Source organism: Sulfitobacter sp., assembly GCF_036961165.1.
Lineage (GTDB): Bacteria > Pseudomonadota > Alphaproteobacteria > Rhodobacterales > Rhodobacteraceae > Sulfitobacter.
The window spans coordinates 1-57671 of record NZ_JBALVJ010000015.1; the positions used below are offsets into that span (position 1 = coordinate 1).

Here is a 57671-nt window from a genome sequence, read left to right on the forward strand (position 1 = left end):
AGGGGGGTTCTAGGGTTTGTTCACCAAACCCGCAAGCGCTTTTTTCACAGAAATGCGACTTTTTTCAAAAAACCCGATTTTAATGTTTTTCAACGACTTAGGTAAAAATAATTGCGCGAACGGAACCTTCGGCGCAGGTTTATTGCGCGGACCCAAGGTAAGGTTGAAGGCTCTGGATTGCACCACCTTGAGTTATCCACAGGGTTACCCACAGGGTTACCCACAGATATGCCCATCTTCGGCCCGAAGCAGGGCGAATCCGACATGAAACGGGGAATCAAATAGCTAGGCTCGGGTTCTTTTGACGACTCGCAGTGCCAACAGGCCCAGAATCACTGCCATATAGAGGAGTGGCTCCAACTGGAGGCCCTTGACCAGCCAGATGTAATGGATGCCCCCCAACAGTACAGCCACATATGTCAGCTTATGTAACTGGCGCCACTTTGCGGCACCCAGCTTGCGCAGGGACAGGTTGTTGGATGTGATCGCCAACGGCAGCAATGTAACGAAGCCTGCCATACCGATGGTAATGTAGGGACGCTTCCAGATGTCCGCCCACATTTGCGCGCCCAGCAGGCTCATATCGAGGACAACCCATACGATCAGATGCAGGGTGACATATATAAAGGCCAACAGACCGATGGCGCGCCGGAACCGGAGTAGGTTCAGTCCGAAGTATTGGCGTAAGGGTGTGATGCACAGGCCGACGATCAATAGCTGCAAAGCGATCTCGCCAAGCTCATGCTCGAGCGGCTTGATCGGCTCACGTCCCAGCCCACCCGTTAACGCCAAATAGAGCAGCCAAGGCACGGGTAGCAGACATAGTATATAGAGTAGCCAAATCGGCACCCAGCGCAGGACCGTGTTAAGAGAGTTGATCACAGCAGTCATTCCACGTCCTCAGCCTGAAACCAGCACCCCGTTTTTGTACAAATACGGTCCGGAAGTTTTGAGAACTCCGCGGCTGGTAACAGACCTCATACTCTTTAAAAATTCGCGCGCATGTCCATGTCGGCATAAAGAGCCGCCACTTCTTCTTCATAGCCGTTCAGCATCAGGGTCGGGATACGCTTTGAGAACAGCCCGCCACCGATCACCCGCTCGCTCGCCTGGCTCCAACGGGGATGGTTCACCTGGGGGTTCACATTACTATAGAAACCATATTCGCGGGCGTTGGCCTTGTTCCAGCTTGTAGGGGGCTGGGTGTCTGTCAGGGTAATGCGCACAACAGACTTGATGGATTTGTACCCGTACTTCCATGGCACGACCAACCGCAGTGGCGCACCGTTCTGGTTGGGGATATCTTTGCCGTAGATTCCCGTAGCCATAATAGTTAGCGGGTGCATGGCCTCATCCAACCGCAGCCCCTCCACATAAGGCCAGTCAAGGACCGGGAAAGCGACGCCCGGCATCTCGTCCGGACGCAGCGCAGTTTCAAGGGCAACGTATTTGGCGCTGGACTGCATTCCCGCCATAGCCAGCAGATCGGCCAGTTCGAACCCGTTCCACGGAATAACCATTGACCACGCCTCAACGCAGCGGAAGCGATAGATGCGCTCCTCAATCGTCATGGCCTTTATGATGTCCTCAAAGGCGTACTCGCCCGGACGATCCACCAGTCCGTCAATCTGGACGGTCCACGGTTGCGTGGTCAGCGTTCCGGCGTAACGAGCCGGATCATCCTTGCCGGTGCCGAACTCGTAATAGTTATTGTATTGTGTGATGTCCTCATAGCTGTTCGGCGTCAGGTCTTCTCCTGCCGCGAACCCTGCCCCCGCACCAATCCCCGCGAGGCCAAGCCCTGCGGCCGCGCCGCCCATGAGCTGCCGACGATTCAGGAACGCGGCCTCATCCGTCACTTGATGATCTTTAAGCGTATTTTTCCAGCGCATGGCCATGGGGTCTCTCCTGAGTTGTTACATCAAAGGTAGCTGCCCCGCGCATGATGACCAAATCCTTTTGATCTACATTTCACTCTGCACACCCTAATGTCAGTGATCGTGTCAGATAGATTAGTTGAGGTGCTTCCACTCTCGCACCAACAGGCTTCGACTCCACTCCTCTATTCGACAGTCAAGAGAAGTGGATACCATGCCGCACTGAACCCTGTGAAACGCGCGCATTTCCGCTCACAAACCGGTTGTTCGGCAGCGTGTTGCTCAGGGTGTAGGGACTAGTGCGAACGCCCTCTGCGTCAAGAAGTTTAAATCCTCGTTTTAAGTGAACCAAAGCCTGTGGCCTACGTATCTCTTCTGATGCAACTACATGCATTGATCACCAATCAAGGAGACCACTATGTTCCGCACTACAGTACTTTCCCTGACCGCAGCTGCCGCTCTGGCAACATCCGCTTTTGCTGGCGGCCATGCAAAAGACATCGTCGATACAGCAGCCGCAGCCGGTGACTTTGGCACATTGCTTGCCGCAGCCGAAGCGGCTGGCCTGGTTGAGACGCTTAAAGGCGATGGCCCGTTCACTGTCTTCGCGCCAACAGACGCCGCATTTGCCGCGCTGCCCGAAGGCACACTCGAAGATCTGCTGAAACCAGAGAACAAAGAACAGCTTGCCGCGATCCTCACGTACCATGTGATTGCTGGCAAAGTTATGTCCACCGACCTGACCGATGACATGGAGGCGGCCACCGTGAATGGCGACACCGTGATGATCGATCTCGACAACGGGGTGATGGTGGACGAAGCAACTGTTACAGTGGCTGACATCGAAGCGACCAACGGCGTGATCCATGTCATCGACAAGGTGATCATGCCCGGCTCCTAATCCAGCCCACAAACTTGAGTGACTATGCCCGCCGACATCTCGACTGTCGGCGGGCATTTTTGTGTGCCCCGATCAACCACCGCGCCCCTGTCCAGCGCCGAATTACCCGCGAACTGCTGAGGTCCCCAATTCCAAGCCCGCGACAAAGCGAGCCGTCCCTTAAGACTGTATCGCGACCGCGAACACTCTTTTCACGCTAAAGGGGAGTTTGCCCTAAATATGCCGCATTTCAAACAATTTTCCGCCATCGGCCAAAAATGCTGTTAGCAATTTACCTCATCGGGCTGCCACCCGACTTGATCATATTCTTTATGTTGACCATCTGGGGGAATTTCCATGCCTACGACTTACACGGAATCAAGCGCTTTTGACGACATTTTCAACAACGGCCTGCCGGTATCTGTGGAACTGGGTGACGCCTTCGGAGGCAGTCTGAACTACGCCAGCACTGACGGTTCGGGCGGCGATGCCGAAGACACGACCGACACCATTCAAATCAATGTTGTTGAAGGCGTGACCTACACGTTCCAGTTTTCCGGCGAAGTCTTTGGCATCGATTCAAGCATATTCATATCAGCCGATGGCGTTAGCACCCCCGTGACTTCGGTCGGCCCCGATGGGTTTACCGGTGAAGTTACGTTTACAGCAACATTTACCGGCACGACTTCGCTCAGCATCACCTCAACCTCTGCTGAAGCCGTCTATGAAATCAGCCTTACCGGTGTCGTCTCGCCTTTCCCCACTGAAGGCGACGATAATCTTACCGGTAACATGACGTCCGATCGGATTAATCTGCTCGGTGGCGATGATACCTATTCAGCACTTGGCGGGTCGGACATTGTCACGGGCGGCACGGGCAATGACTTCATTGATGGCGTCTGTGGCAACGACCGGCTTTTCGGGGACGAGGGCAACGATACGCTGCTAGGCGGCAATGGCCGGGACATTATGTTCGGCGGAGCTGACGATGATCTGCTGGATGGGCAAAATCAAGAAGACGCTCTGAGCGGTGAATCGGGCAATGACACCCTGCTGGGCGACAAGGGCAACGACACCCTTGATGGCGGCACAGGTAAAGACACCCTAAACGGTGGCACGGACAACGATCTGCTGACTGGTGGTGCCGACGCTGACACCTTCCTGTTCCGCCGCGGCGACGGGCAGGACATTATAACAGACTTCACCCAAGGCAGTGACCTGATTGATCTGACCATGCTCAAAGTCTGGGACATTGGCCAATTGAGCATTCGGGAAGCTGGCACAGGTGTCCGCATCAACACAGGCGACGGCAACTATATTGAATTGACGAGCCTGACGGATGGCGCGCTGACCAACGCCGACTTCATCCTCGACACCGCTCCGGTCATCACTGTCTCCGAAGGCAGTGACACGATCACCGGCACCAGTGGCTATGACGTCTTGTTTGCGGCTGGCGGATCGGACCGGATCACTGGCGGCGCAGGGGCAGACACGCTCGATGGCGGAACAGGAAAGGATACGCTTCACGGAGGTGATGACAACGACCTGATCACCGGCGGATCCGGTGCGGACCACCTCAGAGGGGACAGCGGCAACGATACGATTTACGGCGAGGCTGATAACGACAAGCTGGAAGGAAATGACGGCGACGACTATCTGGACGGCGGTAACGCGAATGACCGTCTCTATGGCGGCAGCGGTCAGGACACGCTGATTGGCGAGAACGGCAATGACCAGCTCTGGGGCGGAGATGGGGCAGACACATTGAACGGCGGCGCCGGAAAAGACAAACTACTGGGTGATGATGGCGCCGACGTGCTGATCGGTGGTTGGGGCGACGACATCCTTACAGGCGGTGCAGACGCTGACAGCTTTGTCTTTGATAATGATCGCACCCGCGCCGATATCATCACCGATTTCGAAGACGGCATCGATACCATCCGCATCGCCGGTTACGGCTATACCGACGTATTGGATCTGGCGATGGCCCAACTTGGTTCTGATGTTGTCATCACCCTCAGCCTGCGTGACAGCATTACGATCGAGAACACACTTTTGTCCGCCTTGGACAATTCGGACTTTGATCTGTTGATCTAATTCTACGCTCGTAAGAGAATATGTGAAGGGCACCGCTGCAGGTGCCCTTCTCTGCCAAACACTTCAGCTGCAAAATCGCTACGCCGGCGCTCATTAGGCGCGCCTGAGAGGCTCTCGTATAGGGACGCGCCAAGGCAGCGAATCCACCTGCCCCTTACAACGTCATGTCTTAATCATGACCGGCAGTGGAGAAAATCGAAGCAAACTCCACCAACCTACTGAAAATAAAACTTAAATCAGACATATTTCCGCCAAATGACCTAAGTAGACCCGCGACCGTGATCGGCGCTTGCCTCAAGCATTTCTAAGAAACTTTTTGAGGCAAACGATATGGCTATTCTTAACGAAGGCATCGACGCGACGCACAGCGCAGGTATGGGCAGCTATCGCGTCCTTGTGGGCGATACATTTAACGGTACGCTTGGGGGGACCGATGCTGTTGATGGCGTCAACCTCGAAGGGCTGACCATCGGCGAGACCTATACAGTCAGCTTTACTGTTGATGACCTTGCAGGGTTCACCAGCCTGTATCTGATGGACCAGTTCATCTACGTCGCTGCAAACTTCAATATCAACAACGGCGTTATCTCCGGCGGGGCTCAGGATTTCGGCTCGGCCATCACGTCGGAGCTTCGGATTGATGGCAACACCGTATCTTTCGAATTCACCGCCGTTACCCGCGCGAGCTTTTCGCAGCGCATGGAAGGCGATGGCTCATCCGAAGCTTACGAACTGACCTTGACAGAATATGTCGCCCCTCCGGCAATTACCGAAGGCGCAGATGCCTATATCGGGACCACAGGTGATGACAATGTCTCTCTGTTGGGCGGGGATGATACGTTTGACGGCGGCGCAGGCAATGACACCGTCAACGGTGACGCAGGCAATGACACCCTGACAGGTGGAGCGGACAACGATGTCTTCGTGATCGGCGCAGCCAGCGGCGCAGATGTCATCACCGACTTCACCCTCGGCGAGGACAAGATCGATATCCAAGCTCTTGGCATTAACGCAATCGAAGACCTGACGGTTACAGATGTAGAAGGAAACGCCGCTATTGATCTGGGTAACGGCAACCAGATCACGCTCAAAGGCCGCGCGGCAGCCGAATTGGACAACGACGATTTCATTCTCGTGGACAATGTCTTTAACGGAGATGTGGTCAACGACAAGACAAACGGCAAATCCGGTGTCGATTTCATGTATGGCAACGACGGCGATGATCAGTTGGACGGCAAAGCAGGCGATGACCACCTTGAAGGCGGTTTAGGCCGAGACAAGCTGACAGACGGCGAAGGTGACGATGTTGCATTGGGCGGCGACGGCAACGACCTGCTCGAAGGCGATGTCGGTAATGACGTGCTGGACGGCGGCCGGAACAATGACCGTATCTATGGCGGTACGGGCGACGATACGCTGACCGGCGATCATGGCAATGACCTGCTCAATGGCGGTGACGGGAACGACATCCTGAACGGTGGCATCGGCAAAGACCTGATGACTGGCGGCGTCGGTGCCGATACCTTCATCTTCGAGATCGACTCGCACCGCGCCACGATCACGGATTTCGAAGACGGCGCCGATCTGCTCGACTTCTCCGGATTCGTCGGTGTCAACAGCGCTGCCGATCTGTTCATCGCCCAGAACGGCACAGACACCGTCATCACGGCAGGCGGGCCAGCATCGGTCACCTTGCTAGACACAGACGCAACGCTGATCAGCGACGCTGACTTCGTATTCTAAAACCGCTTCATTCAAAATGAAAAGGCCCGCATCACTGCGGGCCTTTTTGCATTAGTGGACGGTCGCATCATCCGGCTTGGGCCGGTTGCTGGGTGCGATCCGATCACCGATAATCAAACCGTCCGCACCGGCTGTCACTGGGATCAAATCCCCATCATTCACATCACCTGCGAGCAACATCTCTGCCAGCGGGTTCTGCAACGAGGACTGGATTACCCGTTTCAGCGGGCGCGCGCCGAAGACAGGGTCATACCCCTCGTCCGCAAGCCACTTGCGCGCTGCATCGTCAAGCTGAAGCTCAATCTTGCGGGCTGCAAGCCGCTTGAGAAGGCGTGCCATCTGGATCGTTACGATGCCATCCATATCCTTGCGGTTGAGGCGGTCAAATATAATCGTCTCGTCCAGACGGTTCAGGAATTCGGGGCGGAAATGTCCACGCACCGCTTCCATAACGTCTTTCTTGGCTTCAACCATGTCACTGCCTTCGGGCGCCATGCTGAGTGATTGCGCACCAAGGTTCGACGTCAGGATGATCAGTGTCTGTTTGAAGTCCACCGTCCGGCCTTGACCATCGGTCAGCACACCATCATCGAGCACCTGCAGCAACACGTTGAACACGTCCGGATGCGCCTTTTCGACCTCGTCGAATAGCACCACCTGATAGGGGCGACGGCGAACAGCCTCGGTCAGCACACCACCTTCATCATACCCGACATAACCCGGAGGGGCACCGATCAGGCGGGACACAGCATGTTTCTCCATGAACTCGGACATGTCGATCCGCACCATCGCGCTATCGTCATCGAACATGAACTCAGCCACGGCCTTGGTCAGCTCAGTCTTACCAACACCAGTTGGCCCAAGAAACAGGAAGCTGCCCAGCGGACGGTCTTCGTCGTTCAGACCCGCGCGCGAACGGCGCACTGCATTGGCAACCGCCTTTACGGCAGCATCCTGGCCAATGACGCGACCGTGCAGCTGATCTTCCATCTGCAGCAGCTTTTCGCGCTCACCTTCCAACATCTTACCTGCGGGAATGCCGGTCCAGCGCTCAACCACGCTTGCGATCTGGTCAGGGCGCACAGCCTCTTCCACCATCATGCCTTCTTCGCGGCTTTCGGCTTCAACCAGTTCACGCTCCAACTCCGGGATCACGCCATAGGAAAGCTCACCCGCTTTTGCGAGGTTACCATCACGCTTGGCGATATCCAGCTCGGCACGCGCACGGTCCAGCTTTTCCTTGATGTCGCGGGCACCAGCCAGTTTGTCACGCTCTGCCTGCCAAGCGGCCGTCATTGCATCGCTGCGTTCTTTCAGCGCTGCCAGATCTTTCTGAAGCGTTTCCAGACGGTCCTTGCTAGCTTGATCGTCCTCGGCCTTCAGCGCTTCTTCCTCAATCTGTAACTGCAAGATCTGGCGATCCAGTGCGTCCAGCTCTTCTGGCTTGCTATCCACTTCCATGCGCAGACGGCTTGCCGCTTCGTCCATCAAGTCGATAGCCTTGTCGGGCAGGAAACGATCAGTGATATAGCGGTGGCTCAGCGTCGCCGCCGCGACCAGCGCGCTATCCGCAATCCGCACACCGTGGTGCAGTTCGTACTTTTCTTTAATACCGCGCAGAATACTGATGGTGTCTTCAACTGTGGGCTCCAGCACCATCACAGGCTGGAAGCGCCGCGCAAGGGCTGCGTCTTTCTCGACGTACTTGCGGTATTCGTCCAGCGTCGTTGCACCGATACAGTGCAGCTCACCGCGTGCCAGTGCAGGTTTGATCAGGTTAGCCGCGTCCATTGCGCCGTCGCCTGCACCCGCACCCACCAGCGTATGCATCTCATCGATGAACAAGATCACCTGGCCCGCGGCCTCTGTCACCTCGGTCAGAACCGCCTTCAGGCGTTCCTCAAATTCACCGCGATATTTTGCACCGGCGATCAGCGCACCCATATCCAGCGCCAACAGCTTTTTGTTGCGCAGGCTTTCGGGCACATCACCGTTGATGATGCGCAGGGCAAGGCCCTCGGCAATCGCGGTTTTACCCACGCCCGGTTCCCCGATCAGGACCGGGTTATTCTTGGTCCGGCGGCTGAGCACCTGCATCGTGCGGCGGATTTCCTCGTCACGACCAATGATCGGGTCAATCTTGCCCTCTTCGGCGCGTGCGGTCAGATCCTGGGCATATTTCTTCAGCGCGTCATAACCGTCTTCGGCGCTGGCGCTGTCAGCCGTGCGCCCCTTGCGCAGATCATTGATCGCGGTGTTCAGGCCTTGAGCCGAAACCTTACCGGCTTCCAACGCTGTCTTGGCTTCGGATTTCACCATACACAGCGCCATCAAAACACGCTCGACCGGAACAAAGCTGTCGCCCGCCTTCCTTGCCAGCGCTTCGGCCTCTGCCAAAACGCGATTCGTTGCGCCATCCAGATAGGTTTGGGCCGCATCACCGCTGACCTTGGGCATCTTGCCCAACGCAATATCCACGGCTTGTTTGACCGCAGCAGCGTCCCCGCCAGACGCGTTGATGAGGTTGCTTGCGAGCCCCTCTTCGTCGTCCATAAGTGCTTTTAGCAAATGCTCGGGGGCCAACCGCTGGTGGCTTTCCCGCGTTGCAATTGTCTGGGCAGCCTGCACGAACCCGCGCGACCGCTCCGTGAACTTATTCAAGTCCATGGCATTCTCCTTTTAAAAGCGCCCACTTGGAGATGCACCCGCTTGGCGGCATACATCTGGTGTGGACCTCACATTACTCATTTGGGATGCAGACCTTCTTTGATCAAGATCATCCACCCTGCATTTTTCAGGCACGAAGCGTACCTTCCTCACCGCTCTGACACAAAACATAGCCATATATCACGAAGATCGGCGGAAAATGACCGATGCTAACCACCTGGAATTAATGCGGATTCGTTTGATTCGGAATTTTTCTGAAAAGAGGGGGAAACTTTTTTCAATCTGAACAGTTTAATTTTCATCGGAAGTGTCCAAATAAGCACAGAAGCTCCGAACATACGGTAGCAGAAGAGGTTGAGAAAATGGAACAGACCAAAGTACAGATCACCGATGTGGTTTATAACGCTGGCACTCAGTGCTTTGAGGCATTGGTGACTGTGATGTCCGACACCGAAACCGCGAAATATCCCTGCGCCATTGAGGCGCCTATTACCATGAGTTTTGAACAAGCGTCCCGTGGCTTGGAAAAGCAGGCCCTGCGCCGCCACAAGACAGGCAAGGGTATGTATTCCCAGATGCGCCGCCATGTCGCCAGCACACGCGCCGGTCGCCAGCGCTTTGATCCACGTGTGTGGCTCGCCCAGCTCGGCTTCGGACCTATGAACCACGCGGCCTGAGCGCCACCACCCACCCTATTTGCGGAGGCGTAGGGCGTATGTGTTGATTGTCCCCAACGCACATTGCGGCCACGCAAAGCCAGAGACGTTAGCCTGCCTGCACTGTCTCTGACACTGTGACCCGGTCTGCCCTCCCTCGGCGACCGGGTCTTTTTTCATATACACCGTGCGCACCATCGCCTATGCCCCAAGACGTTTGTCACACCCCTGCCTGATGGAGCTTGCCCGATGACCAATTCCCCTGCCGATGACCGCCTGATTGTTGCCCTTGATGTTCCCAATGCCGTTGCCGGCCTCGAACTTGCGGCCAAGCTTGGAGATTTGGTGAGCTTTTACAAGATTGGGTTGGGTATGCTGACTGGTGGCGGGCTGGCCTTGGCTAATGAGCTAAAGCAAGAGCAGGGCAAGCGCATCTTTCTCGATATGAAGCTGTTCGACATCGGCGCTACAGTCGAAGCTGCTGTACGTGGGCTCGCGCAATTCGATCTCGATTTCCTGACTGTTCACGGCGATCCGCACGTCGTGCGCGCCGCCAAAGAAGGCGCAGCCGGTAGCAACCTGAAAATCCTCGGCGTGACGATCCTGACCTCGCTGGACCGTGCGGACCTTGACGCAGGCTTGATCCGCGCCGGCGATCTGCCCGAACTGGTGGTCGCGCGCGCCATCAATGCGTTTGAGGCAGGGGCCGACGGCGTCATTGCCTCGCCGCAAGAGGCCGCAATGATCCGCGCGCTACCAGAGGCAGTCGGCAAGCTCATCGTGACCCCCGGCGTCCGCCCTATCGGAGCCGATCTGGGAGATCAAAAACGCGTCGCGACCCCTGCCGAAGCGATCCGCAACGGGGCAAACCACGTGGTCATTGGTCGTCCAATCCACCGTGCCGCCGACCCCGCCGAGGCCGCTCGGGCGGTTCTCGCCGAGATGGCAGGTGTCACAGCGTCAACCTGAACGTGTGCTAAATCGAACACAGGGTTTCATTTGACGCAGCGTCGACATTTGCCCAACTAGGTGAAGCAAGCTTTTCATGATATGCGTTGGATGGTGATACTCCCCGACGAACTCGATCTTCCTGATGTTCGTCACCTTCCCCCCGCTATTATAAGCGGGGGGGTTTTTCGGATAAAATTATTTAATTTCAAGGGTCGCGGCGCGTGTCGCGACCCACATGGCAAGCCGCTCCTGAAACGACGGGACTGCTTTGGGATGTGCGATAAATGCGTCTTCACGCATCATGCGCCACTGCTGGCCCTCATCTCCAAATATCACATCTGACCGGGCCGACTGCGGCAAATGCCCCACAAAAAACCATTTGACCAAAGGTCCTTCGGCAAAGGAACGCCCCCAACAGACTGCTTGCTCCGGAACGTGCAGCCCCAATTCCTCGCGGCATTCACGCAAAGCGCACTCCATGGGCGTCTCTGCACCCTCGCGACCACCACCGGGCAAATCCCAATGATCCGCATAGATCAGGCCAGGCGCCGCATCGCGCAAGATCACCGCCAATTCATCCCCAAGATAAAGCGCTAGTTTGGCCCCCGCAAACGTCGCCCCCGTATATGGCTCTATGTCGAATTGCATGGCTCTCTCCGGTTGGGAGGTTTATAGTTAATCATCCCTTGATAGATCACAATCCCCGCCATGCCAGCCCTATGCCGCGATTGCCTGACCCAATTTGACGATGCCCGCCGGTGTCCGTCCTGCGCCAGTCCGCGGGTGACGCGGCACCCTGAACTGTGGGATTTGAGCGTTGCGCATATGGATTGCGATGCTTTCTACGCGTCCGTTGAAAAGCGCGATGATCCGTCGCTTGAAGGTAAACCTGTCATCATCGGTGGCGGACAGCGCGGCGTTGTCTCGACGGCCTGCTACGTCGCACGCATCCGCGGTGTTCGGTCCGCCATGCCAATGTTTCAGGCGCTCAAACTGTGCCCCGATGCTGTGGTGATCCGTCCGCGCATGGAGGAATATGTCAAGGCCTCCCACGCGATCCGCGCCATGATGGTGGAACTCACCCCAGCAATCGAACCGTTGTCGCTGGATGAGGCGTTTCTGGATATGAGCGGCACCGCCCGTCTGCACGGCGCACCGCCTGCTGTGATGCTCGCCCACCTCGTGCGCCGCATGAAAACCGAACTAGGCCTCACCGGCTCGATCGGGTTGAGCCATAACAAGTTTCTGGCCAAAGTCGCATCCGATCTCGACAAACCGCACGGCTTCTCCGTGATTGGCAAGGCCGAGACCCAAGAGTTTCTACGCGATAAACCTGTGCGCATGATCTGGGGGGTAGGGGCAGCAGCGCAGGCATCGCTAGACAAGGCCGGCATCCGCACGTTCACCGACCTGTTGCGCTGGGAGCAGGCCGATCTGGTTGCGCGTTTCGGCGGCATGGGAGAACGTTTGTACCATCTGGCACGCGGGCAGGATAGGCGCCGCATCTCATCCCATGCCCCGATGAAATCCATCTCCAATGAGACGACGTTCAACGTAGACACCTCTGACGCGGATTTGTTGGACGGGCACATCTGGCGGATGGCCGAGAAGGTAGCATGCCGCGCCAAGGCGAAGAATTTGGCCGGCCGAGTGGTGACGCTCAAGCTCAAGCGCGCGGATCATACGCTGCTGTCACGGCGCGTGGCCCTCAGTGATCCCACCCAGCTTGCCGACCGGATTTACCGCACCGCACGCGGGCTATTTGATCAAGTGAAAGAAAATGGCCCATACAGGTTGCTAGGATGCGGACTATCCGACCTGAGCGATGCAGCGGGCGCTGATAAACTAGAGGATCTGCTTGATCCTGACGCGGGCCGTCGATCAAAGGCCGAGCGCGCAGCAGACGCGATCCGCGACCGTTTTGGCGCGCGCGCGATCGTTAAGGGCCGCACACTGCGCTAGCGTATTACTCTGCTGCCAGCGGAATGCGGCCTTCCCCTATGGCTGCGACCTGCCGAATCACACCGCGCAAAGCAGCCTGAACCGACTCAAAATCGCCATTGGGACGGATCAACTGCTCATTCATGTACAAAGACCGGTCAATTTCGACCTGAACAGCGTGTTGCCCCTTGGCGGGTCGCCCGTAAGCCTGCGTAATGTAAGCGCCCGCAAATGGCGCGTTGCGAGTCAGGACAAAGCCCGCCTCGGAAAAGGCAGCCTCGATCCGATCCACCACATCGCCGCTTGCGGCCGCGCCAAAGCGGTCGCCCAGCACAACGTCAGGTCGGCGCATTCCTGAACGCGCCACTCCGTCCATCGCTTCATGCGGCATAGAGTGGCAATCAATCAGAACCGTCTGCCCATGGCGCGTGTGAGCTGTGTCTAGCAGTGCCTGCAGGCGATTGTGATAGGGTTCCCAATAGCATTGAATCCGCTCTTGCGCCTCTTCCATAGTCATTTTGCCGCGATAAATGGCGCGCCCGTTGGCCACCACACGCGGAATGACCCCCAAACCGGATGATACACGCGGATTGTGCCCGACACGCCGCACCCCTTCGATCAATGCGGGATCAAGCTCGTCCCGTGCGCGGTTGAGGTCCACGTAGGCCCGTGGCGCCCCAGCCTTAATAAAGGCCGCGCCGTATTCCGGCGCACATTCAAACAGCGTATCTACGAAGGCATCTTCGGAGGAGCGGATCGCATGTTCGTTCAAAACCGTCTTGCGCAGGAACGACCAGCTATAGTCCCGACCCGAGTGAGGTGAGGCAAATACAACACATGACGTGGGCCTGGCAGGCAGCAAAACATCAAAAGCAGAAGCGGGCATATGCGTATCCTTTCAAATAAAAGACATAGCGCAGATTATAACAAAGCCAAAAGCCCTTGATCACAGTTGCGACTCCTTTTATAGCACGCGGACGGCGCGGTGTATTCGCGCCCCAATTTCGTTTGGGGCTAGGGAATCGCGTTCATATAGTGGGTGATTAGCTCAGCGGTAGAGCACTTCGTTGACATCGAAGGGGTCACTGGTTCGATCCCAGTATCGCCCACCATGTATTCACTGGCATGTTCGCCTCGCGAACGTGCTGCCCGTAACCCGGCGCTGGCCCGCGCCACATAACTGGAAGGATGGAACTGATGAAAGTTCGAAATTCGCTCCGCTCGCTTAAAAACCGGCACCGCGACTGCCGTGTTGTGCGTCGCAAAGGCCGCGTTTACGTGATCAATAAAACCCAGAAGCGCTTTAAAGCCCGTCAGGGTTGAACCGCCTCTTCTTGGTGACTTAAAAAGGCTGCTCCCGCCGGAGCGGCCTTTTTGTTGTTTGCTCAACAGACAACAGTGCGCAGTTTGAACCTACGCCCTACAAAGGGCATCAGTCCTCCAGACGCATGATCCCCGTTACATCCGATCAACGTCGCCCCCCCAGCCGTACCGCATTGACTGATATCCCAAGCGATTCTCTGACAGATCAACTCTGGCTCAACGCGCAACCCTGCCATTTCCCCTGAACCACGGTCAGTCAGATCAATCTTATGACCTGCTTTGGTGCCGAACCCGTGCACCTCAAAGGTAAGCGCCTCAGGCAATTCAATGACCTTTGTCTCACCTTGTCGGCCGAACATCGCGTCTTCCCCCTGCCATCGCACTCCGGCTGCGAACCGCACGCGGTAGGTTCCAGGTGGGACTAGAACCTTAAAGAACCGCCCCCCAACGATAAACGCAGCGAAAGCGTCCGTTCCAGTTTCTGCGCGGGACAGCAACAGGACATAGTTTTCACCAACGTTGGTTTTGACGAGCAGTGGAAACACGCCCGGTAAACCGGTCTTGTTCCACATCAAGCCATGCCGGGGTTGGGTCGTGTTTTCTGGACCCGCTTGAGCAATCAGTGTCGCAGGCAACACCAGCGCAAACAGCAGTAAAGCTATTCTGAACCATCCAACCATTGTTTGCGCCATGATCTCTCCTAAGTGAAGTAGCAGACGCATGAAGCCTACCACAGCTGACATCTGGCACCAGCCACAGCTGATCAAGCAATCCGCACTGGTACTTGCCTCTGCTGCTGCGCAATATGCCGGCAACAGTCAGAATATTGAAAAGGATAGAACTATGGCCGAATACACCCCACCAAAAGTCTGGACATGGGATAGCGAAAGCGGCGGGAAGTTCGCTTCTATCAACCGCCCCATCGCAGGAGCCACCCACGACAAGACCCTTGAGATCGGCAAGCACCCGCTGCAGCTTTATTCGCTGGCAACGCCAAATGGCGTCAAAGTCACCATCCTGCTCGAAGAGTTGCTGGCCGCCGGCCATACGGGCGCCGAGTATGACGCTTGGTTGATCAATATCGGTGAGGGCCAGCAGTTTGGCTCCGACTTTGTGGACATCAACCCGAACTCAAAGATTCCTGCGCTGATGGACCGCTCCGGTGACACCCCGCAGCGCGTGTTCGAAAGCGGTGCGATTCTGCTATACCTTGCGGAAAAATTTGGCGCGTTCGTGCCCAAAGACCCCGCCCAGCGGACCGAGATGATGAGCTGGCTGTTCTGGCAGATGGGCTCTGCGCCGTATCTCGGTGGCGGCTTTGGCCACTTCTACGCCTACGCCCCTGAGAAATTCGAGTACCCGATCAACCGCTTCTCGATGGAAACCAAGCGTCAGCTCGACGTGATGGACCGGCATCTAGCAGAGAACAAATGGTTTGCCGGAGACTATTCCATCGCAGATATTGCGATTTGGGCGTGGTATGGTCAGCTGGTTCTTGGCCGCCTCTATTCCGCGGCTGAGTTCCTTGATGTGACCAGCTACAAAAACGTGCTCCGCTGGGCCGAAGCGATTGACAAACGTCCTGCTGTTACGCGGGGCCGCATGGTCAATCGCGCGTTTGGGGACGATCTGTCCATGCAGCTGCATGAGCGTCACGATGCCAGCGATTTCGAGACAAAGACCCAAGACAAAGTCGCAAAAGACTAACTGACATCCTCGCGCGCCGGTTTTTCCTGGCGCGCGGGCTTCCTGTGCCAAACGCCTTAGCGGCGCCCGACCTGACGGCAGATCAGAATCACTGGCAACAGCCCCATCGCCACGATCACAAGGCTCGGCACTGCCGCGCCTTCGAGCCTTTCGTCACTGGCCAGCCGGTAGGCTTGCACCGCAAGCGTGTCAAAGTTGAACGGCCGCATGATAAGGGTGGCTGGCAGTTCTTTCATCACGTCGACAAATACGATCAACAGAGCCGTTAGAAGGCTTGGTGCGAGGATCGGCAGGTGCACGCGGCGCAGCGTACCCATCGGCCCCTGCCCCAGCGATCGTGAGGCCGCGTCCATGTTCACATGCACCATCGCCTGCCCGCCTTCATAGGCACCCAATGCAGCAGCCAAGAAGCGGACCATATAGGCCACCACAAGCAACCAGATAGAACCGGTAATGAGCAAGCCCGTCGAAATATCAAATGTGCTGCGCATCCACGCATCAAGCGCGTTATCGAAGGCGGCAAAGGGCACCAGCAAACCCACGGCAATCACACCGCCCGGCACCGCATAGCCCAGCCGCGCCACATAGGCCGCGCCTTGCGCCAAACGTCCACCATGCATCCGCTGGAAAAAGCCGACACTGATCGCTGCGGTCACAGTTACCACCGCGGCGACCAACGCCAAAGTGGCCGAGTTCTTGATGAAACCCAAATAACGCGCGCTGAACAAATTCTGCTCTGATCCCAAGCCCATAACGAACAACACCGCAATGGGTAGCAGCGCACCAAACACAACAGGTACCCCGCAAAGCATCATCGCTAAGCCTGCACGCCATCCGCGCAACTGTACCGCCGGTGCAGCTTTGGCACGGCGCGCGGGGTCGTGGTACTTTGCATCGCCGCGCTGCATCCGCTCCAGCATCGCCAGGAGCAGCGCAAAGCTGAGCAAGCACAGCGCCAGTTGCGCAGCACCGACGCGATCAAACAGCGAAAACCAGCTGGTGTAGATACCTGTGGCAAATGTCTGCACACCGAAATACGCAACGGTTCCGAAGTCTGCGATAGTCTCCATCACCGTCAGCAGCACCCCGCCCGCAATCGCCGGCCTTGCAAGGGGAAGGCTGACCTTAAAGAACGCGGCCCAAGGCGAAGAACCCAACGCACGCGCGGCCAGAAACGTGGTTCCGCTTTGTTGTAGGAACGCCGCCCGCGCCAGCAGATAGACATAAGGATACAGCACCAGCACCAGCATCGCCGCCGCTCCGCCAAGCGAGCGTATCTCGGGGAACCAATAGTCACGTGGCCCCCAACCTGTCAGATCGCGAAGAGTGGTTTGGACGATTCCGGGATGATCCAACACGTGAGTATAGGCATAAGCCAGCACATAGGCCGGAAAGGCCAACGGCAGCACCAGCCCGATCTCGAACAGCCGTACGCCAGGAAAACGGGTCATAGTGACCAGCCACGCAGCACCGACACCGATACTGAAAGTGCCCAATGCCACCAGTACGACCAACGTAAAAGTGGTGCGCGCATAGCCACCCAGCACTGTCTGCGCCAGCAACTGCACGGTCTCTGTCCCGCCTGAAATCGCTGCCAAAAGCACTGCCAGCATGGGTAAAGCGCAAATGGCCGCCACAAATACGGCAACGCCCGACAGCGCGCGCACGCCATCGCGTTTTTTCTTGCTGGAAGGAGTCGTCGCATCGGCCATGCGTCTATGTCGACTATTTTACTCGGAAAGGCCAGATGCTCCGATAAGGCAGGCTCAATCGTAGCTCCGCTGATCTTCGATGACCAATCCGTCTTTGGGGAGGCTCCCCTTAGTGACGACTTCGATCCGCCCTTTGAGCTTCAGAAGCTCGCTCACCGACTGCGCGTAAGCTTCTGTATTGGGCGCATCACTTTCGATCATGACGGTCATCACATCCTGCTCCGCCTCGCGAGTGGCCACAACGCGCGCGCGGCTGATTTCGTCGTGATGCGCGACCAGTTGCGCGACCTGTTCGGGGCGCACAAACATGCCTTTGATCTTGGTGGTCTGGTCTGCGCGGCCCATCCAGCCCTTGATGCGCATGTTGGTGCGGCCACAAGGACTTTGCCCAGCCATCACAGCGCTCAGATCGCCTGTCGCAAAGCGGATCAACGGGTAGTCGGGATTCAGCGTGGTCACAATAACTTCGCCCACTTCGCCTTCAGCCACGGGACTTCCTGTGCCCGGGGTCACAATTTCGACAATCACGTTCTCGTCCACGATCATGCCTTCGGCTGCAGGGGATTCGTAGGCGATATTGCCCAGATCAGCCGTGGCATAGCACTGCAAACAGGTGATGCCGCGTTCAGTGTACCAAGCGCGCAAGCTGGGGAAGAGCGCGCCGCCACCAACTGCAGCGCGAGAGATAGCAAGGGTGATACCCATCTCGTCTGCTTTCTCCAGAATGATCTTGAGGTAGTCGGGCGTGCCAGCATAGGCCGTCGTGCCGAGGTCGCGGGCCGCGATCACCTGAAGCTCTGTCTGGCCGGTACCAGCCGGCAGCACAGCCGCGCCAACGGCCCGCGCACCACTCTCGAAAATCATACCCGCTGGAGTCAGGTGGTAGCCAAAGCAGTTGTGGACGATGTCGCCCTCACCGATCCCCATTGCGTGCAGGAAACGCCCCATGCGCCACCAGTCAGGGTCAGTCGAGGAAGGCTCATAAATCGGACCGGGAGATTGGAACACATGGCTGAAACCATGAGCGGGTTTCGTGGTGAAGCCGCCGAAGGGCGCAGATGTAGCCTGCGCCTTACCCAATTCGGATTTGCGCAGCACCGGCAAGGCGGCAAGTGCGTCGATGCTGGTGATCTGTGCTGGATCAACACCGTCTAACGCCCCCGCATACCCAGACAACCCCTTCGCGCGTTCGATTTGTTCGGGCAACGCGCGGGCAATGTCAGCGGCGCGTGCGTCAGCGCTACGGATTTCCAGATCATCGAAAAAGCTCATATCAGTCACTCGTTTTTGCGTGCAGGCGAAGGCCCGCATCGTTTCTATCGAAATTCTTTTAGACGGCCACGCCGAACAGACGCCCGACGGCGGCGGTTACAGCCATGGCAAGCCCGCCCCAAACAACGACCCGCAACGCAGCAGGACCAATCGATGCCCCGCCCGCTACCGCTCCCAAGGCCCCAAGGCCGGTCAGGGCGATCAGTGTTACAATCACCACCACTGGGATCAGCACCGCTGCTGGTGCAAGCATAGCCGCAACGAGCGGAATTGCTGCAAAGGCACTGAATGTGACAGCTGAGGCAAAGGCCGCCAACAATGGTTGGGCCGCCTGCTCTTCGGTCAGGCCTAACTCGTCGCGCACGTGTGCGCCCAAGGCATCGCTTTCGGTCAACTCTCGCGCCACCTGTCTGGCCGTCGCTTCGGACAGACCACGGGCGACGTAAATCTCTGCCAGTTCGGCCTCTTCGCCTGCCGGATCATCAAGCAATGCCTGCCGCTCGCGGGCAATATCAGCATTCTCCAGATCAGCCTGTGACGACACGCTCACGTACTCACCTGCCGCCATAGACATCGCACCCGCAGCTAGACCCGCAGCACCTGCAATCAATACTGCACGCGGTGACGGATCAGCCGCAGCGACCCCGACAATCAGCGAAGCCACAGAAACAATGCCGTCATTGGCCCCCATTACGGCGGCACGAAGCCAGCCAACGCGGTCAACCAGATGCGGATCATCGCTGTGTGCAGACGGCTCCATATCAGGACAACCAGCGCTTGCGGCGGCGGTAGCTGCGAACTTCACGGAAGGATTTACGCCCCTCGTCCGACATACCGAGATAGAACTCTTTCACATCCTGATTTTCGCGCAGATCATCGGCAGGCCCGTCCATCACGACGCGACCACTTTCCAGAATATAACCGTAGTGCGCAAAGCGCAGTGCGACGTTGGTGTTCTGTTCGGCCAACAAGAAAGTCACGCCTTCCTTCTCGTTGATCTCTTTGACAATTTTGAAAATCTGCTCAACCAACTGCGGGGCCAGCCCCATCGACGGCTCATCCAGCAGGATCGTCTCGGGGCGGCTCATCAATGCGCGGCCAACAGCACACATCTGTTGCTCACCACCCGACGTGTAGCCCGCCTGAGACTTGCGACGCTCGCGCAAGCGCGGGAAATAGTTGTAGACCATCTCAAGATCCGCAGCGATGGCACCCTTGCCATCGGTCCGTGTGTAGGAGCCTGTCAGCAGGTTTTCCTCGATGGTCAAATGCTCAAAACAGTGGCGGCCTTCCATCACCTGCACGACACCCTTTTTCACCGTCTCGGCGGGGTCCTGATGCTGGATGGTGGCTCCGCGATACTTGATCGAGCCCTTGGTCACTTCGCCTCGCTCAGAGGCTAGCAAACCGGAAATTGCTTTCAGCGTGGTCGTTTTGCCAGCGCCGTTGCCGCCTAGAAGAGCGGTGATTCCGCCCTTTGGCACGTTCAGACTCACGCCCTTGAGAACAAGGATCACGTGATTATAGATCACTTCGATGTTGTTCACTTCGAGCAGATTCTCGACCTGCACCTCAGCGGGTTTTGCGTCCAACATGTTCCTTGGTCCCTTTTTTGAAATCCCGAAATCCTCTGGCCGCCACGCGGGGCAGCGGCCAGAGGGGTAGCCGCTTACTTGCAGCCGGCTTCGATGTTGTTTTCCGCAGCATAGGCAGAGGAATCTTCGGCAATCAGACCGTCGATCAGCTCTTTGTCTGTCGCGCCAAAGTCGGAAATCAGGCTCCAAGTTTTGGTGGATGCATCCCACTGGGTCACACCAACCATGCCGTCACCACCGTGGTTCTGGCAGGACACTTTGAACGCAGGACCAAAGTTTGGAAGGCCAAGTGCAGCCATCTTCTCTTCGGTCATCTCAAGTGCTTCCATACCGTCACGCATCTGGGATGCGTTGATCTGGGCTACACCGTGGATTTCCTGAGCTGTTTTAGCAGCTTCGGCAGCCAGCATCGCAGCATAGAGGCCACGGTTATACAGAACAGTACCGATCTGGTCACCGGCACCCGCCGCATTTCCCGCATCCACAACGTGCTTCTGGATGTCGTCGAACACAGGGAAGTCGCTACCCACACCGTGGAACGTCAACGCCTTATAGCCGTTGGCTGCTTCGCCTGCTGCCATTACGTCATTCTCGGAACCGGACCACCAGATGCCGATGAAGTTTTCCATCGGGAAACGGATGTTCGCAGCTTCCTGAACCGCAACCTGGTTCATTACGCCCCAGCCGTACATGATCACATAGTCAGGCTTATCGCGGCGGATTTGCAGCCACTGGGATTTCTGCTCCTGACCGGGGTGGTCAACTGGCACTTCTTTGAACTCGAACCCGTGCTTGGCGGACAGTTCCGTCAGCGTGCGGATCGGCTCTTTGCCGTAGGCAGAGTTGTGATAGACGAGCGCGATTTTCTTGCCCTTCAGATCGCCACCGTTCTCGGACAGCAGGTAGTTGATCGCACCGGAGGCACCATCCCAGTAGTTCGCAGGATAGTTGAACGTGTGGGTGAACACTTCGCCATTCTTTGCAGACGTACGGCCATAGCCCATTGTGTGCATTGGAATGTCATCAGCAGTGGTTTTCGGGATCAGCTGGTAGGTGATACCTGTGGACAATGGCTGGTATACCAGACCGCCGCCGCCTTTGAGCGACTCGTAGCATTCCACACCTTTTTCGGTGTTATAGCCGGTCTCACACTCTGGCACGGTGGTCATCACGCCGCCGATACCGCCATCACGTGCGTTCAGCATCGTGAAGTAATCCGCATAACCGTCAGCAAACGGGATACCGCCCGCTGCATAGGGGCCAGTGCGATAGCTCATCGATGGGAACACAAGATCCGCCAAAACGGGGCTTGCTGCCATCATGGATGCTACGGCAATTGTACCTAGTTTATATTTCATCGGTGTTTCCTCCCTTGGATTTTATCCGATTGGTTTCATGGGCGGGTTGTCCCGCCTTCGTTATTCGCAGCCCGTCCGCATTAGTGCGGGAAGGGCCACAATCTCAGTTTCTCTTTCGCGACGCGCCACAGCTGGTTGATGCCGTGCGGCTCCGCGATCAGGAATACGATAATCAACAGGCCAACAATCACCAGCTGCAAATGCGCCACGATATCCGTTGGCCAGCCCAGCCAGTCCACGCCGACGACCTTAAGCGCGACCGGCAGCAGAACAAGGAAAGCAGCCCCCGCGAACGATCCAAAGATACTGCCCAGACCGCCGATGATGATCATGAACAACACGAGGAACGATTTCTGGATGCCGAACACTTCACCCACTTCCACAGCGCCAAGATAGACGGAGAAGAAAAGCGCACCGGAGATGCCGATAAAGAAGCTAGATACCATGAACGCTGTCAGTTTGGCGCGCAGCGGGTTCACCCCTATGATTTCGGCCGCGATGTCCATGTCACGGATCGCCATCCATTTGCGCCCAGAAGAGCCGCGCGTCAGGTTGCGGGCGATGACTGCGCTGATGATGGTGAAGAACAGACAGAACAGATAGACTGCCCAAGGTGTTGTTGACGGGCCAGTGATCAAAATGCCGAACAAGTCGCGCTCTGGTGCGCTGATCTGACCGGACGCTGAGTAATTGTAGAACCATGAAACGCGGTTAAACAACCACACAAGGAAAAACTGCGCCGCCAGCGTCGCCACGGCGAGGTAGAACCCTTTGATCCGCAAGCTCGGCAGGCCGAACAAAACACCCACAAAGGCCGTCATAATCCCGCCCATGATGACCGAGAAGAAGATGTTGAACTCCGGCAAGCGGAACAGCAATTCACCACCCCACCAAATGTCCACGCCCGTCATGAATTTATAGCAAGAATACGCGCCCACAGCCATGAAACCACCGGTCCCAAGGCTTACCTGTCCGCAGTATCCCACAAGGATATTCAGGCCCAACGCCGCGATCGAATAGATCAGGAACGGCATCATGAGCGAGTTGACCCAATAGTCATTGAGCACAAACGGCACTACGAAGATCGCAATGAACAGCACCAAATAATAGCGGTAGCGATCAAACTTGATCGGGAACGTCTGCTGGTCCTCGGCGTAGGTCGTACTGAAATCGCCTGCTTCACGGTAGAACATTATGCGCGTCCTTCTTTATTTAGCTTGCCGAAAACCACCGGGGTCCGGTTCAACATGTCAGTATCAAACACGCTCAATGATCTTCTCCCCGAACAGGCCTTGCGGACGGAATACCAGGAATAGCAGCGCCAGCATGTAGGCAAACCAGTTCTCGGTCGCACCGCCAAGGAAGGGCGCCCCAATCAGGAATTCAAACAGCTTTTCACCCACACCGATGATCAAGCCACCCACGATGGCACCCGGAATAGAGGTGAACCCGCCTAGCATCAGGACCGGAAGCGCTTTCAAAGCGATTAGCGACAGCGAGAACTGAACCCCGGATTTCGCGCCCCACATGATCCCCGCGACCAAGGCAACAAACCCCGCCAACGACCAGACCAAAATCCAGATAAAGTTGAGCGATACACCAACCGACAATGCCGCTTGATGGTCATCCGCCACGGCCCGCATTGCGCGGCCCTGCTTGGTATACTGCGCAAACATCACCAACCCGATCACAAGGATCGCCGCAATGATGCTGGCTACGATATCGAGGTTATCGATGAAAAAGCCATAACCGAACGCTTCGTACGTCGTGCCTTCCAGCCACATGTTCATGCCCTGCGGCAAACACGCGCCCTCCGCGGCACAGACGTCCAACGCCTTAAGCTCGGACCCCCACATCAAATCCGCCACACCTTCAAGGAAGTAGGCAAGGCCGATAGTGGCCATAAACAGGATGATAGGCTCTTGGCCCACCAGATGGCGGAACACAAACCGCTGCACGGCCCAGGCCAGTGCGATCATCACAAACACCGTCAGAATGATCGCAAGGAAGGAATGCACATGCCATCCAAACTTGTGCACATCCGTGCCAAATATCGCGTTGATCAGGTGTGAAAACGGTACCTGTCCGTTCTGGATGCCGACCAGCGTCATTGCAGCAAACAGCGCCATGACCCCTTGGGCATAGTTGAAAATGCCGGACGCCTTATAGATCAGCACAAAGCCAAGCGCCACGAGCGCATAAAGCACCCCCGCCATCAGACCGTTGGCAAAGACCTCGATTGTAAAAGCAAGTTGTTCGTTCATCACACAGCTCCTCCGAGATCAATCATGTGCCACACCCAGATACGCATCAATCACTGCCTGATTGTTGCGCACGTCGTGCGGCGTGCCATCACCGATCTTCTTGCCGTAATCCATCACAACCACACGGTCGCTCAGGTCCATCACAACACCCATGTCATGCTCAATAAGTGCAATCGTGGTGCCAAATTCATCGTTCACATCAAGGATAAAGCGGCTCATGTCCTCTTTCTCCTCAACGTTCATACCCGCCATCGGCTCATCGAGCAGCAGGATCGAAGGCTCAGCCGCAAGGGCGCGGGCCAGCTCGACACGTTTTTTCAAACCGTAAGGCAGACGCGAAACGGGGGTTTTGCGAATGGCCTGAATTTCCAGGAAATCGATGATTTTCTCGGCTACTTCGCGGTTCTCGACTTCTTCACGCTCCGCAGAACCCTTCCAAAGCATCTGGGACAACAGGCCGGACTTCATATGTGTCAAACGTCCAGTCATTACGTTGTCCAACACAGACATCCCCTCGAACAAGGCGATATTCTGGAACGTCCGCGCAATGCCCTGCTCGGCCACCTGAAACGGCTTCATAGGCGGGCGACGCGAACCTTGATACCAGACTTCGCCGTCCTGCGGCACATAGAATCCGGAGATCACGTTGAGCATGGATGACTTACCCGCCCCGTTCGGCCCGATGATCGCGCGAATTTCGCCCTCACGAATATCGAAAGAGATATCTTTGATCGCTTCCACGCCACCAAAGCGCAGAGTGATGTTTTTCATCTCCATAACCACAGGACCAATCGTGCGCCCGTCCGCGGTCACATAACTCTCGGCGTTATCCTTCACGCGATGCCCCCCTGCTTATTTCTATCTGTCATTTTCATTCCCGAACAGGAGGGTGGTCGGGGCGTCGTCGCAGACGCGCGTCGTCCCATCCTCATTCCGCCGCCATCTTGCGGTTGTCCGCAAATATCTTGGCAGAGCGCACTTCCAGCGTTGCTTTAATGCTGCCCTTGCGCCCGTCTTCATAGGTCACTTCCGTCTCAGTGCTGATCTGTTCGGAACCATCGTAAAGCGCGGTGATGATGTCGTGGTATTTCTCTTCGATAATCCGGCGGCGCACTTTGCGCGTGCGCGTCAGTTCTCCGTCATCTGCATCCAGCTCTTTGTGCAGCACAACAAAGCGGTGCACCTGACAGCCCGATAGCATCTCGTCTTCAGCCACCGACGCGTTCACAGCCTCAACGTGTTCCTGAATCTGCTGCATCACCTGCGGGTGACGCGCCAGTTCTTGATAGGAGGCATAGCCGATGTTATTCCGCTCGGCCCAGTTGCCCACCGCCGTTAGGTCGATGTTGATGAACGCTGTGCACTGCTCTTTCCCGTTTCCAAAAACAACCGTCTCCAGAATGTTCGGGAAAAACTTGAGCTTGTTCTCCACGTATTTCGGCGCAAATAGCGCCCCGCTTTCCATCTTACCCACATCCTTCGCGCGGTCGATGATCCGCAGATGGCCTGTATCCGGCTCGATAAATCCGGCGTCACCCGTGGCAACCCAGCCCTCGGCATCCTTGGTGTCTGCCGTGCTTTCGGGGTTCTTGTAGTACTCAACAAACACACCGGGTGAGCGGTAGAAAACCTCGCCGTTGTCGGCAATCTTCAGCTCCACACCGGGGCAAGTCACACCGACCGTGTCACTACGCACTTCACCATCCGGCTGCGCAGTGATGAAAACTGTCGCTTCGGTCTGGCCGTACAACTGCTTGAGGTTGATGCCGAGTGAGCGGTAAAAGTCGAAAATTTCCGGCCCGATCGCCTCGCCCGCAGTATAGCCAACACGTACGCGGCTAAAGCCCAGCGTGTTTTTCAGCGGCCCGTAGATGAGCAGTTCACCCAGCTTGTATTTCAGCTTATCGCCAAAGCTCACATCCTTGCCGTCCAGAATCGCTGGCCCGACTTCGCGCGCATGCGCCATGTAGTAGTCGAACAGCTTTTTCTTGAAGCGGCTGGCGTCTTCCATGCGGATCATCACATTGGTGAGCTGCGTCTCGAACACCCGTGGCGGCGCGAAATAGTATGTCGGCCCGATCTCGCGCAGGTCCACATGCATCGTGTCCGCACTTTCGGGACAGTTCGTGCAAAATCCGGTCCAAAGCGCCTGCCCCACCGAGAAAATGAAATCCCCAACCCATGCCATAGGCAGATAAGCCAGAATGTCATCGGACTGACGCAAGTTGTCGAACTCGGACGAAGATTTGGCCGTCTCGATAACATTGCGGTTGCTCAGCACCACCCCCTTGGGCTTGCCGGTCGTGCCGGAAGTATAGAGCATCACGCCCGTGCTGTCATAATTCAGCTTGGCCTGACGCGCTTCCAATTCCTTGATGTGCTTCTCGCGGTTCGCGCGGCCCATTTCCTGCACCGCCTGATACTGGTCCAGATGCTCATGGTCATATTTACGCAAGCCACGCGGATCGAGGTAAATCATCCGCTCGAACTCAGGCAGCTGGTCTTTGACATCCGTGATTTTGTCGACCTGCTCCTGATCGCCCACCACGGCAAAGCGCGCACCGCAATGGCTCATCACATAGGCCATCTCTTCGGCGTTGGCGTCTTGATAGAGTGGCACAGGCACAGCGCCGCACATCTCGGCTGCCATCATCGCCCAATAAAGGTAAGGACGGTTGCGCCCGATGATGGAGACGAAGTCACCCTCGTTCAGGCCCAATTCCAAAAATCCAAGCGCAAGCGCTTCGACTTCGTCGCGCGTCTGGCTCCAGGTCCAGCTCTGCCAGATCCCGTATTCCTTCTCGCGGTAGGCAGGAGCGTCGGCGAACTGCTTTGCATTGCGATGCAAAAGCGCAGGTACAGACGCAGGTTGCCCCGCAGGACATTGTATCAAAGCCAAAGTGTATCCTCCCTATCCTGCCTTTTTGACAGGCCGATCGCGTTTGCGCGATTCAGTGTAGTGCTTAGAATGGCAGGCTTAGTATCCGCGTCAACTTTTTCGTGATGTTTTCACAATTCTTACGAATTGTAACAGGCGCCACTCATCCTTTGACACCCTGCCACGCGGGTGCAAACTGTGCGCTATGGCGCTGAGCAACGATCAAACAAAATCCATGACTATGGCAGGCCTGAACCTTATCGGGCAGGCCCTGACGATCTATGACCGCGAACTGCGCCTCGTGGTTTGCAATGCGCCGTTCCAGACCATGTTCGACCTGCCCAACGCGCTGGTCACCCCCGGCGCGGACTTTGTCGATACCATCACCCATCTCGCGCGTACTGGCGAATATGGTGAGATCGAAGACGTCGACAGCTTCGTGGAGGAGCGCACCCAGCAGGCTCGCGCGTTTGAGCCGCACTATATGGAACGAACACGGGCCAACGGCCGTACGATCTCGGTCGAGGGATCGCCCTTGCCGGAAGGAGGCTGGGTCACAGTCTATACCGACATCTCAGACACGAAGGCCCAAGAAGCGTTGTTGCGCGCGCGATCGGACGCGTTGAGTGATCAGCTTCTAGCCCATGCCGAACAGTTGGCCCAGACCAACCGCGAACGCGCTGCGATGATCACAGCGCTGGAAGAAACCAAACGGCAACTCACCGCATCCGAAGCCCGCGCGCGCCTAACCACCGAGATGATGCCGGCCCATATCGCCCATGTGGACGCTTCCGGCCTTTATACCTATTCGAATCAGCGTCTCAGCACGATCATCCCGCACCGTCCTTCGAATATTCTGGGCCAGCCAATCCGCGATGTGTTGGGCGCGGACAACCATGACAAGATACTTGGCGCCCTCACAACAGCCTATGAAGGCGCGCCCGCCGTGCAAGAGTTCACCGACGAGACCAGTGCACGGCGCATCAGAACAGCTTTTACGCCGGACCGTGCGGGCGGTGTCTATATCCTGTCGATGGACGTGACCGAAGAAACTCAGACCCGCGCCGCCCTGCAACAGACCCGTCGCCGTGCGCTGGCCGCACAGATCACCTCGGGGTTGGCACATGACTTTTCTAACCTATTGACCATCATTCTTGGTTTGCAATCTCGGTTGGGTCGCCTGCCCGCCCTACCTGCCGATGCCGCCCCCCTGATTGAGGGCACGCTGGCAGCCGTACGGCGCGGCGGTGCGCTGCTAACGTCTATCGCGCAAATCTCGGGACCGCGCAGCCTGCGCCCCACAGCCACCGACCTGCGAGATCTGGTGCAAGACCTTGTGACGCTAGCCGAACCCACATTGCCAAAGGGGATGACCCTTTCTCAGCGGATACCCGACATAGGTCACGTTCTTCTGGACCGCGGTATGTTACAAGACAGCCTGCTGAACCTTGTACTAAACGCCCGCGATGCAATGGGTACTCAAGGCGCAATCAACATCACAGTCCGCCGCGTTCATGACATCTGGATCGAGTTTCAGATCAGCGATACCGGTCCCGGCTTTTCTACTGCCGCGCTCAGTCGCGGACTTGATCCGTTCTTTACGACGAAAGGGGCTGAAGGCTCCGGCCTTGGCCTGCCTATGGTCTACGACATGACAAAACTCGCCGGCGGCGACCTGCGCCTTGCAAATACAGAAACCGGCGCGCAGGTGACTTTACGCCTGCCCTACCGTGCGGCTGTCCCCGCAACCACTGGTCTGGCGCTGCTGGTCGAGGATCAAAACGATCTGCGCGCACTGATGCGCGACATGCTGATGGAGCTTGGCCATTCGGTGATCGAGGCCGCCTCGGCGGATGAGGCGACCGCGTTGCTTGCCGATTTGCCCGATATCGCGTTGATCCTCAGCGATTTGCAACTAGTAGGTGACAGCACCGGCACTGATCTGGCGCGCCGCCTTGGGCCAGCCAGCCCGCCGCTAGTGCTGATGACCTCACTGCCACCGGATGCGCCGCTGTTTCTGGAAGCACAAAAATACGCCCCCGTGCTGCGCAAACCTTTCACCACCGAAGACCTCTCAACCCTCATAACTCCAGCAAAGGCAGTCACCAAATGACAAAACCACTGGTCAGCATTCTTGATGACGAGCCCGAGATCCGCACGCTTTTGTCAGACGTACTGCAAGAGGCGGGCTTTGAAACACAGAGCTTTGGCCGCGCGTCTGCGTTTGAGGCAGCGCTGGCCAAACGCACACCCGATGTCTGCCTTGTGGACCTGTCCTTGCCGGATACAGACGGGTTGACACTGGTGCACCGTCTGGCGCTGGAACAAGGCGCTGTGGTGATCATCATATCGGGGCGCGCGCAGGTTCAGGACCGTGTGACCGGGCTAGAGCTTGGGGCCGACGACTATATCAGCAAACCCTTTGATCCTGCCGAAGTCGTCGCCCGCATCCGTGCCCGCCTGCGCGGCGCACGCACACCCACACGGGCCAGTAATACCGCCGCCTTCAACGGATGGACCGCGCATTTTGACCGCTACGTTCTGGAAGATGCCGAAGGGACCGAAACGCCATTCAGCCATGCAGAAGGCGAGGTGCTGCGGCTTTTCCTTGATGCTCCCAAGCGCCTGATCAGCCGTGCACAAATGCAAGAAAGCCTTGGCGGGGCCGCATCAGAAAGCTTTGACCGCGCAATGGATGTTCGCATATCGCGGCTGCGCACGAAGCTACGCGAAGACCCGAAAAATCCGCAGTTGATCAAAACGATCTATGGCGCAGGGTATATCTTTTTGGGTGAGGTGGCTTGGGTCTGAGCCACTTCGGCTAGCGGTGCAACGCCGCTACCGCACCCGCCAGAACCTCCAGCCCCAGCACCAGATCGGCCTCGGCGGTGTCTTCCTGAAAAGCATGGCTGATCCCTCCGATGGAGGGCACGAACAACATCGCCACAGGCATCAACTGCGAGACATTTGTCGCGTCATGCAGCGCGCCCGACGGCATCACCCGCCAGCCGCCATGAGCAAGCGTTTCAGCACTGCTCTCCAACGCCTGACGTAACCGTGCATCCATCTTAACAGGCTCTAGTCCCAACATGGTGCCAAAGGAAACTTCCATCCCCCGTGCCTGCGCGACCTCTTGCGCCAGAGTGAGGATGATCTGCTCCATCCGCCCCAAACGATCAGCATCGCCATCACGCCACTGCATCGAAAACACAGCTTTTCCCGGAACGATGGAGGAGGCATTAGGATGCAAGCTTAGGTGACCAATCGTCCAAACAGTCGCGGGGGTCACCACATTCGCGAACCGCTCGGTCAGCGCGTGATTGAAGTCTGACACGGCCTGAAACGCATCGCGCCGTAGGTGCATGGGCGTGGTGCCTGCATGGTTCTGCTGGCCTTGAAACGTGATCTTCATGTCGCGGATACCGACGATGTCAGATACCACGCCGATCTGCTCAGCGGTCGTATCCAGCACCGGACCCTGCTCAATGTGCATCTCGATGAAACCAGTGAACTGCGCGGGGTCCACGTTGCCAGTATCATTGACTACCTGCCTTGCCTGACCCAACGGGATACCACTATCATCCAGCAGCAGATCAGCCTCTGCCAAGTCTAACTGACCTGACCAAACCGCACTACCTGTGGTCACGCCAAATCGGCCCTCTTCATCCTGAAAAGAAACGACCGAGACCGGCACATCAGCGCTGCGCGCAACCTCTAGCGCTGCAATAACGCCCAGCGCGCCGTCCAGCCAGCCGCCCTCGGGCTGGCTATCACTGTGAGAGCCAAGCAGCAGCGATGGCCCTTCGGCCAAACCGAACAGGTTTCCCATTGCATCAGTCTCGACCCGCAGACCGGCCTCGACCATCCGCGCAGCCAGCCATACCCGCGCGGCGCTATCGGCCTCAGAATAGGCAGGACGCACAACACCTTTACCTACACCGCTTGCCCCGAATGACCGCAGCTTGTGCAGGTCTGCCAGAAACCGCTGTCCATCTACCTGCATCGCACTTCCTTTATTACTCTGCCGCGACAGACGCCTTCACGGCTTCAACCTTCACAGCCGAGAATTTGAACTCGGGAATTTTACCGTAAGGGTCCACTGCCGGATTTGTAAGAATATTCGCGGCCGCCTCAACATAAGCAAAGGGCAAAAATACCATGTCGGGTGAGACCGCGCGGTCCATACGCGCCATGATCTCGATACTGCCACGCTTGGTAGACAGGCGCACCAACTCACCTGGCTCCACGCCAAGTTTGCGCAGTGTGGAGGGGTGCAACGAACAGTTCGCCTCAGGCTCCAACCCGTCAAGCACGCTGGAACGCCGCGTCATGGAACCTGTGTGCCAATGCTCAAGCTGGCGGCCCGTGGTCAGGATCATCGGGTAATCAGCATCGGGAGTATCATCGGGCGCGATGATGCTGGCAGGGGTAAACCGCGCGCGACCACCGGAACGGGGGAAGCCATCTGTGAACACAATCGCCTGACCGGGATCTTCAGGGCTGAGAGACGGGTAGGTCACTGCGTTCTGCACCTCCAGTCGGTCCCATGTGATGTTGTTCAGCGACCCCATGTTCAGCTTCATCTCTGCAAAGACGTCTGCCGGAGAATCGTAGTTCCAGTTCAGGCCCAAACGTTTGGCCAGCTCAACTTCAATCCACCAATCCTCGCGAGCGTCGCCGGGGGGCAGGACCGCGACACGGCCCATCTGGACCTGACGGTTGGTGTTGGTCACGGTTCCGGACTTTTCGGCAAACGCGCTGGCTGGCAGGATCACATCGGCAAAGTTTGCAGTTTCGGTGATGAAGATATCCTGCACCACCAGATGCTCCAACTTCGCGAGCGCATCGCGTGCGTGTTCGACATCGGGGTCGGACATGGCAGGGTTTTCGCCCAGAATGTACATCCCCTTGATGTCGCCATCATGCACTGCGTCCAGAATTTCGGTCACGGTCAGGCCCTTTTCGGCACTGAAATCACCGCTCTCCCAGACCTCTGTGAAGGCAGAGCGCACGCCCTCATCGGTGACCGACTGATAATCCGGCAGAAACATCGGGATCATTCCCGCATCAGAGGCCCCTTGCACGTTGTTTTGACCACGCAGTGGGTGGAGGCCAGCGCCGGGACGACCCACATGTCCCGTCATCAACGCAAGGCTGATCAGGCAACGCGCATTATCCGTGCCGTGGATGTGCTGGCTGACACCCATGCCCCAAAAGATCATCGCAGCTTTCGCCCCAGCAAAGGTGCGCGCCACATCACGGATCACCTCGGCAGAGATGCCACAAATCTTGGACATCTTTTCGGGCGTGAAATCCTTGAGGTGTGCTTTCTCGGCCTCCCAGTTCTCGGTGTAGGCTTGGATATACTGACGGTCGTACAGCTCTTCTTCGACGATCACGTTCATGATGGCATTGAGCATGGATACATCTGTACCGGGCCGGAACTGACACATCTGATAGGCAAACCGTTTTAGCGCCTGACCGCGTGGGTCCATCACGATAAGCTTGCCACCCCGCTTGGTGAACTGTTTGAAATAGGTTGCCGCAACGGGATGGTTCTCAATCGGGTTGGCCCCGATTACGATGGCGACATCTGCGTTCTTGATCTCGTTGAAGGTCGCGGACACAGCACCGGAGCCCACATTTTCCAGCAAGGCCGAAACCGAAGACGCGTGGCATAGCCGCGTGCAGTGATCGACGTTGTTGTGACCAAACCCCTGACGGATGATCTTTTGGAACAGGTAAGCTTCCTCATTGGTGCATTTGGCAGAGCCGAAACCGGCTACGCCTGTACCGCCGATGTCTTTCAGGCCATTCGCCGCCACATCCAGCGCTTCATCCCAAGTCGCCTCGCGGAAGAACTCCAGATAGTTTCCGGGGTCTACGTTCAGACCCTTAGCCGGTGCATGGTCACGCCGGATCAGCGGTTTGGTCAGACGGTGGGGGTGGTGGATATAGTCAAAGCCAAAGCGCCCTTTGACACACAGCCGCCCTTCGTTCGCAGGGCCATTGATGCCGTCGACATATTTGACCTTGCCGTCTTTGACCTTGAGCGAGATTTGGCACCCAACACCACAGAAGGGGCAGATGCTTTCGACTTCGCGGTCAAAGTCTGCGCTGTCGCCCACCTGATCCGCGTCAACCACACTCGCAGGCATCAAGGCACCTGTCGGGCAGGCCTGCACGCATTCGCCGCACGCCACGCAGGTCGAATCGCCCATGGGATCGGCCATGTCGAAAGTGGGATAGCTGTCGTGGCCACGACCGGACATGCCAATCACGTCATTCACCTGCACTTCGCGGCAGGCACGCACACACAATCCGCACGAGATGCAAGCATCAAGGTTCACCCGCATTGCCACGTGGCTGTCATCAAGCAGCGGGATGCGGCCTGCTTCAAGCTTGGGAAAGCGGCTTTCTTCGACGCCATTGAGCGCCGCCATGTCCCACATGTGGCTGGACTTGTCATGGGCTACATCATGCTCTGGGTGGTCGGTCATCAGCAGCTCAACCACCATCTTGCGGGCGTTTTCCGCGCGAGCGTTGTTGGTGGTGACGACCATGCCTTCGGAAGGTTCGCGGATGCACGAAGCCGCAAGCGTACGCTCGCCCTCGATCTCTACCATGCAAGCACGACAATTGCCGTCCGGACGGTAGCCTGGGGCCGGTTTATGGCACAGATGGGGAATTTTCAGACCGCGGCCATTGGCCACTTCCCAAATCGTCAATCCGGCTTCCGCCTCGACGGTCTCACCATCAAGCGTAAATTTGACCTTATCCGTCATAACGATTTCCCTCCAAAGCGCTTTCCACGGTTCTAAACGTGCAGACCCATTGTCGGAAGGTCGTTCCCGACACCGCGCCTCGCATTTCCGCCATACGAGGCGCTTCAGGTTTCCTATAGGCCCCTTTCCCTGCCTATCCGCCTCCCGTATCAAGACCGCAAAGAGCAGGAGCATGCATGTCGACACTCACCCTTATCCGCCACGGTCAGGCCAATTCCACCGCAACAGACGAGGCCAGCTATGACCGGCTGAGCGATCTGGGCCACCAGCAGGCGCAATGGCTGGGCGCACACCTGCGCGACACGCGCGCCCACCACACACGTCTATTCACCGGCACCCTGCGCCGCCATATAGAGACAGCAGACGGGCTGGGCACAAACCTCACTCCCACACGTGACGAACGTTTGAACGAGCTTGAGTATTTTACGCTGGCTCACCTGCTAACCGAGCAACACAATATCCCCTTCCCGAAAGAGCAGGCAGACTTCATCAGCCACCTGCCCACCGTGTTCCAGCACTGGAAAGACGAAAAGCTGGAAGGCGCGCCCGAAACCTATGCCTACTTCCAGAGCCGCATTCGCGATGCGCTGGCCGATATCGCGGCAGGCACTGGTCCAGCGCTGGTCGTTACCTCTGGCGGGTTGATTGCGAACGCTTTGGCGCAGCAAATGGAGCTTGGCGTGGCAGCGACTGCCCGCATGGCGATAGCGATCTTTCACACGTCGCTACACCAATTTCACCCCATCGGGGGACACCTGTCACCGGTGTTGTTCAACGCCACCCCACACCTCGACACGCCAGACCGCAGCCTGTCGAAAACCAATATCTGAAAGGGCCACCTGATGAATCTCTATTACACAAACGGCACGATCTCCATTGCACCGGCCATTGCGCTGCTCGAAGCGGGGCTCGAGCATCGCTTGACCAAGATCGACTTTGCCAGCGCCGACCAGACCAAGCCTGAGTACCTTTCCATTAACCCTAAAGGCCGTGTGCCCGCACTTGTGCTGGATGACGGCGCGATTCTGACAGAAACTGGCGCGCTTCTTGATTATATCGCTGCATTGGCTCCAGAGGCCAAACTGATCCCCGCGTCACCAGAGACAGCCGCGCACATGCACAGCGTCATGTACTATCTGGCTTCAACCATGCACGTGGCGCACGCCCACAAGATGCGCGGCAACCGCTGGGCCGACAAACCCGAAAGCCACGCAGACATGGCGGCAAAGGCTACCGAAACCATGACCGCCTGTGCCGCTTACGTAGAGGCGGAATGCCTGCGCGGCGACTATGTTTGCGGTGCTGATTTCACGATCGCAGATGCCTACCTGTTTGTGGTCTGCAACTGGCTTGCAGGAGACGGCGTATCTGTCTCTGACTTTCCAAAAATCACCGCCTTCATGGCACGAACGGATAGCCGCGACAGCATCAGAACGCTCCGCACCAAAGGCATGATCTGACGCCCGCTAAGCGCTTAGAGCCTCATTGCGGACAACACACGTGGACACGCACGCAGCCAGAAAAATGTAATGCCGCCCCGAGGGGCGGCACGTGGCGGTCACAGCAATGGCGCACAGCCTAGCTGAAGATACGGAAATAGAGCCAGTCCGGCAGAAACTGGCTGGCACGAAACACCAATGAGAACGCAAACGGAAAGCTTTTCTTGAACTTGTCAGAGTTCATATGCTCGAACACTTCGCGGGCCGCGTCTTCAGGCGACATCATGAAGGGCATCTTGAAATCGTTCTTGTCGGTGAGTTGAGTCTTGATGAAGCCCGGATTGACAACCTGAACCTTAACACCGGTTTTCCGCAGGTCCGCATACATACATTCAGCCAATGACATCGTTGCAGCCTTAGACGCTGTGTATCCGATGGAGCCGGGCAAGCCGCGGAACCCTGTCAGGCTGGAAGTGATGACAATATGCCCGTCATCGCGTCCAACCATATCCGGAACGATCTTTCCCATCACCCGCATCAGACCGGTAAAGTTGACGTCCGCCATCGCAACACCTTGTTCGGCGTTCCACTCCTTGGCACCGAAGGGCCAATAGACACCTGCCAAATAGACCACGCCGTCTACTGCCCCCACTTCTTCGGCCGCTTTGGCCACACTGTCTTCGCTCGAAACATCCAGCGTCACCACCCGCGCTTTGCCGGGCAACCTATCCGCCAGCGCAGCAAGCTTATCCTCGGAGCGAGCAGAGAGAATGACCTCTGCGCCAGCGCTGCTCAGGCGTTGTGCCAAAGCAGCGCCCAATCCATCACTTGCGCCCACCAGCCAATATCGTTTTCCCTGCCATTGCGTCATGCTGCTTCCTTTTTCTTTATAGTCGCCACCAGTTCCGCAACGCGGAAACCAAACTTGCGGAATTGGCTCCGGTTCACGATGGTGCCGTTTTTCGTGAGATACATGCAGTCAAACGCTTTCAGCGTGTGGCTACCGGATTCCGGGGGCAGCGTGATCTTGTAGCTAAACAAGACAGCAGGCCCTGCAATCTCTCCGGAGGCCATGCCCGACACATCATCGGCGTAGGCCTTGAACCCGCCGTCATCATCAAGTTCAAGCCGCCATTCGCGGCCCTGGGTCGATCCGTCATTGTACTGAAACCGTTCTTTCATCGTGCACCGATTACCCTCCCACACGATGTCAAAATCCGCCTCGAAGGTACTTGTCACGCGACCCAGTGGACCAAAGATCACGCCATCACACAACATCTGTCCATTCAGATGCTCGCGCATATCGAAACGCGGGAAGTCATCTGCATAGTCATCCGCTTTTTGACCAGGAAAATCCGCCACCCGGCTGCGCAGCACCTTCAAAAGCAAAACAACCGCAGCGCCCAGCAAAAAGAAAAATCCGGCTTCATTCATGAGGCGTCCTATCCAGCGTTGTACGCCATAGCATAAAGATGGCGGCAAATTTCAGCACAGATGGCACGCCTGCGTACAGCAACCGCAACAGGTCCAAGGCTTTTTCGGGCGGTGGAGCTTGTGCCCCGCTCACGTACCCCGCCCCTTCTAATGAAGGAAATAGGATGGCAGCGGACACTGCCAAGGTAAACTTCGAAACAAAGGACCACAAACCGAAACCTTCCGCTGCGGATGGCGCAATTTTTCCCATGCGCGCAGCGAAAAGCGCGGGTAAAAGTGTTAGGTCGGCCCCCATCGCAGCACCTGAAGCCACACAAACGAGCGCGAACCACCACTGGTCCCCTACTCCCAAGAATAGCGCGCCGCCAAAAGCAATAATGGCCAGTATCATTGCAGCCAGCAGCACCGGTTTGGTGTCAAAACGCTCTGCCAGCATACCCCAAACAGGAGCCGCCGCTGCCGCTGACAAAAAGAACAACAGCAGTAGTGGCCCCTCATAACCCGGCGCGCCCAGCGCGCTCTCGACGTAGAACAGAAACAGGGTAGAGCTGACCGCCACAGGGGCCGCATTCAGCAGCGCGATGAACAACAACCGTCTCGCCAACGGATCACGCAAGACCGTGCCAAAGCCCGTGCCAGGCGGCACATCCACTGACACCCACTCACCGCGCATCGCAATAGCTGCGGCAACCGCCAGCACAGCAAAGCCTATGGCAAAACCGGTGAACGGCGCGCCCGTCACCATACCAAGTGCTACCGGCGCAACCGAGGCCACACAGACCCCCAGCAGCGCGCCCGTCTCGCGCCAGCGGGCAAGGCGCAGGTGACCCTGCCCTTCCAACCTGTCCGCTTTTGCTACGCCCTGAGCGTAAAAGCAGATCGTCAAAAAGCTGAAGGCCGAAAAAACGAGGGTCAACATGATGCCGAACCAAACCAACGGTCTTGTCATTGGCGGCACCGCAAAAAGACCCAGCATGGCCACCGCGATCACCGCACAGCCCAGACCGATAGCAAGGCCTCGCCGATCGCGTAGCCGCTCTGACAATCTGCCCAATAGCGGATCTTGAACCACATCCAGCAAGCGCAGCCCAAATAGCACAGCCCCTAGCGCCGTAAGTGACACGCCGTATTCATCCACGTAGAATTTTGGCGCGTGGATATAAATGGGCAGCCCAGCGCAAGCCAGAAGGGCTGCGAAAAGCGCATAAGACGGCAATCGTTCTGAGGCGGCAGTGCTCATCCGTTAGAGACTTCGTCTTTTGGTGCCTCCGGCCTTCCCCGAAATGTAGCTCCCTTCAACCAGAGTTTAAGAGCCTGCCAGTGGATCAGCGCCAACACCCGCCGCGCGCCAAAGGGGCGACGCAATAGACTGCGCACGATGCCCGCGTTGCTGAGCGGCGCACGCTTGCCAGTGAGCGTTGCAATCAGCCCTCCGGTGACGCGGCCATAGTCTATCCAAATTCCGATGCGCGTGTAGGTGATATCGAAGCGGAAAGTATAGTCACCTCCGACAGGCTGGAACGGAGAGACATACAAAATCTTGGTGGCATGCAACTTGTCACTACGGGAGATTTCACGCAGGTCAGGGTGGTGACATAAATAGCTATGGCGATCACCGTAGGTATTGGTCACCTCCGAGATCACCGCGACGAGCGCATCGTCTTCTCGGCGACACAGCCAGAAGCTGACCGGATTGAAGACATGGCCAAGCACACGGGGCTGCGCCAAAAGCTCGATACGGGTGATACCATTGATCTGGTACTGCTCCAGCACATCGCGCACCCAAGCTGCCCCGCGTCCCTGCCCCGGTGCGCCGCCATGATCACTGTCGTGCAGCGAGGTCAGACCGCGTGAATTGCGTGTAAACAGACTTGGACAGCTGACCTCAGCCTCCGCATCCAACAAGAGATAGTCGATGGAATAACGAAAGGCGTTCTCTACCTTGCCCTTACGGCCATGATAGGTTTGGCCAACGATATGATCGACACCTGTGCTCACTCGGCTGCCATCGCTTTTGGTGCCACGCTTTTGATGGCGGTGACTACATCTACGGCGCTTGTCAGCCCGTCTTCGTGAAATCCGTTGCGCATCCATGCGCCGCAGAACCACGTCCGGTTTTGTCCGTTCATTTGCCGCATCGCTCCCTGTGCATCCAACGCCGCCAGATCATAGACCGGATGGCGTAGGGTGACCTGATCATAGATCAGCTCTTCACGAATAGTACGCTTAGTGTTGAGCGTGACGAAATGCGGATCGCTTTCTGGGATAGGCTGGAGCGAGTTCATCCAATAGGTAAGATCAATGCGGTCCGACTTCGTACGCGCGTCTTCGGTATAAACCCATGACGCCCATGTGGCGCGACGCTTCGGCATGATCGAGGTGTCGGCATGCAAGACAACGTCATTGGGCTGGTAGATAATTGCACCCAGCGCTGCTTGTTCAACTGCAGTGGCGTCGGTCAGCATCGCAAGGCTGTCGTCGGAGTGCGTGGCCATTACCACCTCGTCAAAAACCTCCCACTCACCGCCGTAGGTCTTCACCTCAACGCCCAGCACTGTACGCCGCACACCTTGAACACCCGCGCTCAGCCGAACATCAACACCGTTTCGTTTCAACGCGGCTTCGACACGGTTCACGTAAGAGATCGAGCCGCCTTGAACCGTGTACCATTGGTGCTGGCCGGAATACCCCAGCAGGGCGTGGTTTTCAAAAAAGCTTATGAGGGCGTGGGCAGGGAAATCCATGACCTTCTCCACCGGAGTTGACCAAATCGCACCGGAGAACGGCAACAGATAGTGATCGCGGAAGTAGTCTCCGGTCCCGAGTTTTGCCAAGAAATCACGCAGATTAAGCGATTTATCCTCCGCCAACGTCAACGCATTTTTGTTGAACTTCACCAAGTCGCGCAGCATCCCGAGGAACCTTGAGTTAACAAGGTTGCTGCGCTGCGCAAAGATCGCGTTCAGGCTGGTCAGCGCATACTCCAGACGACCACCGTCAAAAGAAGCGCCAAAGCTCATGTTGGAGGGTACGACCGGCACGTCCAACTCTTTGAACAGCGCAGCCAGATGTGGGTAGTTGGCGTAGTTAAAGACAATGAACCCTGTATCGACAGGCTGATCGCCATTCTTGCCCGCAATAACAGTGCGCGCATGGCCACCCAGTCGTGCTCCACTTTCAAACAAAGTAACCTGATGATCGGGTGACAGCATATGTGCAGCGCCCATACCGGATATACCACCGCCAACCACAGCAATACGACGGGCCTTGGGAGAAAATGTCTGATAAGAATCCTGTGGCGCATCAAATGTCATCTGGAAGTAGTATCCTGTTTGCCTGTCGTTCAGTAGATGTACGGGTCAGATACGGTTTTGGATGTAAATGAGTTTCGGAATTCATTTTTTTTGATCCAACTACCTCCTTGCTCCGTAACACTTACATGTTAGCTTGTAGTCAGACATCTTCGCGCAGAACGCCCCAAAGCTCGAGCCTATCGGCACCGACAGCTTTGGCAGGGCCAGTGAACAATTCAGGGCGCCGACGCGTGAACAAAGACAAGCCGACATCAGCTCAACCTCTCTGGATCAACGAGATGCTGCGCGTGCGCGACAATCGTGACAAGCAGGCGTTTTCTGCCTTGTTTGAGCATTTCGCACCGCGCATCAAAGGTTACCTCATCAAATCAGGCGCCGATGGCACGACGGCAGAGGAATGTGCACAGGACGTAATGACGACCTTGTGGCGCAAAGCGGACCAGTTCGACTCAACCCGCGCGTCAGTTTCCACGTGGGTGTTCACAATCGCCCGAAACCGCCGCATCGATATGCTACGCCGTGATCGGCGCCCCGAACCCGAAGACCTTCCTTGGGGCCCTGAACCGGAACCCGACCAATCCCAGGTGATAGAGCTTCAACAAGAAAGCACGCGGCTGGTGAAAGCGATTGCCGGTCTGCCACAAAACCAGCGCAAGCTGATTGAACAAGCTTATTTTGGCGATCTGACACAAGCTGAAATCGCCAAGGTCACCGGGCTGCCTCTTGGCACCATTAAATCCCGAATTCGTCTCGCGCTTGACCGCCTGCGCCATGCAATGAAGTAGTTGATATGATCGATACAAACACACCCCTCGTGACCGCCGCGCCAATCAAGCACCACCTTGATGACGCAACCCTGATGGCCTACGCGGCGGGAACCCTGAAAGAAGCCTTCAACCTCATCGTGGCTACACATTTATCGCTTTGCGATACCTGCCGTGCTTCAGCTCAGGCTTATGATGCCGTGGGCGGTGCGTTGCTGGATGATGAAGCAACGCCGCTGACGAAAGGCTTGCTCGATCAAACGTTGGCGTTTTTGGATGATGAATTTGACGCACCTGCTCGACATGTGGGAACAGGTGATATTCCCGCGCCGCTGCACAGCTATATCGGGGGTGATTTGGAAAGCGTCCGCTGGCGGCCCGTTGGGATGGGGGTCAAACAGGCGATCCTGCGGACATCTAAGGGAGCGACTGCGCGACTTTTGTCGATTCCAGCTGGGGCGGCTATGCCGGACCACGGTCATAACGGCACGGAGATGACCTTGGTTTTGAAAGGTGCCTTTCAGGACGATGATGCGTACTTTTCCCGTGGTGATTTAGAAATTGCGGACAGCGATGTTCAGCACATTCCGGTGGCCGACATTCACGAGGATTGCATCTGCCTTGCGGTGACAGATGCGCCGCTGCGGTTCTCAGGCTTTCTGCCGCGCATCTGGCAGAAATTCATACGGATCTGAGGCCGCCTAGCCTGCCGTGAGCGCGTCAAACCGGTTTTGCCCCTGCGCCATCAAGCGGAGGTAGCTGTTCGCATCGATATTTGCCCCGCAAACGATGACACCAACACGCTTACCCTGCAATCGTTTGCGCAGCGGCCCCAACACAGCAGCAAGGGCAGCACCCGCCGCAGGCTCTACCGCCAGTTTTGCCTCTTGCTGGAACGCCACCATACCGGCGCAAATGCTATCGTCATCCAGTAGCACCACTTCATCAAGATAAGCAGTGCACAGCGCATGGCCAAAGGGCAACGCCATCGGTGCGCCAAGGCTGTCTGCGATGGTATTTACATGATCGAGATGGACCGGCGCTCCGCTGGCGATGGACGCGTACATGCTGGCCGCACCCTCAGGCTCTACGCCGTAGACCTTGCAGGCAGGGTTGATCTGCTTGACTGCGGCGGCGATGCCGCTGATCAACCCGCCGCCACCGATGGACACCACCACCGCATCCAGATCGGGCGCGTCCTCCATCAGTTCCAGTCCGACACCTGCGGTACCAAGTGAGGTCAGAGGCCCTTCGAAGGGATGGATGAACGTACGCCCTTCCTCCCGAACCAGACGCTCTGCCTCAGCAAAGGTCTCCGCTCCGGGGGCTTTCATGATCACATCAGCCCCCTCTGCCTCTGCCAGCGCGACGCGAAACGGGTTGGCATTGGACTGGATCACAACCCTGGCCGAAGCGCCAATTTGCCGTGCCGCCCACGCAGCGGCAATTGCGTGGTTACCTGCACTGGCGGCGGTGATCCCACGCCCGCGCTGATCCACATCAAGACTGCGTGCAACAGACAAGGCGCCGCGTGCTTTGAATGTACCAGTGTGCTGGAAACACTCTAACTTAAGAATCGCCGCGCCTCCGCCCAAAATTCGGGTCATCAGACCAGTGTCGAGCGTGAGGCAAGGTGTGCGCCTGATGTCGGCGGACAAGGAGGCAGTCGTCGCGCGGATCGCCTCAAGAGACACGGCGCTGATGTCAGGAGTTGGAGCGGTCATGAGTTTGAAGTTCCTTTCACAGGCAAGATGGGTGCGGGCGGCTCAGTCTCAATCTCTTCGAAATCAAAGTTATCCAGCTTGGCGGCGCGTTTTCCCGCCCGCTCGGCGGCGGTGCCGATCCCTTCAAGGTCTTCACGTGCTTGACGGAAGTGCGTATCCAGCTTGCCGACACGCGACACGACCAGCTCTACATCGCGGTGAAGCAGGCGCAGGGTCTTGCGAATTTCGCCCGCTTGTTCGCGCATCCGCGCATCCTTGAGAATGGCGCGCATGGTGTGCAGCGTTGCCATGCAGGTGGTAGGGGAGACAATCCAGACATGGGCCTCAAAACCCTCGCGCACCAGTTCGGGGAAGTTCGCATGCAGCTCTGCATAGACCGCCTCGGACGGGAGGAACATCAACGCGCCATCGGCGGTTTCGCCATCAAGGATGTACTTCTCACTAATGTCGCGGATGTGTTTGCGCACCGAAGTGCGCATGTTGGCGACGGCTGATTTCAGCTCCCAATCGGTCTTTGCGCGGTGCAGGGCTTCATATGCCTCCAGCGGGAATTTCGCGTCGATCGCGATAGGACCGGGTGGGTTGGGAAGATGGATCAAACAGTCCGCGCGGCGGCCATTGCTGAGGGTTTTCTGCATGTCATAGCTGTCGGACGGCAGTGCCTTGGACACGATGTCATTAAGCTGGATTTCACCGAAGGCACCGCGCGTTTGCTTGTTGCTCAGGATATCCTGCAAAGAAAGCACGTCGCCGGAGAGCTTCGTGATGTTGTCTTGCGCCTTGTCGATGGCGCGCAACCGCTCTTGAAGTTGGGTAAGGCTGGTGGTCGTGCGCTGCGCGCTGCCGTGCAAGCTTTGGTTGGTGCGTTCCTGCATCTGCGAAAGCTGTTGCTGCATCTGTAGCTGCACCGTTGCCAGCCTTGTCTCAAGGCTTTGGATCAATTGGGTTTGCGCGTTGGCCTGCGTATCCGACACTGTTTGCAAGTTGCCGCGCAGCTGTTCCTGTCCGCTACCCAGCGCTTGAAGCTGGCGCGCCAACGGGGCTGGTATGCGCGTTGGGCGGAATAGCATGAACACAAGCAGAACAAGGATCAGCCCGAGGACGCCGCAGCAGACAAACACCGCCAGAGTGACTGGATCGCTTAGGTCAAACTGCGCTTCGCCAATCTGGATCATGTCCGCCCGAACAACCGCTCGATATCGCTAAGCTTTAGCTCAACATACGTTGGACGCCCATGGTTGCACTGTCCGGAATGCGGCGTCGCCTCCATCTCGCGCAGCAACGCGTTCATCTCTTCGGCGCGCATCCAACGACCCGAGCGGATGGACCCGTGGCAGGCAACGCGACTGAGGATCGCCTCAATGCGGGCCTGCACCAACAGGCTTTCGCCCTCGCCCTCCAGTTCGTCCAGAATATCACGGATCATCGCCTCCACGTTCACCTCTCCCAGAATGGCAGGGGTTTCGCGCACGGCGATGGCGTCGCCGCCGAAGGGTTCAATCCCCAGACCGAATTGCGCAAGCTCTTCTGCCACGTCCAGAATTGCAGCGCGGTCCGAGGTGGAGAGCGCGATGATCTCAGGGATCAACAAGGCCTGCGCTGGCACGCCGTTCGCGGCCATCTGGTTTTTCAGCTTTTCATAGACAAGCCGTTCGTGCGCTGCGTGCTGGTCCACTATGACCATGCCTGTAGTGGTTTGGGCGATGATATAGTTCTCATGCACTTGGCCCCGCGCGGTACCAAGGGGGAAATCCACAGGCTCTTCGCTCCCCTGCGGGGTCTGCTCGGGTGGGGCTTCGACACGGCCCCACATACCTTTGGTCTCAGCAAAACCCTCGGGGGCTTGCGCCTGATAAGCTGAATGCCTCGCTCCGGTTGAGGGGCGGTCCATCTGGTAGATGCGAGCCTCTCCGGATTGCTCTGGTCGCATCGCCCCCAACGTTGCATCGGCTACAGTGCTGGATGCACGGTGACCTGCGTTCGCCAACGCATGGCGTAGCGCCGAAACAATGAGCCCGCGAACAATACCAGGATCGCGAAACCGCACCTCTGATTTTGCAGGATGCACATTCACATCCACAAGGTTTGGATCACAATCCACGAACAAGGCCACAGCCGGATGCCGGTCACGGCTCAGGAAATCGAAATAAGCACCGCGCAGGGCGCCGACCAACATTTTGTCCTTCACAGGACGCCCATTTACAAACAAATATTGCGCCACATTCGAACCGCGCGAATAGGTCGGCAGCGCCGCAAAACCGGTAAGGTGAAAACCCTCCCGTTCGGCATCAATGGGCAGTGCATTTTCAGCAAACTCACGGCCCAGAACCTGGCGCAACCGCCCATGCAGCGCGTCGAACAAATCACCCTGCTCTGCCTCGGCGCAAAACACATCGCGGCCTTGACCGTCGCCGGACACATCGCGCAGCACGAAACGAACGAATGGCTCGGCCATGGCGAGCCGTTTAATCACGTCGCCAATCGCTTGCGCTTCGGCGCGATCAGTCCGTAGAAACTTCAGCCGCGCGGGCGTGGCATAGAACAGATCGCGCAGAGTCACGACCGTGCCCGCACTCAGTCCCGCAGGCCGCACGGCTTCATGCTTGCCGCCTGTCACGCTGATCTCTGCGCCGTCGTGACCAGTAGCGCGGCTTGTGATGGTCAGTCGACCGACAGCACCCAAAGACGGAAGCGCCTCACCGCGGAAGCCGAAAGAATGGATGTTGAGCAAATCACTGCCGTCAATCTTGGACGTGGCATGACGCGACAGCGCCAGCGGCAGGTCATCACCCGCTATGCCGCAACCATCATCGGTCACGCGGATCATGGTTTTCCCCCCATCAGCATATTCGACCGTGATCCGGCGCGCGCCCGCGTCGATGGCATTTTCCACCAGTTCCTTAACCGCAGATGCTGGTCGTTCGACCACTTCGCCTGCAGCGATGCGGTTGATTGCGGTCTCGTCTAGCTGACGGATAATCGGCTGAGAAGCGCTCATATTGGGGTATACTTGGGCCATGCCGCAATACCTAGCATGACATGGCGCGATTCTAAAAGCCGCGCCGCAGGGTTATCCCCTGCTAATTTGATGGTCTAGCCGCCAGTTGCTGCGCGGTACCATGCAACGATCTGCGCGCGCTCTTCCAGCTCCATATAGCTTAGGTTGGCAGGGGGCATTGCGTGGGTTAGCCCCGCCTGTAGGTATATCTGCTTGGCGGCAAGGGCGATCTGATGCTCGGTCTCAAGGCGTATCCCCTTTGGGGGCCAGTGCTGACCGTCCCAAGCAGGCTCTGCCGCGTGGCACATCGAGCAGCGTCCCATGACGATGTCTTGAACGTCGCTAAAACCTTCGGCCTGCGCGAATTGCAACGCCGGTCCTTGGGCTTCTTGCGGCTCTGACGCACTGAACATGGGCGCAGTGGAGAGCCAGATGATCGAGAGGAAAATCAGTGCTGTTGCCAGCCACGTCCAATGCTTGCTGCCCTGCCGCGCATGGAGACTGTTGAAATAGTGGCGGATAGTCACCCCCATCAAGAACACCAGCGCGGCAATGAGCCAGTTCATCTCGGACGCAAATGCCAGCGGGTAGTGATTGCTAAGCATCAGGAAGATCACCGGCAGGGTGAGATAGTTGTTATGTGTGCTGCGCTGCTTTGCGATCTTACCGTATTTGGCATCCGGCGTACGCCCTGCCTTGAGGTCTGCAACAACGATGCGCTGGTTCGGCATGATGGTGAAAAAGACGTTCGCGCTCATAATCGTCGCTGTAAACGCACCGAGGTGCAGCAGCGCCGCGCGGCCAGAAAATACGGAAGTGTAGAAATAGGCCATCGCCACAAGGATCACATACAGCAAGACCATCAGGCGCGTATTGTCATCGCCAAAACGGCTTTTGCAGATCAGGTCATACGCGACCCAGCCAAAACCAAGCGAGGCGAGCGAGATCAGAACCGCTTGCCAGACGCTCAGATCCGCCACAGACGGATCAACCAGATAGAACTCAGCGCCCAGATAGTAGACGAGGATCAGCAGGGCAAAGCCTGACAGCCAGGTAGAGTAGCTCTCCCATTTGAACCAGACAAGGTCGTCGGGCATTTGCGCAGGAGCAACGAGATACTTTTGCACATGATAAAACCCACCGCCGTGGACCTGCCATTCCTCACCATCCGCGCCTGTGTCCAGATTGCGGTCACGGTGCAAGCCAAGGTCAAGAGCGATGAAGTAGAACGAGCTTCCGATCCACGCAACCGCAGTGATTACATGGACCCAGCGCACCGCGAATTCGAGCCAGGCAGACAGGGCAGCAAGATCGTACATATTCATTCTTTCGGGCTGTTGGTTGCCGGAGCCATTTATTGATTGGCATAAAATGCCATGGATCAGAGGGCAACCCGTCAGGCCGCCCTCTGTACTTCTTTGATTAGCTCGGCAGGCTGCCTTTTGACTTGCCTGACATCCCACCCGAGACTTCCTCGGTTGACTCGTCAGCCAGCTCTTGGGGCAGCACAAGGTTGAGGACAATCGCGATCAGTGCAGCGGGCAGCAGGCCCGATGTCATCAAGATGCGCAGTGTATCTGGCAGGTGCTGCACAGCACCCGGCTCAAGCTGCAGGCCCAAACCGATAGAAAGCGAGATGGCAAAGATCACCATATTGCGGCGGTTCCAATCAACATCGGACAACATTGAGATACCCGCAGCCACCACCATACCGAACATGACGATCACACCGCCGCCCAGCACTTCGATCGGGACAGTGCGGATCACGCTGCCTACCTTCGGGACCAATCCGCAGATGATCAGGAAAATCGCACCGCAGGTCACTACATGGCGGCTCATGACGCCGGTCATCGCGATCAGGCCAACGTTCTGGCTGAACGAAGTGTTCGGCAGTCCGCCAAACACACCAGCAATCGCCGTGCCCAAACCGTCTGCGTAGGTTGCGCCCGCGATTTCCTTGTCGGTCACCTCACGGCCTGCTCCACCTTTGGTGATCCCGCTCACGTCACCGACGGTTTCAATCGCCGAGATGAAGGCCATAAGGCAGAAGCCAATCACGGCAGCCGCGGAAAACTCGAACCCGTATTTGAAAGGGTTTGGCAAAGCGATCCATGCAGCGTTGTTCCAGCTGGCGATCACGCCACGGTCTCCGCCAAAGGACAACATGCCCATGGCAACAGCATAGAAATAGCCAACGACCAACCCGATCAGCACTGCCGAAATCGACAGCATGCCTTTGGTGAAGAATTTCAGCCCCAACGTGACGAAGATGACCACCAATGCAGCAGACCAGTTCAACAGGCTGCCATACTCTGGCGTACCGATCGCAGGCACACCGCCCGCCGCATACTGAATGCCGACCTTGACCAGAGCCAAACCGATCATGGTTACGACCAGACCGGTCACAAGCGGTGGCAGGGCAAAGCGGATTTTACCGATGAACAGACCCAGAACAGCATGGAATATCCCACCAACAACGATACCGCCAAACAGAGCGGCCAAACCGTCCACACCTTTACCCGCAACCAGCGGGATCATGATCGGGATAAACGCAAAAGACGTGCCCTGTACAATTGGCAGCCCAGCGCCCACCGGACCGATGGTGATTGTCTGCAACAACGTGGCCACGCCGGCAAACAGCATCGACATCTGGATCAGGTAAAGCAGTTCAGGAAAATCGGGGGAGCCGGAGCCAAATCCGAAACCGGCGGCGCCAGCAACAATGATGGCAGGTGTTACGTTTGATACGAACATCGCCAGCACGTGCTGGATGCCCAGCGGGATCGCGCGCGACAGCGGCGGTGTAAAGTTCGGATCGCGCAGCTGTTCAGGCGTCCCGATTGAATGCATCGTCATAGTTTTTGTCCCTTGTTGAAATGCGCCCCGCCTTTTTGGCCGGATCTTGTTCTATTTCGTAATTATATAGGGCGCATCTAAATGCCATTCGTCAAGATTTTCGCCTTCGCCGATCCGGTCCACCACCGCGAAAAGCCCGGGCGCATGCAGCGGCGTCAGAACGCCGTGCCACGTGCCTGCGTAAAAATTCACGCCCTGATGCGGCGCGGTCATAAAGGCGCGCGGCAGGCCTGGTTGGCCCGCCTCATCCGGCGCGACGACCACCAGAAAAGGATGCTCGGTCATGGGCAAAAACGCCTGTGACCCCAAGGGATGGCGTTCCAGCAGGTCTAGGGTGTGGGGCAGACTGCGCGGTTCAGCGTTGAATATGCTGATGCCCGCGCGGCCCCCTTCGGCAAAGGTCAGCCCTGCGCGGTCATGAAACCGACCACACATACCCGCATTGATCATTTTGTCGGGATCACCGCTGGCATCCAGGATGTCACCAAAGGACGCGAATGCCTCTTTCGTTAGCGGTTCGATGCGAATTTCAGCACTCATAAAGGCATGTGACGGTTCACGTCTTTATAGAGCAGATAGCGGAACGGCGTTTCGCCAGTTGCGATACATGCCTGCGGACAGAAGGCGCGAAGCCACATGAAATCACCCGCCACGACAGGCACCCAATCCTTGTTCAGCAGGTAGTCCGCAGTCCCTTCCAACACATACAGGCCGTGCTCCATCACGTGGGTTTCGGCAAAAGGGATGCGTCCGCCGGGTTGGAAGGTCACAATATTGACGTGCATGTCATGACGCAGATCGTCCGGCTCAACAAAGCGGGTGGTTGCCCAAACGCCGTCGCAATCGGGCATCACAGTTGGCGCGACCGTCTGATCCGACGTCACGAAAGCCTCGGGCAGGTCGACACCATCGGCGCCCACGTAACGTTTGCGAACCCAATGGAACTGCGCCACAGCATCACTATCATTCCAGACCGTCCACATCGCATCCGGCGGGATATAGGCATATCCGCCTGCCTCCAGCACGTGCCGCGCGCCATCAATGTTGAGCGTGATCTGGCCGCTGGCCACGAAGACCACCGATTGCGCTTCGTCGTCCACCTCGGGCGTGTCCGATCCACCGGCAGGCTGCAATTCTACCGCGTACTGGCTGAATGTCTCGGCAAAGCCCGACATCGGGCGGGCCAGCACCCACATACGCATACCGGTCCACCCGGGCAGATAGCTGGTCACAATATCGCGCTGGGTCAACGCGGGCAGGACGGCATAGCTTTCGGTAAAAACAGCCGTGCTTTCGGGTGAGATCGACTGATCCGGCAGACCGCCGGGAGGGAAGGCATAGCTCATAGTATCTGGTCCAATCTAATACGGGCGATCCGCTCCACCTGACGGCAGGCGGTGGCAAGTTCGGTTTCTGTGTCGTTGGAGATCCGTGTCTCAAAGGCGCTCAGGATACCGTCTTTCGTGTGGTCCTTCACCGCGATGATGAAGGGGAAGCCATGCTTGGCCACATAGGCGGTGTTCAACTCGGTAAACCGCGCGCGCTCTGCATCGGTGAGCGCATCGAGGCCGGCACTGACCTGCTCAGCCGTGCTTTCTGCCGTCAGGCGCTGTGCAGCAGCAAGCTTGCCAGCCAGATCAGGGTGCGCTGTCAGCACGCCCAGCCGCTCAGCATGGCTGGCAGAGCGGAACATCCGCGCCAGTGCGTTGTGCAGACCAGCCGCGCTGTCATGGGCAGGCCCAAGCTCTAGGTCGAAAGCGCGCTCGGCGATCCACGCCGAATGCTCGAAAATGTCGCCGAAACGCTCGACAAATTCTTCGCGTTGCATACGGCTGGGGCGCAGACGTACTGACGGTGCGGGATGTGTGGCGCGCCAGTGATCGGCGATTTCAATCCGGCGCGGGGTCCAGACCCCGTCGAAACCTTTGATGTATTCAAGGAAGCGCGCCAATGCCTGAACGCGGCCGGGTCGACCAATCAACCGGCAATGCAGACCCACCGACATCATCTTGGCCGCGCCTGCTGCCCCTTCAGCATAGAGCGCATCGAATGTGTCGCATAGGTAGGTGTAGAACTGATCGCCCGAATTAAACCCCTGCGGCGTGGCAAAGCGCATGTCGTTGCAATCAAGCGTGTAGGGGATGATTAACTGATCCGTGCCTGCAATGTCGGACCAATACGGCAGATCATCGTCATAGGTGTCCGAGATATAATCGAACGCGCCTGTCTGCGCTGCAAGACGCACAGTGTTAATGCTGGTTCTGCCGCAATACCAGCCGCGTGGCGCCTCTCCTGTCACTTCGGTATGCAAGCGGATCGCTTCGACCATATCCGCCATCTCGGCCTCTTCGGAGTGGTCGCGGTAGTCGATCCATTTCAGACCGTGGCTTGCAATCTCCCAGCCTGCGGCCTGCATCGCCTCTACCTGCTCTGGCGCGCGGGCCAACGCGCTGGCGACGCCGTAGACCGTGACCGGTACTTGCGCCTGCGTGAACAAGCGGTGCAACCGCCAGAACCCTGCACGCGCGCCGTAGTCATAGATGCTTTCCATGTTCCAGTGCCGCTGCCCCGGCCAAGGTGCCGCGCCAACGATCTCGGACAGGAAGGCTTCGGAGGCGGCGTCGCCGTGCAGCAGGCAGTTCTCACCGCCCTCTTCGTAGTTAAGCACGAATTGCACTGCGATCCGCGCGCCGTTTGGCCACTTTGGGTCGGGCGGGGTGCCGCCATAACCGGTGAAATCTCTGGGATAACGGATCATAGAAAGTCCTGTGATAGGGTATCACGGACACCATGCACAAAACCGCAGCCCCCCGCAATTTCCAAAGCCGCGGCACAATACAAGCAGGCCGGACATTGCTGTCCGGCCTGCTGCTCGCCCGAATGTCACTGAGACTTTTTTTATTGTTTATTATCAGCTGGGTATTATTAACCGCTGGCCTAGCTGGATCATGTCGGGCGATTGTAGGGTGTCACGATTTGCCTCTATGATGCGGCTGTACGCATCAGGCAACCCGTAAAATTGGAGTGAGATGTAAGCGAGGCTGTCACCCGGCTTGACCGTATAAAGACGTACACTGCCCAGATTGTCGCTGCGCGCCGGAGAGACAGTGAAAACCTTGCGGGACATCTCCCGCGCGGCGGAGGTTGCTTCAACGTTTTGGTCGTTCAACAGAGCAGAATGAACTAGGCTGAACATCAGTGTGTCTTCGTCGATAGCCCCACTTGGCGTGCGCAGTGCTTTTGCCAGATCGGGCTGATTCTGCACCAAGTCTTCGATCAAAAGACCGGTTACATCCTCGTTTGTCGCAACGGTGTCGGCAAAACGAAGCCTGACGCGGTCGTGCCCTTCCAAGGAATAGATCTGGACCTTATAGTCGCCTGCCAGAACGCCTTCTTTCAGCATCCGCAGCTTGTTCGCGCTCTGACCCTCAGTCGAGGGACGCGATGACAACGGTTCGGGCTCAAAGTCGTTTGTCGGTTGAAGGCCTGCCAGCACGACCGCCGAAAGGTCCTTCGGGGCAGGGGCAAGTGACACGCCGGAGACAAACGTCGCACTTACATCCGTTAGATCCGAAGACGCAGCGCGGGTGGCATCCTCAGCTATCGGCTCTGATCCGGTCAACAGTTTGCCGGACATCAGCAGACTTGCTTTGCTTTCAGACGCAGCAGACGTATCGCCATTGATCCAGAAAATCGCCGAAGCCAGCCCTAGAAGGAAGGTCAGCGCTACAGCCGAGGAGATAGCGAGTGGCGTGGCATTGCGCTGCAAGAACACAGGGCGGGGCCCAGCCATGAGGCCTGTTGCCTCAAACTTGGGTGCTTTGGGGATCCGCTCAACAACCACACGGCGCGGGGGCGCTTTAGTTGCTTTTGGTTCAGTGAGCTGCTTTTCCCACGCCTCCCGATCAAATGGCTTATCTACCGAAGATAGCTGGGGTGTCGCATCAAATGAAATTTTTGGTTTGGCGGCTTTCACGTCATCATTCCTGAACCGTCAGGCCAAGAACGGACCACACCTGCATGCCGCCACGATAGTAACGTATCTTTTCGGACGGGTATCCCGCGTCCAGCAAATAACCGATCAATCTGCCCGCGTCATTTTGCGTTGGCCCGTTGTCGTAAACGACAAGAGACTGCGCGTCGGCGAAATTAAACACATCCTCAAACGCACGCGCACCAAGAGCCTTGAGGATATCGTTACGAAACTCGCTCTGAGAGCTGACTGTATCTACCGGAAGGCTGACTGATCCGGGGATGAACCCCAGATCACGGTCATGCGGCATGCGGGCATCGACAAGCAAACCTGCGTTGGTCCCGACACCGTTTTCGAGAAAAGCCAGAACATCGGGTTCGATCAGGGTATCAACCCCCGGGGCGGCGACTTCGGGCGCAATGCAATACGGGTCACAGGATGGGTCGAGCGCTGCAAACAGGGCCGCATGTCGCGATGCTTCTAACGCCATAGGCGCAATTGCGACTTTCGCCCCGTCGAACATAAATTCGGCTTTTGCACTTACTGAATGGTCTTCTGCCTGCGCCGCTGTGACATAGACTGCTAGTCCAGCCGCAAAAATTGCTGCTCGTTTACTCATGCCGTCCCCCATGCCCCTGAACACCAGATATAGGTTTTATTCCCGCAAAAATGGTGTTTCGAAGCGTATCGCTAAAGATATAGGCCAAGAGAGAATCATCCGTCAAAGCAAAAACGAATCATTTCGCAAAAATTGACGAATTACCTGTCATTTCACCGAATCAGGGTGACGTTTGCCGTAAATCCCTTCATTTCTAATGCGCGGCACGGTGGTTAAGGCATCATCATGCTGCGGTACACTCTTCCCCGACTGAACTGGAGCGCGCGCATGTCCAACGGCTATCTCACCACTCACGTCCTCGACACAGGCCTCGGGCGTCCTGCTGCCAATCTGCAAATCACACTCTTCAGGCTTGAGGGCGAGGCCCGCACCCAATGCGCACAAATGCTTACAAATGCCGACGGGCGCACAGATTCGCCAATTCTGCCCGTCGAAGAATTTCGCACCGGCACTTATGAGCTGGTTTTTGAAGCCGGAGCCTATCTGGATGATGTTGGCATGCCGCCCGAAACGCCTCGGTTTCTGGATGTGATTCCTATCCGGTTCGACATCTCGGATGTGGATGCGCATTACCATGTCCCACTTTTGCTTTCGTCTTTCGGATATTCGACGTATCGCGGCAGCTGACCTTGCTGCTCCTGTAGCGGCACGCCTTGCAATGCTTCCCTCTGACGTGCGAGTTTGTGCGGCATTCCTCCAAAAGGTGCCTACCGATGTCGATAGATACACTTACTGCCACTAGTACAAATGCAGCCCTTCTGCCCCAAGTCACAGAGCCGCGCAACGCGGGCATGCCGCTTGACCTCAACTGGGTGTTGAGCGTGCAAGCCAACACGTCGGCGATTGAGCGGCGTGCGGCCTCTTTGCCGGCCAGACGATCGGTCAAAAAGGCGCATCAGGCCGCTTGGCTACTTAAGGCTGTGACCTGCATTGATCTGACCACCCTTTCCGGGGACGATACCGCGCGGCGGGTCGGACGGCTTTGCGCCAAAGCGCGGCAACCTATTGCTGCGTCAGTGCTTAATGCGCTGGGAATGCCGCCGGTCACGGTTGGCGCGGTCTGCGTGTACCACGAGATGATCGGTCCCGCTGTCGATGCGCTGCAAGGCAGTGGCATTCCTGTGGCGGCAGTCTCCACCGGCTTTCCGGCCGGCCTGTCCCCACTGCCCCTGCGCATCGCAGAGATTGAGCAGAGCGTGGCCGCTGGTGCCGCTGAGATCGATATCGTGATTTCCCGCCGCCATGTGCTGGAAGGCAATTGGCAAGCTCTCTATGACGAAATGCGCGCCTTTCGCGCGGCCTGCGGCGACGCGCACGTCAAAGCGATCCTTGCAACCGGAGAGCTGGGAACCCTGCGCAATGTTGCCCGTGCATCGCTGGTTTGCATGATGGCAGGCGCCGATTTCATCAAAACATCGACCGGCAAGGAAAGCGTGAACGCCACACTGCCCGTCTCGCTCGTGATGATCCGCGCCATTCGCGACTATTATGAGCGTACCGGCTACCGCGTAGGCTATAAGCCCGCTGGTGGCATTTCCAAAGCCAAAGACGCCATCACCTATTTGGCGCTGATGAAAGAAGAGCTGGGGGATCGCTGGCTCCAGCCTGATCTGTTCCGTTTTGGCGCCTCCTCACTGCTGAACGACATCGAGCGGCAGTTGGAGCATCACGTGAGCGGAAGCTATTCCGCCACCTACCGCCATCCTACCTCCTGACCCGAAGGGCGACTGACATGACTGTATCCGAAGTATTCCAGACCATGGACTATGGCACCGCCCCTGAATCCGCCGCCGAAGCACTGGCGTGGATCGTGGATCAGGGCGGCCGCTTTGGCCATTTCATCGATGGGGAAATGACCGCCCCTAGCGACGTATTCGAAAGCCGCAACCCCGCGACCGGCGATGTATTGGCCCATGTGACCCAAGGCACCCAATCGGACGTGGACGCCGCTGTAAAAGCAGCCCGCCGCGCCCAACCGAAATGGGAAGCCTCTGGCGGCCCTGCGCGGGCGAAAGTTCTATACGCACTGGCACGGCTGCAGCAAAAGCACAGCCGCCTGTTTGCCGTGCTGGAAACGCTCGACAACGGCAAACCCATCCGCGAAGCCCGCGATATCGATATCCCGCTCGCGCAGCGGCACTTTTACTATCACGCAGGCATGGCCCAGCTGATGGAAAGTGAGCTAACCGATGCCGAAGCTCTTGGCGTTTGCGGACAGATCATCCCGTGGAACTTCCCGCTGCTGATGCTGGCATGGAAAGTCGCGCCTGCGCTAGCCATGGGCAACACTGTTGTGCTGAAGCCTGCCGAATATACCTCCCTTACCGCGCTGCTGTTTGCAGATATCTGCATGCAGGCCGGTGTGCCTAAGGGTGTAGTGAATATCGTCACAGGTGACGGTGATGTGGGCGAGATGATCGTGAACGCAGACGTCGATAAGATCGCCTTCACCGGCTCCACCGCCGTTGGCCGCCACATCCGCGAAGCGACTGCCGGATCAGGCAAGGCGCTGACGCTCGAACTGGGGGGCAAGTCGCCCTACATCGTATTCGACGATGCAGATCTGGATTCCGCTGTCGAAGGACTGGTGGACGCGATCTGGTTCAATCAGGGTCAGGTCTGCTGCGCGGGCTCGCGCCTTTTGGTGCAAGAACCTGTCGCGGATTTGTTCCACGCCAAGCTGCGCGCGCGTATGGACAAACTGCGCATAGGCTCTCCACTGGATAAAAGCGTGGATATCGGTGCTATTGTGGACCCCAAACAGCTGGAAGCCATCAAAAGCATGGTTGCGGCCAATACGGCGGGTACAACTCATGTCGCGGCTTGTGAAATCCCGGCGCAGGGCAGCTTTTACCCCCCGACCTTGATAACGGGTTTGCATCCTGCCGATACGCTCATGCAGGAAGAAATCTTTGGGCCGGTGTTGGTCTCAACGACCTTCCGCACACCGGAAGAGGCTGTGAGCATTGCCAACAACACCCGCTACGGCCTTGCCGCGACTGTTTGGACTGAGAACATCAATCTCGCGCTCGACATTGCGCCAAAGCTGGTTGCCGGTATTGTCTGGATCAACGGCACCAACATGATGGACGCGGCCGCCGGTTTCGGTGGTGTGCGTGAAAGCGGCTTTGGCCGTGAAGGCGGCTGGGAAGGTCTGAGCTCCTACACCAAATCCAAAGCCAAGAGAAAACCGGTGAAAGCAGTCGAAGCGATGAACGGCTCCGGCGCACCGCTGGACGGGATCGACCGGACGGCGAAGCTCTATATCGGTGGCAAGCAGGCGCGCCCTGACAGCGGTTACTCCATACCCGTTTGGGCCAAAGGCGGTGCGCTGTTGGGCCACGTCCCGCAAGCAAGCCGTAAGGACGTGCGCAACGCGGCTGAGGCTGCTCAGGCAGCAAAAGGTTGGGCCAAGACCACCGGCCACCTCCGCGCGCAAATCCTGTACTACATCGCCGAAAACCTGGCCGCCCGCGGCACCGAGTTCGCGCAGCGTCTAGAAGCGATGCAGGGTGGAAAGTCTGGCGCGAAAGAGGTCGATGCGGCCGTGCAATCCCTATTCACCTACGCAGCTTGGGCGGACAAATATGATGGCCAAGCCCACGGCGTTCCGATCCGCGGGATTGCCCTTGCCATGAAAGAACCTGTTGGCGTGATCTGTGCCCTGTGCCCCGCGCAATCGCCGCTGCTGGGCTTGGTGGCGGTCATGGCCCCAGCCATCGCGATGGGCAACCGCGTGATCCTAAGCGCGTCCGAGCCGTTCCCGCTGGCCGCGACTGACTTCTATCAGGTTCTTGATACATCCGATGTGCCTGCTGGCGTGGTGAATATCCTGACCGGTCCCCAAGAAGATGTGGCTGAAACGATGGCCCGTCACATGGATATCGACGCGGTCTGGAGCTTTGGCGATCCAGCCCTTGATCAGGTGATCGAGCAGGGATCAGCCAGCAATCTCAAACGTACATGGGTTCAAAACGGGTTGGCGCAGGACTGGGACAAGGTCGACGCAAAAACCTTCCTCATGCATGCCACCGAGATCAAGAATATCTGGGTTCCATATGGCGAGTGATCGTCCGCCCATAATCTACCCTCTGCCTCCAATCGGGGGCAGAGGGTTAGTGCATCACTCTGACAGTAGGCCTTCAGGCTTACCCACAACAACAAAATGCAGTGCGTCTGGGTCCATCAACTCTGACGCCACGCGCTTTACGTCGTCTAGCGTCACCCGCTCCACACGTTCATTGCGCGTGTTGACGTATTCAGGCTCAAGTCCAATCGTCTGCATCCCTACAAGGATTCCGGCAATGGTGCTGTTCCCGTCAAAGCGCAGGGGATAGGCGCCCGTCAGGAAGGTTTTCGCGTCCCGCAGCTCATCCTCTGTGACGCCCTCCTCGGCCGCACGGCGCCATTCGTCGCGAATGACCGAGATCGCTTCGGCAACGCGGTCATTGGCCGAACTGACAGACCCCATGAAGGCGTTCGCCAGATCGCGGGAATAGAGGTAGGAATAGACGCCATAGGTCAGGCCGCGCTTTTCGCGCACCTCCTGCATCAGACGGCTTTCAAACGATCCGCCCCCTAGCACCTGGTTCAGCAGGACAGCAGCAAAATAGTCGTCATCGTTCACAGCAATCCCGCGCTGACCGAACAAGACAACGGACTGCGGTGTATCAAATTCAACAACCGTGGTGCCGCCTTTGATGACCGGCTCAACATGAGGGGGCATGATCGGACCATTCTGGGGCAGGTCCCCCAATACAACGTCCAGCAGCGCACCCAATTGCTCAGGCGTGATATCACCAACGGCCCCTACCAACACACGGTCACGCACCAGCACATTGCGG

The 57671-nt window shown here is 57.4% G+C and carries 50 protein-coding genes and 1 tRNA gene (1 of these 51 running past the window's edge); 18 read left to right on the forward strand and 33 right to left on the reverse strand.

The window, feature by feature from the left end; genetic code table 11:
- Positions 1–285 precede the first annotated feature (285 nt).
- Both msrQ and msrP read right to left on the reverse strand, forming a co-directional pair.
- Positions 286–891 (reverse strand): protein-methionine-sulfoxide reductase heme-binding subunit MsrQ, encoded by a 606-nt coding sequence (gene msrQ, locus V7730_RS09070; protein WP_335747278.1) that lies wholly within the window; start codon positions 889–891, stop codon positions 286–288.
- Between the two features lie 95 nt (positions 892–986).
- Positions 987–1898: a protein-methionine-sulfoxide reductase catalytic subunit MsrP gene (msrP, locus tag V7730_RS09075; RefSeq protein WP_335747279.1), complete on the reverse strand. Its 912-nt coding sequence runs from the start codon at positions 1896–1898 to the stop codon at positions 987–989.
- Positions 1899–2295: 397 nt separating this feature from the next.
- Here msrP and V7730_RS09080 point away from each other — a divergent pair, with 397 nt between their 5' ends.
- The 3 genes from V7730_RS09080 (at position 2296) to V7730_RS09090 (ending at position 6597) form a co-directional block, all read left to right on the forward strand.
- Positions 2296–2778, forward strand: coding sequence for a fasciclin domain-containing protein (locus V7730_RS09080; RefSeq protein WP_335747280.1), 483 nt, complete (start codon positions 2296–2298; stop codon positions 2776–2778).
- Between the two features lie 336 nt (positions 2779–3114).
- Complete coding sequence (locus V7730_RS09085; protein ID WP_335747281.1) at positions 3115–4854, forward strand: calcium-binding protein; 1740 nt, start codon at positions 3115–3117, stop codon at positions 4852–4854.
- A 330-nt stretch (positions 4855–5184) separates the two neighbouring features.
- Positions 5185–6597 carry a calcium-binding protein gene (locus tag V7730_RS09090; RefSeq protein WP_335747282.1) on the forward strand — a complete coding sequence of 471 codons (1413 nt, stop codon included), beginning with the start codon at positions 5185–5187 and terminating at the stop codon, positions 6595–6597.
- A gap of 51 nt (positions 6598–6648) precedes the next feature.
- Here the strand turns inward: V7730_RS09090 and clpB are convergent, their stop codons facing one another.
- A complete protein-coding gene (gene clpB, locus V7730_RS09095; RefSeq protein WP_335747283.1) occupies positions 6649–9264 on the reverse strand; it encodes an ATP-dependent chaperone ClpB in 2616 nt (871 codons plus the stop codon).
- A 362-nt stretch (positions 9265–9626) separates the two neighbouring features.
- Here clpB and V7730_RS09100 point away from each other — a divergent pair, with 362 nt between their 5' ends.
- Positions 9627–9941 carry an orotidine 5-phosphate decarboxylase gene (locus V7730_RS09100; RefSeq protein ID WP_335747284.1) on the forward strand — a complete coding sequence of 105 codons (315 nt, stop codon included), beginning with the start codon at positions 9627–9629 and terminating at the stop codon, positions 9939–9941.
- Between the two features lie 228 nt (positions 9942–10169).
- Entirely contained in the window at positions 10170–10889 is a 720-nt protein-coding gene (gene pyrF, locus V7730_RS09105; protein WP_335747285.1) for an orotidine-5'-phosphate decarboxylase, read from the forward strand.
- 177 nt (positions 10890–11066) lie between these two features.
- Here pyrF and V7730_RS09110 read toward each other — a convergent pair whose 3' ends face one another.
- On the reverse strand, positions 11067–11519 hold the full coding sequence (locus V7730_RS09110; protein ID WP_335747286.1) for an NUDIX hydrolase: 453 nt from the start codon (positions 11517–11519) through the stop codon (positions 11067–11069).
- Between the two features lie 60 nt (positions 11520–11579).
- Between V7730_RS09110 and V7730_RS09115 the strand changes: the two genes are divergently transcribed.
- A complete protein-coding gene (locus V7730_RS09115; RefSeq protein ID WP_335747287.1) occupies positions 11580–12833 on the forward strand; it encodes a DNA polymerase IV in 1254 nt (417 codons plus the stop codon).
- Positions 12834–12837: 4 nt separating this feature from the next.
- Here V7730_RS09115 and V7730_RS09120 read toward each other — a convergent pair whose 3' ends face one another.
- Positions 12838–13698 (reverse strand): N-formylglutamate amidohydrolase, encoded by an 861-nt coding sequence (locus V7730_RS09120; RefSeq protein ID WP_335747288.1) that lies wholly within the window; start codon positions 13696–13698, stop codon positions 12838–12840.
- A gap of 151 nt (positions 13699–13849) precedes the next feature.
- Between V7730_RS09120 and V7730_RS09125 the strand changes: the two genes are divergently transcribed.
- Together V7730_RS09125 and ykgO are read left to right on the forward strand one after the other, a co-directional pair.
- Positions 13850–13924 (forward strand) — tRNA-Val (locus tag V7730_RS09125).
- An 85-nt stretch (positions 13925–14009) separates the two neighbouring features.
- On the forward strand, positions 14010–14135 hold the full coding sequence (gene ykgO, locus V7730_RS09130; protein ID WP_025058716.1) for a type B 50S ribosomal protein L36: 126 nt from the start codon (positions 14010–14012) through the stop codon (positions 14133–14135).
- Positions 14136–14197: 62 nt separating this feature from the next.
- On the opposite strand, the gene V7730_RS09135 is transcribed toward ykgO, so the two are convergent.
- The gene (locus V7730_RS09135; RefSeq protein WP_335747289.1) at positions 14198–14827 is read right to left on the reverse strand and encodes a hypothetical protein; all 630 of its coding nucleotides are present in this window, start codon (positions 14825–14827) and stop codon (positions 14198–14200) included.
- A gap of 151 nt (positions 14828–14978) precedes the next feature.
- On the opposite strand from V7730_RS09135, the gene yghU reads away from it, so the two are divergent.
- A complete protein-coding gene (gene yghU / locus V7730_RS09140; RefSeq protein WP_335747338.1) occupies positions 14979–15842 on the forward strand; it encodes a glutathione-dependent disulfide-bond oxidoreductase in 864 nt (287 codons plus the stop codon).
- A gap of 56 nt (positions 15843–15898) precedes the next feature.
- On the opposite strand, the gene V7730_RS09145 is transcribed toward yghU, so the two are convergent.
- The 9 genes from V7730_RS09145 to V7730_RS09185 all read right to left on the reverse strand — a co-directional run bounded on the left by V7730_RS09145 (position 15899) and on the right by V7730_RS09185 (position 26942).
- On the reverse strand, positions 15899–17554 hold the full coding sequence (locus V7730_RS09145) for an ABC transporter permease (protein ID WP_335747290.1): 1656 nt from the start codon (positions 17552–17554) through the stop codon (positions 15899–15901).
- A gap of 54 nt (positions 17555–17608) precedes the next feature.
- Positions 17609–18826 (reverse strand): phenylacetate--CoA ligase family protein, encoded by a 1218-nt coding sequence (locus V7730_RS09150; RefSeq protein ID WP_335747291.1) that lies wholly within the window; start codon positions 18824–18826, stop codon positions 17609–17611.
- A gap of 58 nt (positions 18827–18884) precedes the next feature.
- On the reverse strand, positions 18885–19586 hold the full coding sequence (locus tag V7730_RS09155) for a VIT1/CCC1 transporter family protein (RefSeq protein WP_335747292.1): 702 nt from the start codon (positions 19584–19586) through the stop codon (positions 18885–18887).
- A 1-nt stretch (position 19587) separates the two neighbouring features.
- Positions 19588–20421 (reverse strand): ABC transporter ATP-binding protein, encoded by an 834-nt coding sequence (locus V7730_RS09160; RefSeq protein ID WP_335747293.1) that lies wholly within the window; start codon positions 20419–20421, stop codon positions 19588–19590.
- 74 nt (positions 20422–20495) lie between these two features.
- Positions 20496–21779 (reverse strand): ABC transporter substrate-binding protein, encoded by a 1284-nt coding sequence (locus tag V7730_RS09165; protein ID WP_335747294.1) that lies wholly within the window; start codon positions 21777–21779, stop codon positions 20496–20498.
- An 80-nt stretch (positions 21780–21859) separates the two neighbouring features.
- Positions 21860–22972 carry a branched-chain amino acid ABC transporter permease gene (locus tag V7730_RS09170; RefSeq protein ID WP_335747295.1) on the reverse strand — a complete coding sequence of 371 codons (1113 nt, stop codon included), beginning with the start codon at positions 22970–22972 and terminating at the stop codon, positions 21860–21862.
- Between the two features lie 63 nt (positions 22973–23035).
- Positions 23036–24043 carry a branched-chain amino acid ABC transporter permease gene (locus tag V7730_RS09175; protein ID WP_335747296.1) on the reverse strand — a complete coding sequence of 336 codons (1008 nt, stop codon included), beginning with the start codon at positions 24041–24043 and terminating at the stop codon, positions 23036–23038.
- A gap of 18 nt (positions 24044–24061) precedes the next feature.
- Positions 24062–24820: an ABC transporter ATP-binding protein gene (locus V7730_RS09180; RefSeq protein ID WP_443070200.1), complete on the reverse strand. Its 759-nt coding sequence runs from the start codon at positions 24818–24820 to the stop codon at positions 24062–24064.
- A gap of 151 nt (positions 24821–24971) precedes the next feature.
- Complete coding sequence (locus V7730_RS09185) at positions 24972–26942, reverse strand: AMP-binding protein (RefSeq protein WP_335747298.1); 1971 nt, start codon at positions 26940–26942, stop codon at positions 24972–24974.
- A gap of 184 nt (positions 26943–27126) precedes the next feature.
- Here V7730_RS09185 and V7730_RS09190 point away from each other — a divergent pair, with 184 nt between their 5' ends.
- Together V7730_RS09190 and V7730_RS09195 are read left to right on the forward strand one after the other, a co-directional pair.
- Entirely contained in the window at positions 27127–29034 is a 1908-nt protein-coding gene (locus V7730_RS09190; RefSeq protein WP_335747299.1) for a PAS-domain containing protein, read from the forward strand.
- Positions 29031–29732 (forward strand): response regulator transcription factor, encoded by a 702-nt coding sequence (locus tag V7730_RS09195; protein WP_335747300.1) that lies wholly within the window; start codon positions 29031–29033, stop codon positions 29730–29732. The genes V7730_RS09190 and V7730_RS09195 overlap by 4 nt, the downstream gene beginning before the upstream one ends.
- 10 nt (positions 29733–29742) lie before the next feature.
- On the opposite strand, the gene V7730_RS09200 is transcribed toward V7730_RS09195, so the two are convergent.
- Entirely contained in the window at positions 29743–30924 is a 1182-nt protein-coding gene (locus V7730_RS09200) for a hydantoinase/carbamoylase family amidase (RefSeq protein WP_335747301.1), read from the reverse strand.
- A 13-nt stretch (positions 30925–30937) separates the two neighbouring features.
- Complete coding sequence (fdhF, locus tag V7730_RS09205; RefSeq protein WP_335747302.1) at positions 30938–33706, reverse strand: formate dehydrogenase subunit alpha; 2769 nt, start codon at positions 33704–33706, stop codon at positions 30938–30940.
- Positions 33707–33882: 176 nt separating this feature from the next.
- Here fdhF and V7730_RS09210 point away from each other — a divergent pair, with 176 nt between their 5' ends.
- Together V7730_RS09210 and V7730_RS09215 are read left to right on the forward strand one after the other, a co-directional pair.
- Positions 33883–34536, forward strand: a complete 654-nt coding sequence (locus V7730_RS09210; RefSeq protein WP_335747303.1) for a histidine phosphatase family protein — start codon at positions 33883–33885, stop codon at positions 34534–34536.
- 12 nt (positions 34537–34548) lie between these two features.
- Positions 34549–35166 carry a glutathione S-transferase family protein gene (locus tag V7730_RS09215; protein WP_335747304.1) on the forward strand — a complete coding sequence of 206 codons (618 nt, stop codon included), beginning with the start codon at positions 34549–34551 and terminating at the stop codon, positions 35164–35166.
- Between the two features lie 118 nt (positions 35167–35284).
- Here the strand turns inward: V7730_RS09215 and V7730_RS09220 are convergent, their stop codons facing one another.
- The 5 genes from V7730_RS09220 to V7730_RS09240 are packed head-to-tail and all read right to left on the reverse strand — an operon-like array spanning position 35285 to position 39893.
- Positions 35285–36016: an SDR family NAD(P)-dependent oxidoreductase gene (locus V7730_RS09220; RefSeq protein ID WP_335747305.1), complete on the reverse strand. Its 732-nt coding sequence runs from the start codon at positions 36014–36016 to the stop codon at positions 35285–35287.
- The gene (locus V7730_RS09225) at positions 36013–36579 is read right to left on the reverse strand and encodes a DUF3833 family protein (protein ID WP_335747306.1); all 567 of its coding nucleotides are present in this window, start codon (positions 36577–36579) and stop codon (positions 36013–36015) included. Before V7730_RS09225 ends, V7730_RS09220 begins: the two co-directional genes overlap by 4 nt.
- Positions 36572–37819 (reverse strand): MFS transporter, encoded by a 1248-nt coding sequence (locus V7730_RS09230; protein ID WP_335747307.1) that lies wholly within the window; start codon positions 37817–37819, stop codon positions 36572–36574. The genes V7730_RS09225 and V7730_RS09230 overlap by 8 nt, the downstream gene beginning before the upstream one ends.
- Complete coding sequence (locus tag V7730_RS09235) at positions 37816–38577, reverse strand: DUF1365 domain-containing protein (protein ID WP_335747308.1); 762 nt, start codon at positions 38575–38577, stop codon at positions 37816–37818. Before V7730_RS09235 ends, V7730_RS09230 begins: the two co-directional genes overlap by 4 nt.
- A complete protein-coding gene (locus V7730_RS09240; protein WP_335747309.1) occupies positions 38574–39893 on the reverse strand; it encodes an NAD(P)/FAD-dependent oxidoreductase in 1320 nt (439 codons plus the stop codon). The genes V7730_RS09235 and V7730_RS09240 overlap by 4 nt, the downstream gene beginning before the upstream one ends.
- 278 nt (positions 39894–40171) lie before the next feature.
- On the opposite strand from V7730_RS09240, the gene V7730_RS09245 reads away from it, so the two are divergent.
- Both V7730_RS09245 and V7730_RS09250 read left to right on the forward strand, forming a co-directional pair.
- Positions 40172–40678 carry a sigma-70 family RNA polymerase sigma factor gene (locus V7730_RS09245; protein ID WP_335747339.1) on the forward strand — a complete coding sequence of 169 codons (507 nt, stop codon included), beginning with the start codon at positions 40172–40174 and terminating at the stop codon, positions 40676–40678.
- Between the two features lie 5 nt (positions 40679–40683).
- Positions 40684–41352, forward strand: a complete 669-nt coding sequence (locus V7730_RS09250) for a ChrR family anti-sigma-E factor (RefSeq protein WP_335747310.1) — start codon at positions 40684–40686, stop codon at positions 41350–41352.
- Positions 41353–41358: 6 nt separating this feature from the next.
- On the opposite strand, the gene V7730_RS09255 is transcribed toward V7730_RS09250, so the two are convergent.
- From V7730_RS09255 to V7730_RS09300, 10 genes are all read right to left on the reverse strand, one after another.
- Entirely contained in the window at positions 41359–42381 is a 1023-nt protein-coding gene (locus tag V7730_RS09255; protein ID WP_335747311.1) for a pyridoxal-phosphate dependent enzyme, read from the reverse strand.
- Positions 42378–43556 carry a DNA recombination protein RmuC gene (locus V7730_RS09260; protein ID WP_335747312.1) on the reverse strand — a complete coding sequence of 393 codons (1179 nt, stop codon included), beginning with the start codon at positions 43554–43556 and terminating at the stop codon, positions 42378–42380. The genes V7730_RS09255 and V7730_RS09260 overlap by 4 nt, the downstream gene beginning before the upstream one ends.
- Entirely contained in the window at positions 43553–45400 is a 1848-nt protein-coding gene (mutL, locus tag V7730_RS09265) for a DNA mismatch repair endonuclease MutL (protein ID WP_335747313.1), read from the reverse strand. Before mutL ends, V7730_RS09260 begins: the two co-directional genes overlap by 4 nt.
- Before the next feature lie 74 nt (positions 45401–45474).
- Entirely contained in the window at positions 45475–46698 is a 1224-nt protein-coding gene (locus V7730_RS09270; RefSeq protein ID WP_335747314.1) for a urate hydroxylase PuuD, read from the reverse strand.
- Between the two features lie 103 nt (positions 46699–46801).
- Positions 46802–48235, reverse strand: coding sequence for a uracil-xanthine permease family protein (locus tag V7730_RS09275; protein ID WP_335747315.1), 1434 nt, complete (start codon positions 48233–48235; stop codon positions 46802–46804).
- 51 nt (positions 48236–48286) lie between these two features.
- Complete coding sequence (locus V7730_RS09280) at positions 48287–48775, reverse strand: ureidoglycolate lyase (protein ID WP_335747316.1); 489 nt, start codon at positions 48773–48775, stop codon at positions 48287–48289.
- On the reverse strand, positions 48772–49581 hold the full coding sequence (locus V7730_RS09285; RefSeq protein ID WP_335747317.1) for a bifunctional allantoicase/(S)-ureidoglycine aminohydrolase: 810 nt from the start codon (positions 49579–49581) through the stop codon (positions 48772–48774). Before V7730_RS09285 ends, V7730_RS09280 begins: the two co-directional genes overlap by 4 nt.
- Entirely contained in the window at positions 49578–50993 is a 1416-nt protein-coding gene (gene puuE, locus V7730_RS09290; RefSeq protein ID WP_335747318.1) for an allantoinase PuuE, read from the reverse strand. The genes V7730_RS09285 and puuE overlap by 4 nt, the downstream gene beginning before the upstream one ends.
- Before the next feature lie 153 nt (positions 50994–51146).
- The gene (locus tag V7730_RS09295; protein WP_335747319.1) at positions 51147–52211 is read right to left on the reverse strand and encodes a LysM peptidoglycan-binding domain-containing protein; all 1065 of its coding nucleotides are present in this window, start codon (positions 52209–52211) and stop codon (positions 51147–51149) included.
- Positions 52212–52215: 4 nt separating this feature from the next.
- On the reverse strand, positions 52216–52827 hold the full coding sequence (locus V7730_RS09300) for a rhodanese-like domain-containing protein (RefSeq protein ID WP_335747320.1): 612 nt from the start codon (positions 52825–52827) through the stop codon (positions 52216–52218).
- A 267-nt stretch (positions 52828–53094) separates the two neighbouring features.
- Here V7730_RS09300 and uraH point away from each other — a divergent pair, with 267 nt between their 5' ends.
- From uraH to V7730_RS09315, 3 genes are all read left to right on the forward strand, one after another.
- Positions 53095–53454 (forward strand): hydroxyisourate hydrolase, encoded by a 360-nt coding sequence (gene uraH / locus V7730_RS09305; RefSeq protein WP_335747340.1) that lies wholly within the window; start codon positions 53095–53097, stop codon positions 53452–53454.
- An 86-nt stretch (positions 53455–53540) separates the two neighbouring features.
- The gene (gene deoC, locus V7730_RS09310) at positions 53541–54542 is read left to right on the forward strand and encodes a deoxyribose-phosphate aldolase (protein WP_335747321.1); all 1002 of its coding nucleotides are present in this window, start codon (positions 53541–53543) and stop codon (positions 54540–54542) included.
- Positions 54543–54559: 17 nt separating this feature from the next.
- Positions 54560–56896 (forward strand): aldehyde dehydrogenase family protein, encoded by a 2337-nt coding sequence (locus V7730_RS09315; protein ID WP_335747322.1) that lies wholly within the window; start codon positions 54560–54562, stop codon positions 56894–56896.
- Between the two features lie 54 nt (positions 56897–56950).
- Here V7730_RS09315 and V7730_RS09320 read toward each other — a convergent pair whose 3' ends face one another.
- Positions 56951–57671, reverse strand: partial view of a M16 family metallopeptidase gene (locus tag V7730_RS09320; RefSeq protein ID WP_335747323.1) — the 3' portion only. Its footprint extends 590 nt past the window's final position; the window shows 721 of its 1311 coding nt (coding positions 591–1311); its start codon lies off the right edge, out of view; it ends in the stop codon at positions 56951–56953.

Coding starts and splice junctions, on each gene's coding strand:
- msrQ (WP_335747278.1), bottom strand. CDS start 891: ATGACTGCTGTGATCAACTCTCTTAACACGGTCCTGCGCTGGGTGCCG.
- msrP (WP_335747279.1), bottom strand. CDS start 1,898: ATGGCCATGCGCTGGAAAAATACGCTTAAAGATCATCAAGTGACGGAT.
- V7730_RS09080 (WP_335747280.1), top strand. CDS start 2,296: ATGTTCCGCACTACAGTACTTTCCCTGACCGCAGCTGCCGCTCTGGCA.
- V7730_RS09085 (WP_335747281.1), top strand. CDS start 3,115: ATGCCTACGACTTACACGGAATCAAGCGCTTTTGACGACATTTTCAAC.
- V7730_RS09090 (WP_335747282.1), top strand. CDS start 5,185: ATGGCTATTCTTAACGAAGGCATCGACGCGACGCACAGCGCAGGTATG.
- clpB (WP_335747283.1), bottom strand. CDS start 9,264: ATGGACTTGAATAAGTTCACGGAGCGGTCGCGCGGGTTCGTGCAGGCT.
- V7730_RS09100 (WP_335747284.1), top strand. CDS start 9,627: ATGGAACAGACCAAAGTACAGATCACCGATGTGGTTTATAACGCTGGC.
- pyrF (WP_335747285.1), top strand. CDS start 10,170: ATGACCAATTCCCCTGCCGATGACCGCCTGATTGTTGCCCTTGATGTT.
- V7730_RS09110 (WP_335747286.1), bottom strand. CDS start 11,519: ATGCAATTCGACATAGAGCCATATACGGGGGCGACGTTTGCGGGGGCC.
- V7730_RS09115 (WP_335747287.1), top strand. CDS start 11,580: ATGCCAGCCCTATGCCGCGATTGCCTGACCCAATTTGACGATGCCCGC.
- V7730_RS09120 (WP_335747288.1), bottom strand. CDS start 13,698: ATGCCCGCTTCTGCTTTTGATGTTTTGCTGCCTGCCAGGCCCACGTCA.
- ykgO (WP_025058716.1), top strand. CDS start 14,010: ATGAAAGTTCGAAATTCGCTCCGCTCGCTTAAAAACCGGCACCGCGAC.
- V7730_RS09135 (WP_335747289.1), bottom strand. CDS start 14,827: ATGGCGCAAACAATGGTTGGATGGTTCAGAATAGCTTTACTGCTGTTT.
- yghU (WP_335747338.1), top strand. CDS start 14,979: ATGGCCGAATACACCCCACCAAAAGTCTGGACATGGGATAGCGAAAGC.
- V7730_RS09145 (WP_335747290.1), bottom strand. CDS start 17,554: ATGGCCGATGCGACGACTCCTTCCAGCAAGAAAAAACGCGATGGCGTG.
- V7730_RS09150 (WP_335747291.1), bottom strand. CDS start 18,826: ATGAGCTTTTTCGATGATCTGGAAATCCGTAGCGCTGACGCACGCGCC.
- V7730_RS09155 (WP_335747292.1), bottom strand. CDS start 19,586: ATGGAGCCGTCTGCACACAGCGATGATCCGCATCTGGTTGACCGCGTT.
- V7730_RS09160 (WP_335747293.1), bottom strand. CDS start 20,421: ATGTTGGACGCAAAACCCGCTGAGGTGCAGGTCGAGAATCTGCTCGAA.
- V7730_RS09165 (WP_335747294.1), bottom strand. CDS start 21,779: ATGAAATATAAACTAGGTACAATTGCCGTAGCATCCATGATGGCAGCA.
- V7730_RS09170 (WP_335747295.1), bottom strand. CDS start 22,972: ATGTTCTACCGTGAAGCAGGCGATTTCAGTACGACCTACGCCGAGGAC.
- V7730_RS09175 (WP_335747296.1), bottom strand. CDS start 24,043: ATGAACGAACAACTTGCTTTTACAATCGAGGTCTTTGCCAACGGTCTG.
- V7730_RS09180 (WP_443070200.1), bottom strand. CDS start 24,820: ATGGAGATGAAAAACATCACTCTGCGCTTTGGTGGCGTGGAAGCGATC.
- V7730_RS09190 (WP_335747299.1), top strand. CDS start 27,127: ATGGCGCTGAGCAACGATCAAACAAAATCCATGACTATGGCAGGCCTG.
- V7730_RS09195 (WP_335747300.1), top strand. CDS start 29,031: ATGACAAAACCACTGGTCAGCATTCTTGATGACGAGCCCGAGATCCGC.
- V7730_RS09200 (WP_335747301.1), bottom strand. CDS start 30,924: ATGCAGGTAGATGGACAGCGGTTTCTGGCAGACCTGCACAAGCTGCGG.
- fdhF (WP_335747302.1), bottom strand. CDS start 33,706: ATGACGGATAAGGTCAAATTTACGCTTGATGGTGAGACCGTCGAGGCG.
- V7730_RS09210 (WP_335747303.1), top strand. CDS start 33,883: ATGTCGACACTCACCCTTATCCGCCACGGTCAGGCCAATTCCACCGCA.
- V7730_RS09215 (WP_335747304.1), top strand. CDS start 34,549: ATGAATCTCTATTACACAAACGGCACGATCTCCATTGCACCGGCCATT.
- V7730_RS09220 (WP_335747305.1), bottom strand. CDS start 36,016: ATGACGCAATGGCAGGGAAAACGATATTGGCTGGTGGGCGCAAGTGAT.
- V7730_RS09225 (WP_335747306.1), bottom strand. CDS start 36,579: ATGAATGAAGCCGGATTTTTCTTTTTGCTGGGCGCTGCGGTTGTTTTG.
- V7730_RS09230 (WP_335747307.1), bottom strand. CDS start 37,819: ATGAGCACTGCCGCCTCAGAACGATTGCCGTCTTATGCGCTTTTCGCA.
- V7730_RS09240 (WP_335747309.1), bottom strand. CDS start 39,893: ATGACATTTGATGCGCCACAGGATTCTTATCAGACATTTTCTCCCAAG.
- V7730_RS09245 (WP_335747339.1), top strand. CDS start 40,172: ATGCTGCGCGTGCGCGACAATCGTGACAAGCAGGCGTTTTCTGCCTTG.
- V7730_RS09250 (WP_335747310.1), top strand. CDS start 40,684: ATGATCGATACAAACACACCCCTCGTGACCGCCGCGCCAATCAAGCAC.
- V7730_RS09255 (WP_335747311.1), bottom strand. CDS start 42,381: ATGACCGCTCCAACTCCTGACATCAGCGCCGTGTCTCTTGAGGCGATC.
- V7730_RS09260 (WP_335747312.1), bottom strand. CDS start 43,556: ATGATCCAGATTGGCGAAGCGCAGTTTGACCTAAGCGATCCAGTCACT.
- mutL (WP_335747313.1), bottom strand. CDS start 45,400: ATGGCCCAAGTATACCCCAATATGAGCGCTTCTCAGCCGATTATCCGT.
- V7730_RS09270 (WP_335747314.1), bottom strand. CDS start 46,698: ATGTACGATCTTGCTGCCCTGTCTGCCTGGCTCGAATTCGCGGTGCGC.
- V7730_RS09275 (WP_335747315.1), bottom strand. CDS start 48,235: ATGACGATGCATTCAATCGGGACGCCTGAACAGCTGCGCGATCCGAAC.
- V7730_RS09280 (WP_335747316.1), bottom strand. CDS start 48,775: ATGAGTGCTGAAATTCGCATCGAACCGCTAACGAAAGAGGCATTCGCG.
- V7730_RS09285 (WP_335747317.1), bottom strand. CDS start 49,581: ATGAGCTATGCCTTCCCTCCCGGCGGTCTGCCGGATCAGTCGATCTCA.
- puuE (WP_335747318.1), bottom strand. CDS start 50,993: ATGATCCGTTATCCCAGAGATTTCACCGGTTATGGCGGCACCCCGCCC.
- V7730_RS09300 (WP_335747320.1), bottom strand. CDS start 52,827: ATGAGTAAACGAGCAGCAATTTTTGCGGCTGGACTAGCAGTCTATGTC.
- uraH (WP_335747340.1), top strand. CDS start 53,095: ATGTCCAACGGCTATCTCACCACTCACGTCCTCGACACAGGCCTCGGG.
- deoC (WP_335747321.1), top strand. CDS start 53,541: ATGTCGATAGATACACTTACTGCCACTAGTACAAATGCAGCCCTTCTG.
- V7730_RS09315 (WP_335747322.1), top strand. CDS start 54,560: ATGACTGTATCCGAAGTATTCCAGACCATGGACTATGGCACCGCCCCT.